This window comes from Thalassospira mesophila (assembly GCF_002115755.1).
GTDB lineage: Bacteria > Pseudomonadota > Alphaproteobacteria > Rhodospirillales > Thalassospiraceae > Thalassospira > Thalassospira mesophila.
Window position 1 is genome coordinate 1 of sequence record NZ_JFKA01000011.1, and the last position, 57,671, is coordinate 57,671.

Here is a 57,671-nt window from a genome sequence, read left to right on the forward strand (position 1 = left end):
ACATCGGGGATAACGGGGATGCCGCTGCTCAAAGTGGTGCGTGCGGCCTTCCCGTGGTTGCTGATCCTGCTGGTGTTCCTGGTTATTATTACCTATATCCCGGCGATTTCAACATGGTTGCCAACCTTGTTGATGGGCCCGGAAAAAGTGATGAATTACTAAACTTCATCACGTCTTCTGACCTTCAAGGGGCATTCCGGTTGCGGAATGCCCCTTTTTTCCGCCTGCAAACACCAAAGGCATCAGGCCCGAACATACTTTCCCAAGTACGTCGTCAGGGTCTCAATTTCGGGTGAACCAACAATGCACCCGATATACCCATCGGGCCGCACAAGTATCCAATCGCCGGGGACAAGCGCGTAAGCATTATCGAAATGCCCGTCATGATCAACAATATCGCCGCGCGGGCCGATGGTATGGATATGCAAGCCCGGACGCGACGGCACCAGATCGCGTGTGGCCTGATAACCGATTAACGTCCAATGTGGCCCCTTGAACACTTCAAACAGGCGTATTGGTTGGCCTGCCGCGCCCAAAACGGGTGCATCCGGGGCACGGTCACCCGCAAACGGGCCTTTTAATCGTTCCGGTTTTTCCGCAGAAATTGGCGACGCAGGATAACCGATATCAAGCTGATGCACCTCGCGCCCGCGCCGTGTATCGCCACGTTTTTGCGCATCAAGAAGCCGAGTTGAAAGCCCGAGCATTTCGGCAGCCACCGGGCGGCGTTCATCCTCATAACTGTCTAACAATTCATCATCAACACCGGCGATGACGGCTGCAAGTTTCCACCCCAGATTATAGGCATCCTGCACACTGGTATTAAGGCCCTGCCCCCCGGTGGGCGGATGAATATGGGCCGCATCCCCCACCAGAAACACGCGCTTGTCGCGATAACAGTCGGCCAGCCGCGCGTTCATGGTAAAGGCCGAGGCCCACGACACCGTTTTAATGGCAATATCATCGCGGTGCGTGCGCTGTGCCACCAGTTTTTCAAGGCCATCGGCTGAAAGATCAACCGCGCCTTCAAGCGGGACTGGCCCCTGTATCTGGAACATGTCGGTTCCCGCAAGCGGGCACAGCGACAATTGCCGTTCCATATCGCCTTCGTTAAACCGGTGCCATGCCTCCCGCCCGATGCCGGTTAAGGTCACATCGGCAACAATCGCGCGCACCCCCAACATTTTTCCGGGAAAACCGATATCAAGCGCGTGGCGCACAAAACTGCGTCCGCCATCCGCCCCGACAAGCCAGCGCGCACGAATGGTGTCTTGCCCCGCCGCGTTTGCCAGCTGTGCCGTAACACCGTGTTCATCCTGGTTGAAAGCCACCAGTTCACAACCAAACTCCGGCTGATGGCCAAAAGCGATCAAACGCTCGCGCATTACCCGTTCCGTCAGAAACTGGGGCACCATCAATGCCAGATGACAGGGTTCACCGGGTGTTGCATCTTCGTGTTCAACGCTCGCGGCATCGCGAAAAGTGCCGTCGGGCAGATATTCCCGCAGGGGCGGATAAATACCGCCAATTGCGACAATATGGTCAAGAATACCAAGGTCTTCGAATATTTCCTGGGTTCGGGGCTGAATACCCTTGCCGCGAGACCCGCGGAACGGATCATTCATCTTTTCGATCAATCGAAAAGAAACACCCCGGCGCGCCAGGTCAATTGCCAAAGTCAGGCCCGCCGCACCTGCCCCGCAAATCAGCACATCAACTGCATAATCCGTTGTCATAGCCGCCTCTTAAATGTGTAATATGCACATAATAACGAAGATCGGCTAATGTCAACAAACAACGTGCAAAATACACGTATATATTTGCGATGCGGAACAGGCGTGCGTGCGCGCTTTTAATTCAAACGTTGGCCATCGTCCTTGCCAAACACATGAACCTGATTTTCCTCAACACCAAGATGCAGGATTGTCCCAAGTGGTGCGGTGAAACGATCGTTCAGGGCAACCGTCATGGATATCTTGCCGGTTCGCCCATAAAGATGCGTTTCCGCCCCGGTGGGTTCAATCAGGTCCAGTTCAACCGGGATCGTGCCGGGTTCATCCTTTGGCGCAATTTTCAAATGTTCAGGCCGCACCCCGATGGTCACTTCGGTGCCGGTTGGCGCGCTAACCGCGCTCGCAACCCGAACTGAAGATGTCGGGGTGCGAACACAAACGACATCACCGTCGCGTTCCAGAACCCCCTCGATCAAATTCATTGAGGGTGACCCGATGAATGTCGCAACAAAGATATTTGCTGGCCTGTCATACACCTCAAGCGGAGCGCCGATTTGTTCGATTTTGCCATGGTTCATAATGACAATGCGATCAGACATGGTCATGGCTTCCATCTGGTCATGCGTCACATAGATGGACGTGGTTGCCAGACGGCGTTGCAAAGCTTTGATCTCGACCCGCATCTGAACGCGTAGTTTGGCATCAAGGTTCGACAGCGGTTCATCAAACAAAAACACCTGCGGACGCCGTACAATCGCCCGTCCCATTGCCACGCGTTGTCGTTGCCCGCCAGAAAGCGCCTTGGGCAAACGATCCAGATAAGGTGTCAGATTAAGAAGTTCGGCAACATCTTCGACCGCCGGGCGCACTTCGGCCTTGGGCACGTTACGTAACCGCAGGCTAAAGCCCATATTTTCGGCAACGGTCAAGTGCGGATAAAGGGCGTAATTCTGGAACACCATTGCCATATCGCGGTCCTTGGGGGCCACGTCATTAATGACGCGGCCATCCACGGCGATGGTGCCATCGGTAATTTCCTCAAGACCGGCAATCATCCGCAGCAAGGTGGACTTCCCACAGCCGGACTCTCCGATCAGCGACACAAATTCACCGTCATGAACGCTAAGGTCCAAACCGTGGAGGACTTCCACGCTGCCATAGTTTTTTTTCAGTTGTGAGATGGTCAGATTGGCCATTGAAGAACTCCGAACAGGGGAACCAGCCAAATGTGTTCCCGGACCAGAAAGGCTTAGGAAAGAACAACCACCTTGGTCAGGTGACGCGGGGCAGTGGTGTCGAGTTTTTTAAATTCAGCAATCCGTTCGCCAAAAACCTGCAACGCGGGCAGCAATTCAACAACCCGGGCCAGCCCGGTTTCTTCCAGCGGAACAGAAATATCCCCCGGCCCACCAAGCCCGATAACCTTGCCGCCCTTGTCCTGAATTTCCCGGGCCAGCTTGGCTTCCTCGGCGGCGGTATCTTCGCTATAGAGCAAAACCACCAGCGACCTTTCATCAATCAGGCTGATCGGGCCGTGGCGATATTCCATCGGGTGGAAGGTTTGCGCATAGCTCAGGCTCATTTCCTGAAGTTTTAATGCCCCTTCGGATGCAATTCCGTAAAGCGGACCCGCGCCAAGATAAACAAAATGTTCGCGCCCGGAGATAAAACCGGCATCAATGGTGCCCAGTTGCGCCAGCGGTTTTTGTGCTTTTTCAAGGATCGTCGGCGAAATCTCGGCTCCGGCCAAACGCAACCCGGCAATCAGCATCAAGGATGCCGACGATGTCATAACAACGCCTTCGTCACCATGGGTGGGCAGGTAAACCGTTTCGGCAGCAGCGGCGACAATCGAGCTATCCTTTTCGCAGGTCAGTGCAATGGTGCGGATGCCGTGCTTTTTGCTGTAATCAACGGCCTGCACGGTCTCGGTGGATTCCCCGCTGCGCGACAGGGCCAGCACACAAATATCATCGCGTTTGGCCAGATAGGCATCTGCCCGGCGCGCCCATTCACCGCCCGGCACCGCCAGGGCATTGCGCCCGCACAAATTAAAAGCCGATGCAATTGCCTGTGCCAGATAATAAGACGTCCCACACCCGACAACCACGGTGGTTGCCTCGGCAATGCCCGGCAGGTCAACTGCCGTTGCGCCCTCCCAATAGGCGAACTGTTCTACAATGACACGCTCGGTCACATTCATTTTAACATCCTTTTATACAGGCTAAGGGTCGCTATTTGGTCGCGCCGGCCATCAGGCCGCTGACCAGAAAGCGATTGAGGAAAAGCACCACCAGAACCGGCGGTATAATTGCGATAATCCCGGCGGCATTGATCAGGCCGTAATCGACATAGTTGCGGCTGACAAATTCCGGGATCAGAACCGTTAGCGGTTTGGTTGTTAAGGTCGGCGAAAATACCAGGGGCACCAGAAACTGCCCCCAGGCATTCAAAAACGTAATGATGGCAGCGGCAATCAGGCCGGGGGCCGCCAGCGGCATGACGATGCGCACCAGCGTATAAATACGCCCCGCCCCGTCCATCCATGCGGCTTCTTCAAGCGATAATGGCATGGACTGGTAAACACTGCGCATCAACCACAAAGCCAGCGGCAGAAATGCCGAAACATAAATCAGCGTGACCCCGACATAGGTATCGACCAGATGCAACGCGATCATCAGGCGATACAGCGGGATCATCACGGTATAGGCGGGAATCGCCAACGTGCCGACCACGACAAAAAATAACACATTGCGCCCGGGAAATTTCATCCGGGCAAAGGCATAGGCCGCAAATGCCGCTATTGCCACAGTCACAAGGGTCGCCGCGACCGATGTGATCACGCTGTTGATAATGGCGCGCGAAAATTGCGGCCAAACCGACGCAACCGTATTGCCCTGCGACATACTGGTGCTGCCAAACAGCTTGGCGTAATGCTCCAGCGTCATGTGGGTTGGCCAGAAATGCGGCTGGGCCGAAACCAGATCGGTCGGGGAGGTAAAACTTGTTGCCAGCGACCAATAAATCGGGCCGACCGACCATACCAGCAAAAACAGAACCGCAACGACTGTTCCGATTTTATCACCGGCAAAGGCAAAATTACGGTGTGTCATCAGTCAAATCTCGTTTCACGGTAAACCTTGAGAACGTAAAACAATGACACCAGCAACGATGCAAGCATCGCCAGAAGCGACAGTGCCATGCCAAGAGAAAATTTGAGGTTCTGAAACGCATCCAGATAAACCTGAATAATAACGGTGCGGGTATCGAGACTGGCGCGGTTCAGGATCCAGGCCTCGTCAAACAGGTTGAAGGCAAAAACCGTTGATTGGCTGAGCGCAATCGCCAGCCCCCCCGATATCAACGGCAAGGTGATCAGGCGGAAACACTTGAACGAACTTGCGCCATCAAGCCTTGCCGCCTGATACAAATCTTTGGGAATACTTTGCAAAGCGGCTAGCAAAATAACCGCCGTCAACGGCATCATGCGCCAGACATGAACCAGAGTTACCAGGAACAGCATCACGTATCTGTTATTGAAAAACAGCGTCGGGCCGGTTAGCAAGCCTGTCGAATGCAACACCCCGGTCAGAAGACCGTAACTGGGGTTATAAATCCACATCCACACAACAGCATTAACGACCGGCGGCAGGCACCACGGCAACACCACGGCGGCAAGCAACCAGCGACGCCCGATTTGCACCTTGTTAAGCAACAAGGCCGTTGCCAAACCACCCGCCGTTTCAAGAACCACGGCCAACACCACATAATAGAAGGTGTTGCGCCACGACTGGTTTACCGTCGTATTGTTAAACAGGTCGATATAGTTCTTGAACCCGACAAAAGGTGTCCCCGCCCGCATGGGGCTGACATTGTAAACACTGTCAATCATTGTCGACAGCAATGGCAGCAGGACCAGCCCCCCCATGATCACAACCATGGGGATGACAAAGGCAATGCCCAGCGAGGCCTCGCCGCCAAAGCGGCGCGTTTTTTCACGTGTTAGTGCGGAAGCCATTCCTGGTTATCCTCTGCGTTCCGTTATTGCTGGGACGCTGACTGTGCGGCATCCGCAATCTGCTGAAGGGCATCTTCAACACTGACCTGGCCCTTGGCTGCCTGATTAATGGCCGCCGACACAGCAGATGAAAATTCCGGATACCAGCCTGGTGTGCCATCGGCGAACAACGGTTCAACACTGGCCGCCTGTGCCAGCAAAACCTTGCCATCGTTCAGCTTGCCGTCTTCTTCAAGTTGCTTAAGAACACTCAGGCGCGGCGGCAGATTACCCAGTGAATTATAGCTGTTGATCTGGGTTTCAGGTTTCAGCATCCATTTGATAAATGCCTTGGCCGCATCCTTGTTTTCAGCCGATACCGGAATACCGATCGCTTCGGGAAGACCAATGGTGCGGGTCTTGCCCGTGGTAGATGGCATCAGGGCTGCTGAAACATCGTCCGCCACCTGCGATTTTGACGGGTCGGCATAAACCGACAAATTACCGGCCCAGCCGGCAACATCAAAGGTTACCTTGCCACTTTTAAACAGTTCCTGAACGTCAACATCCTTAAGACCGGTTGATGACGGATCAATCAGGCCGTCTTTCAGGGCCTGAATTTCAAAGCTGAGCGCCTTGTACCCACCCGATTTCGGATCAAGGAACAGCGGCTTGAAATCCTTGTCAAACAAATCACCGCCAAAGGCCTTGGTCAGCAAATACCACGCGGTTGAGGTTCCTTCGGTTGCCGAAAGCGGCAAGCCAATCGGATAATCCGCGATTTTTGCTTCCTTGATTGCCTTGGCCGCAGCAAGAAGGGCGTCCGGGGTTTTCGGTGCCTGCTTGATACCCGCCTTTTCAAGCTGGGTTTTATTATAAATCAGTACGCGGAAATCGTTATTATAGGGGAGAGCCAGCAAGCTGCCGTTATAATTAAAGATCTTCGAAGTCGGCACATCGGCGATGGTTTCTTTGGAAAAATCATCGTTTAGCGCGCCGTACCAGCCCGCCGCGCCAAACTGCCCAACCCAGGACCAGTCAACTTCGGTGGCACTGGCCGGGGCGGTGTTGGCAATCATCGATGTGACGATTTTGGTGTGAATTTCATCCCAGCCCAAAGTCTGGCTATCAAGCATGACACCGGTTTCGGCGGTAAACTGGTCCGTCATTTCCTTGGGAAAGGTACCCCAGGGCGGCAGCAGAACCGACAGGTGTTGCCCGTCAAGCGGTTTGGCATCGTCAGCAAGTGCGGCGCCTGATACACCGACCTGCAACATGGCTGTTGCCGCAAGGGCTGCCATAAATGTCCGTCTTTTCATGATATTTGCCTCCTTATTATAATGATTGAAAAGCTTTATTCAGGGACATGGATAGACCTTCAATGAAGGTGTCGTCGGCGCGCCAGCCAGCCAGCTGTGCGGCGCGCAACAAGGCACCCCCGATCGGTGGCAAGACGGGGATGTGTGGCTCGGACCCGATACGGTCGCGAACACCGTTCAAAACACAGGCATTCTCAAACACACCGCCGGCATAGCTCCACCGCATTGGTGCATCGGCGGTACCCAGCAACCGTGCGGCGGCATTGGCATGTTCAACCAGACAATCACAGGCGCGCCCAAGAATAACCTGCGCATCCTTATCGCCCGCCTCGGCCAGTCGCCCGGTGATCCGGGCAATGGCAGCGATTGCAGATCGCCGGTTTTTTTGTGCGTAAACCCAGTCGATCAATTCATCCGGGCGCAACGACATTTCTGCCAATACGCGATGGGCAAAGGTTTTTGTTTCATTCCGGCAGTCCAGACCACGCCCGACCAGTGCCAGACTTTCCCGCCCGATCCAGTACGCACTGCCTTCATCGCCAAAACTGTCGCCCCAGCCGCCAATGCGAAAATGGGGGTCGCCGGTTTTGTTTAGGCTTGCCCATGCCATGGATCCCGTTCCTGCCAGCACAAGCACACCACCAGTCCCGGCAAAAGCCCCGTCAAATGCCACCCGCACATCGTTTTGCACCAGCACCGGGCACGGAAGCGCCTGGGCGGCGACAATATCTTGTTCCTGCGACAGGGCTTTAAGCTCGTCATGAAACGGCATGCCCATAACTGCGGCCTGCAAGGCTTGCTGATCAAGGGCCGGTTTGACCATTTGGCAAAACAGTTCCGGCCAGTCCGCGCCCGATGTCGGGTCCAGACTTGGCCCGGATCGCAGCATGGTGACGGCCCCTTGTTCATTGGCCATCGCCATCAGGGTTTTGGTGCCGCCAGCATCAAGGGCAAGAACAAACGCCATCGTTATTTTGCATCCCGGATCGCAACTTCACTGATTGGGGCCCCTATGTCTTTCAGGCGGGTTCGCCAATCGTCGGAAATCGCTTCGTCGGTGATGACGTGCAGATCATTGCTGAGCGGGCCAACACGATAGGTCAGGCGGTGCCCGAATTTTGAAGAATCAACCAAAAGGGCGGTTTTCGATGAGCGTGCGATCATAAGCTCGTTGGCGCGCGCTTCGTGGTCGTCAAGGCTGTAAATACAGCCATCCTCGGCGATGGCCCCGGCCCCCAAAAACAGTTGATCAAACCACAGCCGTTCCAGCGCACTTTCGGCAATCGGCCCGACCATGGAGGCATTTTCGGGACGTAGCTGACCGCCGATCAGCGTGATGCGAATATCGCGAACATCCATCAAAACCTGGGCAACCGTCACGCAATTGGTAAAAACCGAAAGCGGCATCGGGTCCAGGCGTAACCGGCGGGCGATTTGCAATACCGTGGTTCCAGCATCGAGAAACACACTGCTTTTGGGGATCAAAAGATCGTAGGCGGCGTCGGCAATAGCGCGTTTGGCCACAAGGTTCGAACGTTCACGCTGCTCGAAACCAATTTCGATTCCGATGGCATCGGCAATGCGGGCTCCGCCATGGGTGCGAACAATCGCCCCTTGCGCCTCAAGCGCCAAAAGATCGCGACGCACTGTTGCCAGTGATGCGCCAACCGAATCGGCAATGGCCTGAATATGGCTAAACCCGTGATTGTAAAGATATTGCCGGATATCCGATAGCCGATCGCCCTTCATCGAAATTCCGCCTCCCTGTTTTGAATTTTCTGTGACACACATTCCGATCAAAAAAAATCATTGTCAAGCATTTTTCTGATCGAATATAACTCAGCAACGTCAGATTAACGACGAATTTTGATTGAACCCAAACGAAAGCGAGCAAGATGACGTACAATCCGTTTTTGGACATGCTGCGATCACATGCCGACGGCAACATAACGGGGATCCCTTCAATCTGCTCTTCGCATCCGCTGGTTATCGAGGCTGCCTTGCTTGAAGGGATTGCCAACAAAACACCGGTCCTGATCGAGGCAACCTGCAACCAGGTTAACCAGGATGGCGGCTATACCGGAATGACCCCGTCGGGTTTTCGCCGGTATGTCGAACAGATCGCCGACAAGGTTGGTTTTGATAAAAAAAACCTGTTTCTCGGTGGCGATCATCTTGGCCCCAACCCGTGGAAAAACTTGCCTGCAGAAGATGCAATGGCAAAGGCAAAAGTCCTGATTGGCCAATATGTTGAAGCCGGATTCGTAAAAATCCATCTCGATGCATCAATGCCGTGTGCCGATGATGTCGCCCCGCTTTCAGATGCGACGATTGCCACCCGTTCGGCCCTGCTTGCCAAAATTTCCGAAGACACTGCATCGGGGCAAAAACCGGTTTATATTATCGGCACCGAGGTTCCCATTCCCGGCGGTGCCATGGAGGCCATTGACCATCTTGAGGTCACATCGGCCGATGCCGCCATTGCCACCTATGAAGCCCACCGCAGCGCCTTTGCCGCATTAGACCTTGGCGATGCATTTTCGCGCGTGATCGGCCTTGTGGTGCAGCCCGGTGTCGAATTTGGCAACGAAAACGTAATTTATTATAACCCGGCTGCGGCAAGCGACCTCAGCGCGGCGCTCAAACAAATTCCCGGCATTGTTTTCGAAGCCCACTCCACCGATTATCAGCCGGTTGCGGCATTATCGTCGCTGGTGAAGGATGGGTTTGCGATCCTCAAGGTTGGGCCGGGTGTTACATTCGCCATGCGCGAGGCCCTGTATGGCCTTGACCAGATTGCGTCTTTTCTTGACCAAATTCCCCCGTCCGACATGCTGGCCACAAAGCTTGAACACCTGATGCTTAACCAGCCTGGCCACTGGGAGAAATATTATCACGGCGATGCAAATGCCCAACGCCTGCAACGGCATTTTTCCTACAGCGATCGCATTCGCTATTACTGGCCCACACAAGAAGCCACCACAGCCGTGGACAGTTTGCTATCGCGTTTAATGCAACGCAACCTGCCCGAACCCCTGATCAGCCAATATCTGCCAAAGGTTTATCCACTTTTCGCTACCGCCAAACAAAAACCGACGGCCCGCGACCTGATCATAGAAATGATCCGCCTGGTCATCCGCGATTACGAGACAGCCTGCCGACGAATTTAACCCTGCCACGCGGTGACGCGACAATTCCCGTTACCCGCCAGCACACAGCGAACCAACCGCAGCAAACACCCGCACGAAAACCCCCGTGCGGGTGTTTGCATTTTTTGCCTCGCCACCGGCATTCTTTCCACCAGCACCACCTTCATGCGCACCATTTCCACATGTATCCGGCGCGAAAAACACACCTTTCCCGCATCACCGCAAAAAATCCGTCCGCAAGACGGGAACAAACCCGAAAAAATACAGTTATTTGACTTACGAAAGCGCTTTCGGTAGCGTGATACGCGTTATCGGAAACTGGCGTAAATTTTATACGCGTTAAAATGCAGATTGCTTTTTCGTCCGACCAGGAGGTTGCGTGTCGCGTTCAACGCCCCGGAATGAAACCATGTCAATCGCCCGACTGGCCCGTCATCTGGGCCTGTCGGAAGGGACCATTTCGCGTGCGTTAAACAATTACCCCGACATTGCCGAAAAAACCCGCGAACGGGTGCAAAAAGCCGCCCGTGAACTGGGATATCGCCCGTCCTCCAGCGCACGGCGACTGGCACGCGGGGTTATCGAAACCATCGGCTTTGTTCTGCCCACCTGTCGCACCCAGCATTCCGACCCGTTTCTGGCCGAAATCCTCAATGGGCTTGCCACCGAACTGGCCCTGCATGACTGGGATTTGCTGGTATCCGCGGTCCCAGATGGCCAAAACGAGGTTGACGTGATCGACCGTCTGGTCGGGTCGTGCAAGGTTGGCGGGTTTGTTATTGCCCGCACCCGCCGCCACGATGCCCGGGTCGATTATTTACGCCAAAGCGGCGTACCCTTTGTGGTGCAAGGCCGCACCGATGATCCGTCTGATTATTCCTGGCTCGATATCGATAACGAACAGGCGTTTATTGATGCCGTTAGTTATTTGCGCCGTTTGGGGCATGTAAAAATCGCCTGCCTGAGCGGCGACCCGACCATGAATTTCGCCTGGCAGCGCCGCAGCGGTTATTTGCACGCCATGGCCCAGCAGGGCGGCCATATTGGAGTGGGTTATCTGATTGATGGCATTACCGATGCGGTTTCGGCGAAAGACGCAACAAACCGCCTGCTTTCCATCACCGAAAACGACCGCCCCACCGCCCTTTTATGCGTTACCGATGCGGTTGCCATCGGGGCGATGCAGGCCATCAATGGGGCGGGATTGGGGGTCGGGCGCGATATATCGGTCATGGGGTTTGACGGTTTGCCAATCGGGCAAGCTGTGCATCCCGCGCTGACCACCCTTCATCAGGACAGTTACGAAATTGGCCGCGAAGCCGGGCGGATGGTGCTGGGTCTTTGTACCGACCCGTCATCTTTGCCCAAACAGACCTTGTGGCAAGCCAAACTGACGCCGCGCGCGTCGGTCAATCCGCCGGGCACAAGCCCGGCCCAACATAACCAGGGAGGCTAGAATGACACTGAAATTTCCCCGTATTCTGGCAGTTGCTGCCATTGGCCTGATGGCCACTACCAGCATTGCCAGTGCCCAGCTTCGCTTCTGGACCACCGAGGAGCAACCCGACCGGCTGGCAAAACAGCAGGAAATGGCCAAGGAATTTGAAAAGGAAACCGGCACCTCGGTTGAAGTTATACCGGTGACGGAAACCGACCTTGGCAAACGCGCCACCGCCGCCTTTGCCGCTGGCGATTTGCCCGATGTGATTTACCTGACATTGCAATATGTGCTGCCATGGTCGGAAGCAGGCATTTTAGACACAGTCGCCAATGACGAGATCGTCAAGGAACTGGGCGCCGAAACCTTCACCCCCAAAGCCCTTGAAATGGCCGATTTTGACGGTGAAACAGCCGCCGTTCCATCCGATGGCTGGACCCAGATGGTCCTGTATCGCAAGGATTTGTTTAAGGAAAAAGGGCTGGCCCCGCCTAACAGTTATGCCAATATCGAAGCCGCGATCAAGGCGCTGAACAATCCGCCCGATATGTATGGTTTTGTCGCCGCGACCAAGGTCGATGAAAACTTCATGAGCCAGGTTCTCGAACATGTGTTTCTGGCCAATGGTGCCACCCCGATCAAACCGGATGGCAGCATCGGTTTTGATAAGAAGAAACTGGTTGAATCGCTTGATTTCTACAAGACCCTTGCCAAGGCATCACCCCCCGGCGATTTATACTGGCAACAGTCCCGCCAGGTTTATTTTGCGGGCAAGGCAGCCATGATCATTTGGTCGCCGTTTATCCTTGATGAACTGGCGGGCCTGCGTGACAGCAACCCGCCCACCATCAACGATGACCCGACCTCAACCGAACTGGCCGAAAAAACCGGCGTTGTTACCCGCCTGTCCGGGCCATCAAACAAAGAAGGGGCCGCGTGGGGCGACATCCGCTATTTCGGCGTGACGGCTGATGCCGATACGGACCCGGCGATGGCGTTTGTCAAATTCTCGCTTGATAAAGGGTATACCCAAACCCTGTCGATTGCACCCGAAGGCAAATTCCCGGTGCGCCCCGGCAGCAAGGATGACCCCGAAAAATTCCGCAAGGCATGGATGACCCTGCCTGCCGGGGTGGATCGCAAAAAACCGCTGGCCGATATTTATTCCAAGGAAGTGATTGATAACATCATGGATGGTCTGGATAACGCAGACCGCTGGGGGGTAAGGGAAGGCGAACTGGCACAGGCATCACGCATCATCAATTCGCAGGTGATTAACCGCCTGACGCGTGAATTTATCGATGGCGAACGCGATGCCGACGCCACCGCAGACATGATCAACGAAGAAATCGCCAAAATTCAGTAAGCGATCCGTTTTGCGCCAACCAACCGGTCAGGGGCCTCCCTGACCGGCATGACCAGGCAGGCCAACATGACCACGGCAACACCCGATACCCCATCACAATCCCCCGCCCCGCCGCGCAAAAAAAGGCGCCGCATCGGCCCGATGGAACGGCGCGAAGCACGGCTGGCCTATAGCCTGCTGATGCCAACCTTTGCCATTGTGCTGGGCATTGTTTTGTTTCCGCTGATTGCCAATTTCTGGATCTCGGCAAAGCCGGTCAGGCTGGGGGATTTGCGACCACCACGCATTATTGCCTCTGAACGGCTTCGCGGCGATCTGGCAAAAGCCGGTGATGAAGCCCGGATCGAATACCGGGTTCGCAACTCGTCGCAAACCCGGGACATCAGCAATGTCACCCTGAGCGATACCCTGCCTGTCGGGTTAAGCCTGACCAAACCGGATTCCCATTGCCGGGTCACAGGCCGCAAAATTATGTGTGAACTCGGCGATTGGGAAGGTGGTAGCCGCGAACGTTTTTCAATCGGGGTCAAAGCCGAACAGGCCTATATCGATAAGCCCGTCAAACCGCGCGACAGCGAACCTGTGCTGACCGGCAAAGCCAATAACATCCTGACCAATTTTGAGTTCACTTTTGATAATTTCATTGGGGTCTTCAACTCGCGCGAATTCTGGTCGGTTTTCTGGGTCACCATCGCCTATACGGTTTTTGGCACCGGTGGGGCGTTAATACTGGGCCTGTTTGCCGCATTGTTGCTTAACAAAAAATTCCCCGGCCGGTCCATTTTGCGCGGCTTGTTTCTGTTTCCCTATGTCGCACCGGTCATTGCCGTCGCTTTTACCTGGTTGATCCTGCTGGACCCGTTTTCGGGCACCTTTAATGCCGTTTTGCAAAAAATGAATATCGCGAACGAAGGCATCAACTTTTTTGGCAGCCGGTCGGTTCCGCTAACCTTTTTTGGCATCACCTTTGAATTCCCCCTCGCCCTTGCCACGGTTATCGCGTTCGAGGCATGGCGCTATTTCCCGCTGTCCTTTTTGTTCATTCTGGCCCGAATGCAGTCCATTTCGTCAGACATGTACGAAGCCGCCGAGGTCGACGGGGCAACGCCCCTTCAGCAATTCTGGCACATTTCCATGCCGCAACTGATTGGCATTTTATCAACCCTGTTCCTGCTGCGCTTTATCTGGACGTTTAATAAATTCGACGACATTTTCCTGCTCACCGGCGGGGCGGCAGGCACACGCACGCTCACGGTTGATGTTTATGAACAGGGCTTTGCACTGTCCAATCTGGGCGCGGGGGCGGCTGTGGCCGTGGTGATTTTCTTAATGTTGCTGATTTTCGCCGTCGTTTATTTCCGTTTCGTCCACCGCGAGGATTCCTGACATGCGTATCGGAACCGGTTTTCTTCTTGCCATTCTTTCCGGGTTGCTGTGGGGTATCATCGCCATTGCCATTGCGGGCATCTCGCTAACCCTTATTTCCGGCTTGCCATCGGCCCCTGTACTGTCGGCCGGGGCCATTGCCGGGGCGGTCAGTGCCGCCATTATCATGCTGCGCGTGCCCAAATTGCGCACAAACGGGCTTTATCTGGCGGCATTCATGGGGGCGATCATCGCCATGCTGGCCATATCCTTTGCCGCACCTTTTACCGAACCCTTTGCCACGGCCCCGATAGGCCAGGCGATTGCCATTGCCATTATCGCCGGGGCCGTCACACTGGCCAACCGCGCCTGTCTGAATGACATCGAAAGTGGCATCCTTAAACGCTACACCCTCGATGTTGTGATTGTGCGGGTATTGCGCGGTTTCGGTTTTGTCTTTTTTACCGTCATCGTGGTTTTGCCGTTTTACGTCATGGTGATGACCAGCCTGAAAAGCCAGCAAAGCCTGTTTCAAAACCCGCTCGATTTATCGGTCGATCTCAAACAAGGAACAGGCAGCCTGTTTAACAGTTATGTTGAACTGTTTACCAAATTTCATTTTGGCCGGTTTTTGCTGATCTCAACCATCGTTTCGGTCTCTACCGTATTGATCACGCTGGCATTTTCCATTCCCGGGGCCTATGCCGTTGCCCGCCTGCGCTTTCCCGGGCAAAACGTGCTGTCAAAATCGGTTTTGCTGATTTATCTGGTGCCCATGATCGTGCTGGTCATTCCGCTTTATTCGGTTTTCAGCCAGCTTGGCCTGCGCAATTCCATCATCGGCTTGCTGATTGTATATCCTGCCACCACGGTGCCGGTGGCCCTTTATATGTTGCAGGGTTATTTCCGCGGCCTGCCGGTCGAGCTTGAAGAAGCCGGGTTGATGGATGGTTTGGGCAGACTGGGTGTGATCTGGAAAATCACCCTGCCGCTGGCCCTGCCCGCTTTGGCATCAGTGTCGCTTTATGTGTTCATGATCGCCTGGAACGAATTTTTGTTTGCCTTCATGTTCCTTGATGATCCCAAAATATTCACCCTGTCACGCGGGGTGGTATCGCTTAATTCATCCGAGGTTCCACGCCAGCACCTTATGGCGGGGGCCGTTGTCGCCACGATCCCGATTTTGGTGATCTTTTTGTGGTTTGAACGGTTTCTGGTTCAGGGCCTGACATCTGGCAGCGTGAAAGGATAATCCATGATCGATCCCGAAACAGTTACCCGGCTGGATGCCCAGGCACAGCAGATTTTGCGCGCCAACGACAAAGGCGGTTATACCGTTCCCACCAAGGGACTTTATCCTTTTCAATGGAACTGGGATTCCGCCCTTACAGCACTGGGCATTGCCTGTTTTGATGCCGATCGCGCATGGCAGGAAATTGAAAAACTGTTATCCGCACAGTGGGATAACGGCATGGTGCCCCATATTGTGTTTTGGCAGCATGAAGAAGGTTATTTTCCCGGCCCCGGCGAATGGCGAAGCGAACGTACCCCGCCCACATCGGGCATCACCCAGCCGCCGGTGGCGGCAACGGTTGTGCGCCAGCTGGCAAGCTTTTTGCCCGGTGATCATGGCGCGCGCGTGACACCGATGCTGCATGCGCTTGACCGCTGGCATCAATGGTTTGCCGATGCCCGCGACCCCGACGGCATTGGCGTGGTTGCCATTATGCACCCGTGGGAAAGCGGGCGCGACAACCTGCCAGACTGGGATGCCCCGCTGGCCCATGTTGATACGTCGAATGTGGGCGCCTTTATGCGCCGTGACATTCAACTGGTGAACGCGGCCGAACGCCCGGTCAACGACGATTACAATCACTATATGGCGCTGGTGCAATTTGGCCGAACTTGCCAATGGGATGTGAAAACCATCGCCGAAAAATGCCCGTTCTGGGTGGCAGAACCGGGCATGAACGCCATTTTGCGCCGTGCGGAGCGCGACCTGATTGCCCTGGCAATGCAGTTTAACCTGCCCGAGATCGCAAGCCGGGCCACCCGCCGCCTCACCCGCCTCGACCACGGCTTTAACCAGCTTTGGTCAGACATCGCCCAAGGCTACACCACGCTTGATTTACGAAATAAAAAACTTGAACATCGTTTATCATCAGCAAGTTGGTTATCATTGTACGGAGGACCGGAAAACGATATCCGAGCCAAATCGCACTATTCCAATCGGATTGAATGGCGGCAAAAAATTCGCTTTGCCCTGCCCAGCTTTGACCCCGGCGACCCGGCCTTTGACGACATTCGTTATTGGCGCGGCCCGGTATGGGCCATGATCAACTGGATGGTGGCAACCGGCCTTGCCGAACATGGCCGACCGGACCTGGCAAGCCTGCTGGCCGATGATACCGCCGCCCTCGTCGAACAATCCGCCTTTCGCGAATATTTCAGCCCCGTCACCGGCAAGGGTGGTGGTGGCAAGGATTTTTCATGGACCGCCGCGATGTGGCTTTACTGGGCATCGCCGAGCGCCCGCCAAAAAAACGGAGACACAATAACATGGGCCAGATCGAACTTCGCAATGTGCGCAAATCCTTTCGCGATGTCGAGGTGATCAAGGGGATCGACCTGACCATTGAAGAAGGCGAACTGATGATTTTTGTCGGCCCGTCGGGCTGCGGCAAATCAACCCTGCTGCGCCTGATTGCCGGTCTGGTTGAAGCAAGCGACGGGCAAATCCTGATCGACGGTGACGATGTCACCGGCAAACCACCCGCGGAACGCGAATTATCGATGGTGTTTCAGTCTTATGCGCTTTATCCGCATAAAACCGTGCGCGAAAATGTCGGTTTTGCCTTGGAAGTTTCGCATATGGCCAAGGCCGACATCAAAGCCAAGGTCGATGAAGCCGCCGCGACCTTGCAACTTGACCAGTTACTTGATCGCAAACCAAAGGAACTGTCGGGCGGCCAGCGCCAGCGCGTTGCCATAGGCCGGGCCATTGTACGCGAACCCAAGGCATTTTTGTTTGATGAACCGCTATCAAACCTTGATGCCGCCTTGCGCGTTGAAATGCGGCTGGAAATTGCCCGTCTGCACAAAAAGCTGGCCGCCACCATGGTCTATGTCACCCATGATCAGGTCGAAGCCATGACCCTTGCCAGCAAGATTGTGGTGTTGCAGGCAGGGCAGATCGAACAGGTAGGCACCCCGTTAGACCTCTATCGCAAACCGGCCAATCTGTTCGTGGCCCAATTCATCGGCTCACCGAAAATGAATGTCGCAAAATGTCAGGGTACAGGCGATGCCATTACATTTCCCAGCGGCGATAGCTTTGCCACGGGCCGCAATGCCGATAGCGCCACCCAATTTGGCATCCGCCCCGAACACATCACCCTGACCGCACCTGAAAACGGCATTTTGAACGGCCAGATCGAAGTGATGGAACATCTGGGATCAGACAGCTTCGCCTATGTTCAAATCAACGATATCGGCCTGTTCACCGTGCGGGTTGTTGGCCATTCTGAATTACAGGCCGGGGCCGTCATCGGCCTCGCATTTGATAGCGAAAACCTGCACCTGTTTGACGGCAACGAACAGGCGATATTATAGCGCCCTTCGCATTACCTGATGGTCAACCCAATACAGCAGCACCCTGCCAGTCATTACGGCTGGCAAGGATGCATGTTCGAACGCGCCAGCACCTGCATCGTTACCAGCGCAACGTCAACCCAAGCGTTCATATTGCCCGTTAAAGCCAGAAAACAGAGGACATAGCAATCACCGTACCAAAAGCGGGCAGTACACGATCCAGCCTTCGGCCGTGATATTGCCAGATATTAAAGACCTGTCCCAACCAACAGGTTGTCAGTACAGGAAAAAACAACTGCAAGCTATCACCTGACATAGGATCGATCTCAAAACGAACCCCGGAAAACGGCGGATAGAAGGTCAATTGTCTGGAATATGGCGCTGAGCGAGAAGAAAAAGTTACCGTGAGACCGTATTTTTCGTTTCCCCACCGGAACAGAAAATACGGTCAAACAACAATTGCAGTTGCACGATAATATCAAACCACCACCAAAGCCCCGCAATCTCGTTAGATAATTTCGAGACAGTCTAATAGCGACTTTGGTAAGGTTATTTTCTCAATAAACTATATTTACGTATATTTAAAAATATCTAATAAAAATATCTGCCACCTTGACACCCAATCCGGCATCACCACAAAAATACCGTTAATAGCATGTGGTGCTGTTGCCGGTATCGCTTTGCGTTTTCGCAATATGATGCTTGCTAGTCGGGAATAACCGCCGTTGCTTCAATCTCGACCAGCGCCCCGTCTTCAACCAAAGCGCGTACCACCACCATTGTCATGGCCGGGAAATGCTTTCCCAAAACCCGGCGATAGGCTTCGCCGACTTCGCGCTGATGGTCCATATATTCGTGCTTTTCTGTGACATACCAGGTCAGGCGGCAAATATGTTCGGCTTGTCCGCCTGCGGCAAATACCACGGCCATTATATTGCGCAACGCCTGTTCCATCTGGCCGACAAAATCGTGGGCTTCAAACACCTGCTTTTCGTTCCAGCCAATCTGCCCGCCGACAAACAGGGTCTTGCCGCTTGCCAACACGCCGTTGGTATAGCCTTTCGGCGCGGTCCAGCCATCGGGCTGCACGATTTTATGTATCATGTTGGTCCTGTTTGTTGATGTGATGTTGCAACGCTGTGCGCAAATCGGCTGGCCAGGGTGCCGACCCGGCAATGTCCTTGCGGGTAAAAACCAGCGTCGATGTCATAGTGAAACGATCTGGCCCATCCGGGTCGTCGGCCTGTACCGCCGTGATTTGCAAATCGATGCTACTGCGCCCCAACCGCGTCACATGAAGCCGAAATTCCAGCACGTCGCCTAACCGGCTGGGATGCCGAAAGTCGATATTGATGGCAACGGTTGGCACCGCTGCGGCCATGTCGTCGTGGATTTTGGCAAAGCTGAAGCCAAGCGACGTTTCAAACCATTCTTCAACCGTGGCATTGACCATTTCAAAATAGCGCGGATAAAAAACAATCCCCGCCGGGTCGCAATGCGCAAACCCCACCTTTTGATGATGGGTAAATGCGGGCAGCAATGGCGTTGCAGGTGCCAGCGCTGGTTCCATTTTTTGCCCCATCACAACACCGTCCGTACACGCCATAATTCGGGGAACAGTTCGACCTCTAACATACGTTTCAGATAGGACACCCCACCGGTGCCCCCGGTACCACGTTTAAAGCCGATCACGCGTTCCACTGTCGTGACATGGTTAAACCGCCAACGACGAAAATAATCTTCGAAATCGACCAGCTTTTCGGCCAGTTCGTATAACGGCCAGTGATCCTGCGGGGCTTGATACACCTGTTGCCAGGCCGTAATCACATCATCGGAGGGCTGATACGGGTCTGACACATCGCGTTTTAAAACAAGGTCGGGCACGGCAACGCCCGACTGATCAAGTAACCTTAATGCTTCGTCATACAAGCTGGGTTTTGCCAGTTCAGTTTCCAGTATCGCCAAAATATCGGGCCGGTGGGTGTGGGGTTTGAGCATCGCCTTGTTACGGTTACCCAGCATGAATTCAACCATGCGATATTGCCACGACTGAAACCCGGATGACGGCCCCAGCGCATCGCGAAAGGTGGTGTAATCGCTGGGTGTCATGGTGCGCAAAACATCCCATGCGTTATTAAGCTGTTCAAAAATGCGTGATATCCGCGCCAGCATTTTAAAGGCCGGTTGCAATTGCCCGGTCCGCATGGCGGTGCGCGCGGCGTCAATTTCGCGAATGGCCAGTTTCATCCATAATTCAGACGTCTGATGCTGAATAATAAACAGCATTTCGTCATGGGCGTCACTTTTGGGGTGTTGGGCTGTTAAAATCGCATCTAGCGACAAATAATCGCCATAGGACATTTTGCGGGCAAATTCGGTTTCCGCCCCTTCGGAAGACGGATCATAAGGTTGGTTCTGATTGCTCATGTCACGGCCTGACGTTTTTTATATTCGGCCGCGTCCCATAACCGGTTTTCCATAATGTCGGCCAAAATGTTAATCCCGGCTTCCACATCGCCTTCATCAAGATAAAGCGGTGTGAATCCGAAACGAATGACGTCGGGTGCGCGAAAATCGCCGATCACACCACGCGCAATCAACGCCTGCATCACCGCATAGCCATCATCAAACCGGAAAGAGACTTGCGACCCGCGCAATTCGGCATTTCGCGGACTAACCAGGTCGAGCATCGGGCAGCGTCTTTCAACACCCGCAATAAACTGTTCGCAGAGTTCAATGGATTTGGCCCGAATATCGGCCATTGTCACATCATCCCAAACATCAAGTGCAGCATCAAGAATAGCGAGCTGAATAACCGGCGGCGTGCCCACCCGCATCCGTTCAATCCCCGGGGCCGGTGTATAATCGCGGGTAAAGGCAAACGGGGCCTCGTGGCCCAACCAGCCTGAAAGGGCCGGCCGCACCTTTTCCACCAGATCAGGCCGCACATAAATAAAGGCGGGCGCGCCGGGGCCGCCATTAAAATATTTATACGTACATCCCACGGCAAATTCGGCATTGCAACCGGTTAGATCCACCGGCACCGCCCCGGCGGAATGGGCCAGATCCCAAATGACGACAATACCCAGCGCGTGGGCCTTCTTGGTTATTGCAGCCATGTCGTGCATACGCCCGGTGCGATAATCGACCTGGGTTAACATCAAAACAGCGATATCGTCGCCCAGCACCCCGGCTACATCTTCGGGGTTGACGGTTTTTAAAACATGGCCCTGCTTTAAACTGTCAATCAGGCCCTGCGCCATATAAAGGTCGGTTGGGAAGTTACCATTGTCAGACAAAACAACTTTGCGACCGGGGTTAAGCGCCAGCGCACTTGCCAGCGCCTGATAGACCTTGATCGACAGAGTGTCCCCCATGACAACACTACCATCAGATGCACCAATCAACCGGGCGATACGGTTGCCGACCCGACCGGGCAGGCTCATCCAGTCGGCATCGTTCCAGCCACGAATAAGCATTTCGCCCCATTGGTCGGCAATGGTTGTGCGTGCGCGTTCAATGGCGGCCTTTGGCATCGGGCCAAGGGAATTGCCATCAAGATAAATGACATCGGCTGGCAGATGAAAAAGTGCCTTGCTGGCAGCAAAGTCCGTCATGCTGCGGGCTCCTGTTTTAATCGGAAACGTTGAATTTTCCCGGTTGCCGTTTTTGGCAGGGCATCGGCAAAAATAATGGATCGGGGATATTTATAGGGCGCAATCGTCGCCTTTACATAATCTTGCAACAGCTTTGCCATTTCCGGCGATGGATTGGCCCCGGCGTTTAGCACAACATGAGCCTGCACGATCTGCCCGCGATCGGCATCATTTGCCGAAACCACGGCACATTCGGCCACATCGGGGTGGGCCAGCAAAGCGGCCTCTACCTCTGGCCCGGCAATGTTATAGCCCGCCGAAATAATCATATCGTCGCTGCGCGCAGCAAAATGAAAATAACCGTCTTCATCGCAATAAAATGAATCTCCGGTCACATTCCAGCCATCGCGCACATAATCGCCCTGCCGGTCATCGGCCAAATAGCGACACCCGGTTGGCCCACGCACCGCAAGGCGGCCCACCGCCCCCACCGCAACATCATCTATGTTTTCATCAACAATGCGGGCCTGAAAACCCGTCACCGGCCGACCGGTGCAAGCGGGGTGGCTATCGCCAAACCGGTTGGAAATAAAAATATGCAACATTTCGGTCGAGCCAATGCCATCAAGCATCGGTTTGCCGGTTTTTTCCATCCATGCCTTGTAAACCGGAGCGGGCAAGGTTTCGCCCGCCGACACGGCGGCGCGCAAGGACGATAAATCAGCCCCGTCTTCCATCGCCGCCAACATCGCCCGATAGGCCGTGGGTGCGGTAAAACAAATGGTTGCCTTATAGGTTTCGATAATTTCGATCATATTGGGCGGCGATGCCTTTTCCAAAAGCGTCGCGGTTGCGCCAAAACGCAACGGAAATACCGCCAGCCCACCCAAGCCAAAGGTAAAGGCCAGGGGCGGCGATCCGACAAACACATCATCGGGCGTCACTGCCAGAACTTCTTTGGCGTAGGCATCGGCAATGATCAAAAGGTCGCGATGGAAATGCATGGTGGCCTTGGGGTCGCCAGTCGTACCCGATGTAAAACCCAGCAGGGCCACATCATCGCGCCCGGTTTTCACGGCGGTAAATTTCACCGATTTGGTCAAGGCAACGCGGTCAAGCTCGGCATCGTGGTTGGCGGTGCCGTCAAAGCCGATCACCTTTTGTAAAAACCGGCTGTCCTTGGCACAGGCAACCATTTCATCCATCAGCCTTGTATCGCACAAGGCAAAGGCAATTTCGGCCTTATCAACAATTTTGCCAAGTTCGCCTGCACGCAACATCGGCATGGTATTAACCACCACCGCACCAATTTTTGTCGCCGCCAGCCAGCACGCCACCATCGCCGGATTATTGGCAGAGCGGATCAACACCCGGTTGCCCGGCGCAACCCCGTAATCCTCAGCCAGAGCGTGGGCAATACGGTTGGTCCAGTCCGACAATTCCTTATAGGTGCGCTGGCGGCCATTGCCGATTAAGGCAGTGTTATCGCCAAATCCCTGATCCACCATGCGGTCGGTCAATTCAACCCCGACATTGATATGGTCGGGATAATCAAAACCATCGAGTAGAAATTCCGGCCAGGTGGTTGCTGGCGGTAAATTGTCGCGGGTGAAGGTATCTGTATGTGCCGATGGTCCAAGCATGATGAAGCCCCTGAATTATGTCTGTGCCAGCGTTTGCCGTGCGATGATTATTCTTTGGACGTCAGATGCGCCTTCATAAATCCGAAGGGCACGGATCTCCCGGTACAGGCGTTCAATGATGTGCCCTGATCGCACACCATCGCCCCCATGAATTTGCACCGCCTTGTCGATGACGGTTTGAGCATGATCAGTTGAAAAAAGTTTCGCCATCGCGGCTTCGCGGCTGATGCGCGCGGCCCCGCTGTCTTTTAACCATGCGGCGCGATACACCAAAAGCGCGCTGCTATCGACATCCAGTGCCATATCGGCCACATGCCCCTGCACCATTTGCAAATCAAACAAGGGCGCACCAAACAAATACCGGTTTTGAACCCGGTGAATGGTTTCATCAAGCGCACGCCGCGCAAAGCCAAGGGCGGCGGCCGCCACGGTAGAGCGGAAAACATCCAGCACCGACATGGCAATTTTAAAACCCTGCCCGCCCGCGCCAATGCGGTTGCCTGCCGGAATGCGGCAATCGGTAAATTTCAAACGGGCCAACGGATGCGGGGCAATGGTTTGCAAACGTTCTGCAATTTTCAGCCCCGGCGTATTGGCCGGTACGATAAAGGCCGACAACCCTTTGGCCCCGTCGCCTTCGCCGGTGCGGGCAAAAACAACGTAAAACCCGGCAATACCACCATTGGAAATCCAGGTTTTTTCACCGTTTAAAACAAAGCTGTTGCCATCGCGGGTGGCCGATAAGGTGATATTTGCAACATCCGAGCCCGATTGCGGTTCGGTCAGGGCAAAGGCCGCCAATGCCGTGCCATTACGCACCTGTGGTAGCCATTCGGCCTTTTGCGCATCGGTGCCAAACAATGAAATCGCACCACTGCCCAGTCCCTGCATGGCAAAGGCAAAATCGGCCAAGCCATCATGGCGCGCCAATGTTTCGCGAATAATGCACAGGCTGCGCACATCAAGGCGCGATTGCGCATCATCGGGGTCTATGGTGGCGTGGCGTAACCAGCCGCCATTGGCCAGTTTGGCAACAAGGGCGCGGCAGGTATCATCGACATTATCATGATCAATGGCTTGCAGGTTTTCGCTTACCCAGTTATCCAGACCAGCGACCAGTTTCCGGTGGGCATCGTTAAAAAACGGCCAGTCGCGCCATGATGTATCGCCCATCATTAGTCCCCTTTGAAAACCGGCTTTTCACGGGCGACAAAAGCATCATAGGCGCGTTTGAAATCGGCTGTTTGCATGCACAGGGCCTGCGCCTGGGCCTCAGCCTCTATCGCCTGCTCAATGCCCATGTTCCATTCCTGTACCAGCATGGTTTTGGTCATCATATGGCCAAAATTGGGCCCGGCGGCGATGAGCTGTGCCAGTACAATGGCATCACTTTCCAGCGTATCAGCATCCACAATCCGGTTATAAAAGCCCCATTTTTCGCCTTCTTCGGCACTCATGGAGCGCCCGGTATAAAGCAATTCCGCCGCCCGCCCCTGGCCGATAATGCGCGGCAATATGGCACAGGCCCCCATATCACAACCCGCAAGCCCGACACGGGTAAACAAAAACGCTGTTTTGGCATTGACCGTCGCCAGCCGCAGATCCGACGCCATGGCAATAATCGCACCCGCCCCCACGCACACGCCGTCCACTGCCGCAATCACCGGTTTGCCACACGCCACCATAGATTTCACCAGATCGCCGGTGAGCCGGGTAAAGGCCAAAAGAGCCTTCATATCCTTATCGATCAGCGGGCCGATAATATCGTGAACATCGCCGCCCGAACAAAAATTGCCCCCGTTAGAGGCAAAAACAACGGCTTTGACGTCATTGCATTCCGGCAAGGCGCGAAACATGTCGCGCAGTTCGGCATAGCTTTCAAATGTCAGCGGATTTTTTCGATCCGGCCGGTCCAGCGATACCACCGCAACATCACCTTCCATGCGCCAATTAAAATGCCGGGGCTGAAAATGCGTCATATCAGTCATGGGTCTGTCCCTTTCGGCTTTGTACGCGCCGCAAAATCGCAATCAAATCGCTGGCATCCTCAGCATTCATGCCGGCAAACAAATCGCTAACCCAGCCTTCATGCACCAGGGCGCGGCGGGCAAAATCGGCACGGCCTTCGTCGGTCAGCTTTACAATCAGGGCGCGGCGGTCGTTTTCCACCGCCACGCGCGTCACCATGCCTTCATTCACCAGCCGTTCGACGATGCCGGTAACATTACCGTTCGACACCATCAGCGATTTTGACAGCGCACTCATGCGCAGGCCGTCTTTGGCGCGGTAAAGGGCGGCCATCACATCAAACCTGGGCAGGGTGCTGTCATATTCCACCCGCATTTTTTCGCGTAACTCACCTTCGGTTTGGCGCGAAACCCGCAATATTTGCAACCAGGCCCGCAAACGCGCCTTTGAAAGGTCGCTGGTTTCTTCGCCCGTTTCCGGGCGCGAAAAGTTTGCATCATCCATTTTCATATTTCTCCCCCCGAAACTGAAATCGCCTGCCCGGTCATCGAGCCTGCCCCCTGCTGGCACAGCCACAGCACGGTTTGTGCAACTTCGCGGGGGGTAATAAAACGGTTCTGCGGATTGATTCTTGCCAAACTGGAACGGGCGTCGTCGATGCTCATGCCGGTTTTTTGTGCGATATTGGCAATCGAATGTGCCAGCATCGGCGTATCGGTAAAGCCGGGGCAAACAGCATTAACTGTAATAGCACTGCCCGCCAGTTCGGCGGCCAACGCCTTCACCAACCCCACAACACCATGCTTGGCGGCACAATAGGGCGCGACATAGCCATACCCCTTTAGCCCGGCAGTTGAGGCGATGGCAATTAACCGGCCCGGTTTGGCTTTGTCCATCACCCGCAGGCTTTGCTGAAAAGTGTGGAACGTACCGGTCAAATTAACGTCGATGGTTTCCTGCCAGCTATCAAGCGTGGTTTTGGCAAAAGGCGCACTTGTCGCCATACCGGCATTGGCAACCACCACATCAGGCATACCCACCTGTTTTACCACGCCGTCAAACAGGTTTACCATCGATGCCTGGTCGGTCACATCGGCCACCATCGGCACAATGGCATCATGTAAATCGGCAATTTTGCCAAGCGCATCTTTGTTGCGCCCGGCAATTACAACCTGCATACCCTGAGCGGCCAGAAATTGGGCCATCTCGGCACCAACACCACTGCCACCGCCCGTTATCAGGGCTGTTTTCACGGCCAGTTCGGGCATCACTTACACCTTTCCGGTCATTTGATCGGTGCGTTCGGCCAAACGCCACATCTGGTCGCGCCCCGGGTGATAGGGTTTGGGCCATTCTTCGGTGCGGTTGCCAAGTTGTGCGGCCGCGTGCAAGGTCCAATACGGATCGGCAAGGTGCAGACGCGCAAGGCATACAAGGTCTGCCCGACCGGCCATCAATATCGAATTGGCATGGTCCGGTTCATAAATATTACCCACCGCCATTGTCGCAATGTCGGCTTCATTGCGGATACGGTCGGAAAACGGGGTTTGGAACATGCGGCCATAAACCGGACGAGCATCCGTGGTGGTTTGCCCGGCAGAAACATCGCAAATATCAACGCCGTTTGCTTTCAGGATTTTGGCAATTTCAACTGCGTCTTCAGGCGTAATACCGGCGTCACCGACCCAGTCATTGGCCGAAATACGCACTGCAAGCGGCTTATGATCGGGCCAAACCGCGCGCACCGCCAGGATAACCTCCAGCGGATAACGCATCCGGTTTTCAAGGCTGCCGCCATAGGCATCATCCCGACGATTGCTAAGCGGTGTTATAAAGGATGACAGCAAATAACCGTGCGCGGCATGAATTTCGACCATGTCAAACCCGGCACGATCCGCCATTTGCGCCGATGCCACAAACTGGTCACGCACCTGGTCCATATCATTGCGGGTCATGGCGCGCGGGGTTTGATTACGCGCCGACCATGCAACGTCGGAGGCGGCCATAATCGGCCAATTATCGCTTAAAAGCGGTGCATCCATTTCTTCCCAACCCAGTTGGGTTGACCCCTTGGCACCGGAATGGCCAATTTGCGCGCATATCTTTGCATCGGTTTCTGTGTGAACAAAATTAACAATGCGCGCCCAGGCCGTTTCATGGGCGGGGTCGTAAAGGCCCGGGCAACCCGGTGTAATGCGGCCTTCGGGCGACACACAGGTCATTTCGGTATAAACCAGCCCGGCCCCGCCTTTGGCCCGTTCTGCGTAATGCACCAGATGCCAATCCGTCGGGGTACCGTCAACCGCCTTGTATTGGGCCATGGGCGATACAACAATGCGATTTTTAAGCATCATGTCGCGCAACTTAAAGGGCACAAACATCGGATGGCGCGGGGCTTCAACCGTTGTAATACCAGCTGAATGCTGAAACCAGTTTTCGGCCTGCCCCAACCATGAAGGATCACGCAGGCGCAAATTTTCGTGGCTAATACGCTGGGACCGGGTTAGCAACGAATAGGTAAACTGTACCGGATCAAGGCTGAAATAACGTTCGATTTCCTCGAACCATTCCATCGAATTACGCGCGGCCGATTGCAGGCGCAAAACTTCCAGCCGTCTTTCATCTTCATATTTGGCAAAGGCGGCAGGCAAATCTGGCTCTGTATGCACATATTGCGCCAATGCAATTGCGCTTTCCAATGCCAGTTTGGTGCCCGACCCGATGGAGAAATGCGCGGTTGCCGCCGCATCGCCCATCAAAACGATATTGTCGTGCGACCAGCTTTTACACAACACACGCGGGAAACTCAGCCATGCCGACCCACGAATATGATTGGCATTCGATATCAGGGCATTACCACCCAGATGTTTGGCAAAAATGGCTTCGCAAGTGGCAATGGATTGTTCCTTGCTCATCGCGGCAAAGCCATAGGCGGCCCAGGTTTCCTCGGAACATTCCACAATGAAGGTCGCTGTATCGTCGTCAAACTGATAGGCGTGCGCCCACACCCAGCCTTTATCGGTTTTCTCGAAAATAAAAGTAAAGGCATCGTTGAATTTTTGATGGGTGCCAAGCCAGACGAACTTGCATTTGCGGGTATCAATATCGGGCTGAAAATGTGGGGCCAGTTCGGTGCGGGTGCGCGAATTCAACCCGTCACACGCCACCACCAGGTCATATTGGGCGGCCAGAATACGGGCACTTTCAACCTCGGTGCCAAAGCGCAAATCAACCCCGACATCGCGGGCACGTTGCTGCAACAAAACCAGCAGTTTTTTACGGCCAATGCCACAAAACCCGTGCCCGGTTGAGACAATAGCCTGATCGCGAAAGTGAACGGCGACATCATCCCAATATGAAAAATTTTCGCGAATAGCCGCGGCACTTTTGGCATCGTTTTGCGCCAGATTGCTCAGGGTTTCGTCCGATAAAACCACCCCCCAGCCAAATGTATCGTCGGCCTGATTGCGTTCAAAAACGACGACCTCGTGCGACGGATCACGTAGCTTCATCGAGATGGCAAAATACAGCCCCGCAGGACCGCCCCCCAGACACGCTATTCTCACCTGATCCCCCTTTTGTTGTCGCGATGATGCGGGATGAATGAAAAGACGGTACGCCCGGCCTTGATTTAGTTCAAGTATAAATATTTTATGTTTAAAACAGTTTTGCAATTGGCTAGGCTGAAAATTGCAAAACATCTGCAGGTCGGCCCGGCTTGCATCTCTGCGGGTTCGATCCAGTTTATGCATTTGCAAATAAAACCAAAAAAGGACTTCCAGCCATGATCACGGATTGGGACGACGCCTATGCCAATGGCGATCACATAGAAAACGCCGCCAGCTATCCGCCCGCATGGGTGAGCGCCGCTGGCGATTTTCGCAATGATATGCTGGCGCGGGGTCAGGCAAAACTTGACGTTTCCTATGGGGAAGACGACCGCGAAAAATATGATTTGTTTTTGCCCGAAGGCACCCCGATAGGACTGGTTGTGTTTGTGCATGGCGGATACTGGAAGGCGTTTGATAAATCTTACTGGTCGCACCTGGGCAATGGCCCCGTCAAACGGGGCTGGGCCGTTTGCCTGCCAAGCTACAGCCTGGCCCCTAATGCCCGCCTGACCGACATAACGCGCCAGATTGGCCGTGCGATTGACCATGTGGCAGGCACAGTCACCGGCCCCGTGCATTTAACCGGCCATTCGGCAGGCGGACATCTGGTCAGCCGCATGGTTTGTGAAGACAGCCCGCTATTGCCCGGCACATTGACCCGCATCGGCCATGTCATGTCGATCAGCGGGCTTCATGACCTGCGCCCTTTGCGCAAGACCACCCTGAATAACACGCTGAAAATTGATGCCAATGAAGCCCGAACCGAAAGTGCCGCCCTGCTTTTACCCGCCCAACCAGGCGGCAACGCCGCACAAATAACCTGCTGGATCGGGGCCAACGAACGCCCGGAATTTATCCGCCAGAATGATCTTTTAGCCAATATCTGGACCGGCCTTGGGGCAACGACCCAAAGCATTCACGCCCCGGACAAACACCATTTTAACGTTATAGACGCCCTTGCCGACCCGCAGTCGGATATGACGTGCTGCCTTTTGGCCGGAATTAGCTGGGAGGGAGAATAACATGCCTGTCGTTTCAGTCGCGTTTTCAGGGTCGATTGCGCTCATCCGCATTGATAACCCGCCGATCAATGCCACCAGCCACGCGGTACGGGCCGGGTTGATGGTGGCGATGGAGCAGATTGCGCAAAATACGACCGTTACTGCCGCCATTTTAATCTGCGCGGGTAAAACATTTATCGCCGGTGCCGACATAAATGAATTTAACCAGCCGCCACAGGCGCCGCTATTGCCCGATGTAATTTTGCGGCTGGAAACACTGAAAATTCCTATCATTGCCGCCCTGCATGGCACTGTTTTGGGCGGCGGACTGGAAGTTGCCCTTGGATGCCATTACCGCATTGCCGCACCAGACACCAAACTTGGCTTTCCCGAGGTTAATCTGGGCCTTATCCCCGGGGCTGGTGGGACCGTGCGCACGCCACGCCTGATTGGTCCGCACCATGCCTGCACCCTTATTGCCGATGGCAAACCGGTTGGGGCCGCCGTGGCACACGATTGGGGCCTGATTGACCAGCTTGCCGATCAGGATCTTGAACAAGCGGCAATTGCCTTCGCGCAGGCCGCCGCCAAGGCTCCCCTTCCCACCGCGCTCACCCACCGCCCGCTGTCGGATAAGGTATTTGACTGGGATCGGGTTTTAGAAAAAACCAGGCAAAAGGCCCGCGGTGCAAACGCACCTGTAGTCGCGCTGGAAACCATCCGCACCGGCCTTTCCTTGCCCGCCGCTGATGCGCTGGCCCTAGAGCGCCAGCAATTTTTAAAATTGCGCGACAGCGAACAATCGTATGCGCTGCGCCATATCTTTATGGCTGAACGCAGCGTAGGCAAAATTGGCACCCTTAAAAAAATCACACCCGCCCCCCTTCACCATGTCGGCATTGTCGGTGGCGGCATGATGGGGGCGGGCATTGCCACCGCCTGCCTGCTGGCGGGGTATAAAGTCACCATGATCGAGCGGGGTGACGATGCCCTTCAGAACGGCACACAAACGGTAACCCGCCATTTACAAACCAGCCGCGACCGCAAAATTATCTCCGAACCGCTTTATAACGAGCATTTGGCACGCTTTAACGGCAGCACCGATTATCGTGCGCTGGCAAACTGCGCCCTTGTTATCGAAGCCGTGTTTGAGGATTTTGATATCAAAAAAGCAGTCTTCACCGCACTCGAAAACGTGGTGTCGCCAGACACCCTGATTGCGTCCAACACGTCGTACCTTGATCTTAATGCACTGGCGGCCTCCACAAACCATCCCGAGCGGGTAATTGGCCTGCATTTTTTCTCGCCTGCTCACATCATGAAACTGCTTGAAGTTGTCTGTACCGATCACGCCAGCGCGCAAAACATTTCAACAGCACTGGCATTTGCCCGCACCCTTGGCAAAATCGCCGTTCCCACCGGGGTGTGTGATGGCTTCATTGGCAACCGCATCATGTCGGCCTATCGCAAACAATGCGAATACATGATCGAAGATGGCGCCTACCCCGAACAAATTGACGCCGCCATGACAGAATTTGGCTTTCCGATGGGCCTGTTTGCCATGCAGGACATGGCCGGGCTGGAAATTTCGTGGAACACCCGCAAACGGCTGGCGCCTACTCGCGATCCTGCCGAACGCTATGTCGCGCTTGGCGATTATTTGTGTGAACAAGGCCGTTTTGGCCGCAAATCAGGTGCTGGCTGGTTTTTATATGAAAATGCCAATGCCGCACCGGTACCAGACCCGATTGTTACCGCCATGATCGACAGCGAATCAGATCGAAAAGGCATCACCCGACGCCCGTTTTCACCGGCGGAAATTATAAAAACCATCCTCGCCACCATGCAGGGCGAAGGTCAAAAAATACTGGACGAGGGGATCGCCCAAAGCCCTGATGCCATAGATGTCGTCATGATCAATGGATATGGTTTTCCGCGCTGGCGCGGCGGGCCGATGTTTATGTCGAAATAAAGCCGCCAGCTTTCACAAAACACCCGCCTGACGATTAAAAATAACACGCACAAACATCCACAGATTGGTGTGCGGTCAAATATCTGCGCTCAAATTTAACCTATAGTTGCAATATAAATCTTAAAATTTAAACGTTTAGACAATTTACTTAAAATAGAAACAAATAAAATTTAAATATTTATCATAATACCATTCCATGTTGCGAAGAAATTGTAACAATTTGTCAGAATTGATTTCTTGACGATATTCTTCACGTTCGCAATACCTATAAGATCCACACATCTCCTGCGATAATTATCGAATTCATAAAAATTATATTTTCCTGATGTAATTGCCATTATTTCGTCCCATATAAATCGACAATGATTATTTATATCAAAGCATCGAACTCTACCGGACAAAGAAATGACGGCATAACTACAATTTTAAATACATCCATCATAAGCATTCAAAAATTTATATTTCGCACACCAAGACTTACACTTAATAATTGAGAAATTTATGAAATTAAAAGTCATGATGGTTTTTGGCACCCGCCCGGAAGCAATAAAAATGGCGCCTTTGGCCCGGGCTATACTCGCCAATCCGGACATTGACCTGCATATTTGCTCGACCGGCCAGCATCGCGAAATGTTGGCCGCCGTCATTGCGGCGTTCGACCTTCGGATCGACGAAGACTTGGATGTCATGACCACCAACCAGACGCTAAACGGCCTTGCCCAGACGTTATTAGGCAAGCTCGACGCAAGCTATGCGGCCAACACCCCGGATCTTGTTTTGGTCCACGGCGATACAACAACCAGTTTTATCGCCAGTTTGGCGGCATTTCATCGCCACATTCCCATCGGCCATATCGAAGCTGGCCTGCGAACCGGTAACCTGCAATCGCCCTGGCCCGAGGAAGCAAACCGCCGCCTGACCGGCGTTTTGGCAGATCTGCATTTTCCGCCAACAGCAACAGCCCGTCAAAACCTGCTTGATGAAGGGGTTTCGCCAAGCGCCATCGTCGTTACCGGCAACACCGTCATCGATGCCCTGCTGTGGATGAAAGACCGCCTGGACCAAACCGACTGGACGCCGACGGACCCGGCAATTTTAACAAAAATTGACCTGCAAAAACAAATGGTGCTGATCACGGGCCATCGCCGCGAAAGTCTGGGCCATGGTTTTGAACAAATCTGTCTGGCCCTGTCCGATCTGGCAACCCGGTATCGCGATATTCAGTTTGTCTATCCGGTGCATTTGAACCCGCGGGTCCATGACGTTGTCCATACCATGTTGGGGCACTGCGCCAATATTGCCCTGATCCCCCCACAGGATTACCGCCATTTTGTCTGGTTGATGAGCCGTGCCTATCTGATTTTAACTGATTCCGGCGGCATTCAGGAAGAAGCCCCCGCACTTGGCAAGCCGTTGCTTGTTCTGCGTGACGTTACCGAGCGCCCGTCGGGCGACCCGGCAGATCGCGCCATGCTGGTCGGCACCGACCGGGCAAAAATTGTGGCACAAACCAGCAAGCTGATCGACGACCCCGCCTATTATGCCCGCTATAACCAGCCACACAGCCCCTTTGGCGACGGGCATGCCTGCGAACGCATCGTTGCCCATCTTGGTCAATGGATGCAACAACGCGTTCTGGGCAAATGCGCATGAGCTACGAACTTGTCGACATCCTGATTTATGTCTTCTATGCCCTGAAATTTGTCGTCATTTTGCTGGCAGGAACCATTTTCCTGCTGGGCCTTGATGACCTGTTCATTGACGTTGTCTATTGGACCCGAACCTGGTTTCGCTATTTTCGAATTTACGACCGCCATGCCCCGGCAGACCAGAAGCGGCTTTACAGTGTCGCCGAAAAGCCCCTTGCCATTATGGTTCCGGCCTGGAAAGAGGTTGGCGTTGTCGGCGAAATGGCGCGTCTGGCGGCGGCAACGCTGGATTACGAAAACTATCAGATTTTTGTCGGCACCTATCCGAACGACCCTGAGACCCAACGCGATGTCGATGCCGTATGCCAGCAATTTCCCAATGTTCACAAAGTGGTCTGTGTTCGCCCCGGCCCCACCAGCAAGGCGGACTGCCTGAACAACATCATTGATGCCATCCTTGGTTTCGAGGCCAATGCACGCATTCAGTTTGCCGGTTTTATCCTGCATGACGCCGAAGATGTCATTTCACCGCTGGAACTGCGCCTGTTTAACTATTTATTGCCCAAAAAAGACCTGATACAGGTGCCGGTTTACCCTTACCCCCCGCAATGGTGGGGCTTTACCGCCGGTCATTACGCCGACGAATTTGCCGAATATCACGGCAAAGACGTTATCGTGCGCGAAGCCCTTTCCGGGCAGGTTCCCAGTGCCGGTGTCGGCACCTGTTTTAGCCGTCGCGCCATTGTTGCCCTGCTCGAAGATGGCGACGGCATTGCCTTTGATGTGCAAAGTCTGACCGAGGATTACGATATTGGTTTTCGCCTGAAACAAAAGGGCATGGTATGCATTTTTGCCCGCTTTTCGGTTTCTGACCCGCAATTGGCCCTTAAAACAACCCGTGTCCCTGGCATGAGCCGCGCCACCACGCAGGTCATTTGTGTGCGTGAACATTTCCCGCGCTCCTTCAGCCATGCCGTTCGGCAAAAATCGCGCTGGATCACCGGTATTGTTTTTCAAGGCACCACTAATCTGGGCTGGAGCCCCAAGGGCATTATCAATTATTTCCTGTGGCGCGACCGGCGCGGCCTGCTGACCAACCTGCTGGGCTTGCTGGTTAACATCCTGCTTGTTGTTACTGTTGTCATGTGGCTGATCACAGCACTGGTCCCCGATGCATGGCATTTCCCCTCCATCCTCGGCGAAGATGCTGTTTTGCAGGCCGTGCTTTTGTGTAACGGCATTTTGTTGTTGAACCGCCTGTTCCAGCGCTGCTTTTTTGTCACCCGTTTTTACGGTATCCATCAGGGGCTGCTGTCGATCCCGCGGATCGTCTGGAGCAACGTTATCAATTTTTGCGCCAATATTCGGGCTTTGCGTCAGGTTGTGGCAATTGGCGATTCACGCCGGGTCGCATGGGACAAAACCTCGCATGAATTTCCCACCCTTGATGCCACAGCCCGCATTCCCCTTGGCCAGCGACTGATCGAAAAAGGCCTGTTAACCCCGCAACAGCTAGAGGCCGCCATTACCAGCCCGGAACGGCGCCGCTTGGGGCGCGAACTATTAATGCGGGGGCACATTTCCAGCACCCAACTGGTAGAGGCCCTGGCCGAGCAAGCCAGCATGGACTGGAAACCGTTAAATCCGTTCACCATTGACCCGGCCCTGATCACCGATTTCCCACGTCATCTTGCCCTGCGCTATGCGGTCGTGCCGATTGGTCGCGATGGTGACAGCCTTGTTCTGGCCAGCGAACGCCCGATTAGCCAGGTGTCGCTTGGTGCGATCAGCCGCCAGTTAAAACGACCTGTAACCTGCCAGTTGGCCCCGCAAGGGCGGGTGACCCTTGCCTTACGCCACTGGTATAGCGAGCGCAACCTGAACGAAGAAACCCGCTTTGTTCTGGAATTCGCCCAAGCCAATTGCAACAACCCCGAACGCATCGAACGTATTTGCCAGCATCAGGTCATGCTGGGCGATTTATTACAGGTCCGCGGGATTGTTTCGGCAGCGCTGTTTAATCAGGCACTGATTGATTATGACCCCGAAAAAGAATCGCTGGGACAACATCTGATTGAACGCGGCATCATTTCGGCAGAACGGCTGGACGAAGCATTACGCGACCAGCAACGTGAACAATATGAAGCCTACAAATTTGCATCGGAGGCGGCGTGAACTTTCAACGGTTAACGGTTGTTTTCACGGTGGGACTATTCATTAACCTGTGTCCCCTTATGCAACCCACGCAGGCAGAAGCACTGGATAAATTTGCCGATTTTCGCAGTTATCCCTATCTTGATCGCGCCTACCGGGCTGCAAAACAGGGTAACTGGGCAGAGGTTGAAGACCTGATGGCGCATTTGCTGGGGTCCGGCCCTGCAAATGATGAAGCCCGGCGCATGCTGATACAGGCGCAGTTGAAACTGGGCCACTTTGCCCAGGCAGCCCAAAGCGCCGACGGTTTACACGATTTGCACCAAAAACAGACCTTTTTGCAAGATGTGCGGATCAGATGGATAGACACGGCGCCGCCAGAGGGTGCGACGGTGAAGAAATGGCTGGACGAAACCATCACGATCGCAGATCGCGAACAGCTTTGGCGGGCCTACGCCATGGCCTTGTCGGCACAACCCGATGGCGCGCAAAAGGCCCTGGACTGGCTCGAAAGCATTAACGGGGATGGTGGAAATTACGATCAGGCATCTTTACGTCGTGCCCGGGCGGTCTGGGCGGAAAAGCTCGATCAATGGCAAATCATTGTCGATGAACTCGCCCCGCTTGCCAATCAAGCCGCCCTGCCCGCCAAATTGTGGGAAAGACTTGCAAACGCCTATGTTAATTTGCAGGACACCAACGCACTAACCCGGCTGCTACCCTCGGCACCCGATGAAGCAACCGCAACCAATGCCCGCCTCGCGATGGCCAACCGGGCCATTGCACTGGGCAATATTACAACAGCAAAAACATGGTTACAGGCCCTGCCCGCGAGCGTCCGCAATGCGCCTTCCCAGCAAACCAGCCTGTGGGAACTGGCAAAGGCCACCGGTGACACAAATTTATATCAATCCACCGCCAATAATATTGACCGTCCCTGCCTTGAAACGGTGGAATGGCTTTCTCGCCATGACAGTGCCATTGCCTTTGCGCAATTTGGTCGTTGCCGCCCCCAACAAGACCCGGCAACATGGCTGGTACTTGCCCAGCGCCTTGATGCGATAGATTTGCTTAAAACCCAATCGCTACCCGCAAAGTGGGAAGCCGAGCGACGCAATGTGCTGATCGGCATCTGGCAGGACCGTGGCCAGCAAAAAGAAGCTTTGGCATGGCTGGCTCGCCAACCGCAAACACCCGACATTTTAAGGCTGCAAGCAGGCATTCTTCAGGATCAATATGATTATAATGGCGCTGAAAAATCATGGTTGGCCGTCTATCGTAAATCGGGCGATCTAAACGCCCTTGATCAGGCCAGCTATCTGGCGTTGAAATCGCATAATGACGTGGCGGCACAACAGCTACTTGAACAGGCTTATGATCAGCGAAACGGAAAGCTACCCGCCAACCTTTTGCAACGACTGGCGGCCTTTTATGCGCAAATGATCACAAAAAACGACCTGCCACGCGTTGAGGCGCTACTACCCCAGTTGGATGATAAAAGCCGTGGCCTTGTGCTGGCACAACTTGCAACACGCCACTATTGCGACACGGTACAACGGGCAGGTGGCCAAAACCCGACCAGTGTGGCGGCATTTCGCGCGCTGGGCCAATGCGCCATGGATAAAATGCCCGGCCTTGCATCGGTTTATTATCAAAAGGCCGTTGACCTTGGCGACGACAACAGCTTGCCGTCGCTGGCCTATGCCCTTGAAGCGGCCCAAAGCCCGGAAAAGGCAATTGAGATCTGGCAGAAAATTCCGCCTGCCGTCATGTCTGACAATGCCCTGTTAACCGCAGCACGCAGCGCCCTTGATGCGCAACAACCCAAAAAAGCCGAAGAGTTCTGGCAGCGTTTAAAAAATCTGACGCAGGCGAATGACTGGGCATTGGGCGCCCAAATTGCCAAAGCCAACAATGACCTGCCCCTGGCACTCCAGCGCCAGAAACTAGCCTTGCAAAACAATCCGTCAGCCGAAAATTACTACGGCGCAGCTGCCACCGCCCAACAGGCCAATGATATAAACCAAAGCACACAATGGCTGCGCAAGGCTGTTTCCCTGCAGCCCGAAAATGCCCGATATAATGCCGATCTGGGCATGCGGCTGGCGAGCGGGACCGAGGCCGACCAACTGGTCGTATCGATCCCCTATCTTGAAAAAGCCGTTAATGATTACCCGCAGGATTATCGTCTGCATGAAACACTGGCAAACCGTTATGTAGCCATTGAAAACAACGCTGGCGCGCGCGCGCAACTTGAACAGGCGATCGACCTTGAACAATATCCCGTCAGCTATGGCGATGATTACGGAAGCCTTGAAGCGCGGCGTTATCGCCAGCGCCGCGCCCATGAAACGCTGGAACGGCGCGACAGTGTAACGCTGGCCAGCACATGGTCGCCAGCCGGTGTCACCGAATTTCCGCTTGGCAACAATGCCAGCCAACGCCGTTCGGCATCGCAAAATGTGCAAACACTTTTGTGGGATCATGCTTTGGGCGAGGAACCCGTGCGCAATGGCAGCACGTTATCGGTTTATGGCCGTGTGCTGCTCGGGGCAAACGGACATAGCCGTTATGGCCAAACGACCGGAACCGGCGTTGGTCTGCGATATAAACCGCTCGGCGATTATAACCTGAACCTTTATAGCGAGCTATACAGCCAGACCCGGCGTGACAAAAGCGGCGTACCCGGCATCAAGACCGGCGACCTTGTTAACCCGGGCAAACTTGTAGACGGCATCAGCGACGCAGCAAATAATGACAAACGCGACAACGACCTGATCTTGCGCGCCACCGCATCCTTTTTGGATCAGAACGAATACCGTAATGACTGGCGCGTTGATGACGATAGCTGGAACGAACGCTTTGTGACTGTTGATTTATCCTGGTGGACCCGATCGGGCAATCACATGGCGTTGTCGCGGTTCCAGCAGGGGCACAGCTTTAAATTGCCAACATCAAGTGCCCAAACCATCATGCCCTATGGCTTTGTCGAAGTTGCCGCACAAGACCCGGACAATACATGGCGACAGGACCTGCGCACCGGACTTGGCGTGCGCTGGCAACTGTTCACCGATGACGACAAAGACAATGCCTATCGCACCCGTATCAATGCCCGGGTGGAAGTTCAAAAATCAGTTGCGGGCAACCTTTATGAAGGGGCAAGCGGCATTTTGTTCGGGCTGGAGGTGAATTTCTGATGCGCTTTTTTATCACCATTCTCGCAATACTTCTCGCCAGCATACCCGCAACCGCGCGCGCACAGGCGCCAATGCCCGAAACCATGTTTTATCAGCCGGTCGAAACAGATGCTGGCATTCCCCCCGCGCAATGGCAACACATCTGGCAAGACAGTGCAAAAAACGGAATTAAAACCGTTATTGTGCAATGGACATCGCATGGCGACAACGATTTTGGCGGCGCTGATGGCTGGCTGGCAAGAACCTTGCGCCTTGCCCGTAATAACGATTTAGCCTTGGTTATCGGCCTGCATATGGACCCGGATTATTACACTCGCCTGTCTGAACTTGATACGGCAGGCACCGAACCGTATCTGGAACATCAACTGGGCCTGTCACTGCACCAAGCGGCCCTTATCAAAAACGAATGGCAGCTTGATGCCACGGGTTGGTACCTCCCGCTTGAACTGGACGACTGGAATTTTCAGCAAAAAGCCAGACGCGACATGATCGACCAGCAATTGCACGATCTTGCCGGGCATCTTGACGCTCCCTTGCATGTCAGCAGTTTTACTGGCGGTAAACTAGGCCCGGATGCCTATGCAAAATGGCTGGAAGCCCTTTCACAAGACGGCATTCACGTTTGGGCGCAAAATGGCACCGGCACACAAACCCTGCCCAAAATTGCCCGGCGGGCATATCTTGAGGCCCTGCCCTGCGATATCGGTATTGTGCAAGAAGCCTTCCAACAAACCAGCAAACCCGACCAGAAATTTAGCGCCATCCCCGCCGTACCGGACCCGTCCTTTTCGCAATGCCACCCGGTTTCGGTGTTTGAATTGCGATATCTTCCATGGGGGGCGGTACTGCGCCAACAGTAGCCAGCCCGGACCACCAGACAAAACATCCCCGCCTGAAACCGGCGGGGATGTTTCTTGTTTCAACGATTGCTGGCAGAAACCTTACTGAACCGAAATCGGCATGGTGTCATGGTCATACTGGCTGAAATCGGTGCCTGCGGTAATCATGGGCAGGGTCGGGTCCAGCAACTGATTGATCGATGCGATCTGATCATTGCCCAGGGTTCCGGTCACCTGATGGATCAGGGCAAAGTTCAAAAGATGGCTGTAAATGGCGGCCAGCGCGCGGCGTTCCATTGCAAACAGGTCTTCGTCTTCGTCCAGCACATCAAGCACGGTTGACTGACCGGCATCAAACTTGATCTTGACCGCATCAACAATACGGCGGTGCGTTTGCACCCCTTTTACCAGTGCCCTGATCCGTTCGGGGCCATTGACCAGTTCGTTAATTGTGCTGGCAACAGTCTCGCGCAATTCGCGCAAATAGATCGCCCGCTGATACCGCGCCTGGTCTACCTGGCTTCGGGTTTCCAATGCTTCATAACCACGACCGCCGGGGTTAAACAGTGGCACATTAAGGCGCAGCATTGCCACGCCTTCGTGGGTCAAACTGCCGCCACCAAAAAGCGACCCGCCGGAATCACGCCGCGTATCGGTAAAGATAAAATCAAAGGTCGGCATCGCCTGCCCGACATCGGCGGCCAGTGCGGCCCGGCGTTCATCAATGGAATAATCCATTGCCCGGACACGCGGGCTGCTTTTAAGGGCCGCTTCTAGCCAGTGATCGACATCGGTTTCATCAAGTTTGGGCAGGGAAACATTATTTGCCAATGTGGCAAGTGATGCGGGCAAATTCCCCACCCGGCGCTGCAATTGCGCAAAGGCACGCTGATACGATGTGCGGGTGGCAACAACCCTGGCTTCGGCCTCGGCCAGGCGCGCCTCGACCAGATCGGCCTCATAGGACGTTGCAAGGCCCTGTTTTTGCCGGGTTAAAATATCAACCTGGCGTTCCGCCATCGAGGCATTTTCAATGCGGGCCAAACGGGCATCGTCTGCCGCAGCCAATGTGCCCAGATACGCCTCGATTGCCTGATAGCCGACATCCTGTTTCGCCGTTTCCAATGATTCTTTCAGGCGCATACGGCCCATATCGGAACTAACGATATTCATGATCGTTTCAAAGCTGAAAATGTGCTGCTGTAACTGAAACGTGCGCTGACGGTTATCAAAGTTACCTTTGCCCAGCGCAAACACCGTATTGTCGGACCGGTCAATGCGCTGCTTGACCCATTCACGGTCAAACGTTGCCGATACCTGCGGCAAATACCCCATAAATGCGTTTACCTGATTGGCAACACCTTCGCTAACCTGTTCTTTGGCCAGCGAAATATTGGGATTTTCCGTCATTGCCATCTTATAGACAGCACTCAGGTCTTCGGCATTTGCGTTGCTGGCAATACCCGATGCGGAGATGCCCAACACACACGCCGACACTAGAATTTTCTTTTTCATCACCATGCTCCCCACAGGAATAGTCCCCCTGATCACTGTTATTTTGGTGACAGGAATTCAATATGACAGCCAATCCCGGCGGGAATGGCCAAATCCGGATTTGGCAACACAATACGCATGCCAAAAGTTTTGCTTTTAGGTTCTACAATCTGATCAACCAGCGATATTTCAGCCTGGCTTGAGCGCAGGTTAGGCCCGTCAAAATGAACGACGACTTTTTGGCCTTTTTGATATTTTCCAAAACGGGCAACCGGCAAAGATACTTCGACAAAAAGCGGATCAAGCTGTGCAATCAGGGCAATTGCCTTGCCGTCAACCTGTTCGCCAACGGTTAAAAGTTTTTCGATCAAAACTCCGTCAATCGGGCTTTTGATCATGCGATCCGCCAATTGCGCCCGCGACAGGGCCAATTCCGCTTTCATGATCGTGATATTTTCTTTTGCCGCTTCATAATCCAGCCGAGCGCTGTCACGGTCTGTTTCCAGGGTGTCGATCTCTTCCTGGGTCATCAGTTTTGCCGCGCGTAATTTTTCAGTCCGTTTAATCCGGCGTTCGGTAAATTCAAGCTGCCGTTTCCGTGCGGCCACCGAACTTTGCGATTGCGCACGTACCTGTGCGTAATTGACCTGTGCCTTCTCAACATCGGCCTGTAATTCAGCAATCAGTTCACCTTTTTTAACCCGCTGCCCCCGGCTGGCGTGCATGGCGTGGATAACCCCGTCAACCGGGCTTGCCAGTTCCACCAGTTCACTTGCACTGACCTGGCAAACATTTTGTTCGGCGCCAACCTGCTGTTCGCCGCTGTCATTGCCCTGCCTGGCATTTTCAAGCAACTGCGCGAACGGGTCATGGTCGGCCGGTGTTGCCGCACCGGTTTGGGCAATCGCAGGCGATAATGCACCTGCCAGCACAACGCCCAGCACGGGAACAGCAAGCACAATATGTCTCATCGAAAACGTCAAACCTCGAACCTCTTAAGGAAATTGCGCCGCACAACGCGATAAATCAGCACGGCGACGGGCTCCCATCCCAAATCAAACCGGACATGGGCACGGTCGCCATAATTTTCGGGGGTCTGCCCGACACAACAGGCAACTGTCGCCACAAAAACCGGGTTCACCAGTTCCGGGCGGGAATTGGCCTCGGGTTTAAGGGCAAACGGCCCGCCGCCTTCAAGGGATAAAACCGGGCTTGGCAGTTTCAGGGTTGCTGTTGGCGACCATGATGTAACGGTGCCTGAAACAACATCATCAAGGTGCCCGGCAAACCGCACTTCAACTCCGCGCAGGCGTTCGCGCACCAGATCGCCATCGATGGCGGGCACGGCAACCTTGATCACGGGCGCAATATCGGGCTCAACCAGATAACCTGCTTCGCCGCCTCTTGGTAAAAACCGGCCAATCAGGTCTTCGGCAATGCCAGCTTCGTAAATGCCATCATGTGGCGCACGAACCGATAACGCATCGATATCGCGACTGGTGGTTGCCAGGCGTTCCCGGGCATTTGCCATGCGTTGGCGGGTAATCGATGCCGCCACCTGATCCGTTGCGTTATCGGCATCAAGTTGTTGTTTCAAGGCATCTATTTCAGCCAGAACCTTGCGGCGATCGGTTAGCAGTTTTTTATTATTCAGGGTCATCAGCAAATCGCCCTTATGAACCTGGGCACCGCTTTGCTGGTGAATTTCGGTAATAAAGCCACTGGTGCGTGCGCGCACAGCCGCGTCATCGGGCAACCATACAACGCCCTGGGCTACCACCCGGTCAGGCACGGGAACAAAGGCCAGCGCCACCAGCCCCCCGGCCAGCAACAAACCGCGAAAAACCGATTTTGCCCGCTTACCAGACAAACCGGGGCTGGTCAGCAAAAACCCCGACCCTTTAAGAACGGGCATGGCAAACATGTTAAAGACAGTCCAGCACCCCAGCAGGGCACCAACAAAAAAATATCGTTCGGCCAGATGAATGGCGATGGTCACCAGCACCATTGAACGATAGGCAAACGAAAATGGCGCATAAAACAAAAACCATCGCCGTTCGGATGGCAGCGCCTCAAATTCATATTCGCGATCAAGGCCAATGATGTATCGTTTAATCAGGTAGCTGTAATATTTGGTCGATTTTAACGCCAGATTGGGAATTTCGATCAAATCACATAGCAGGTAATAACTATCGAACCGTTGCAACGGGTTACCATTAAACAACAAGGTCGATATGCCGCTGATCAGCATGACATTGTGCGCCACCGACCTGACAATGCCCGGTTCTGCCGCAACCCAGACAAACATCGCAATGGATGCCATCGACAGTTCAACCAGAATCCCGGCCCCATCCACAAAGGCGCGATGCCATTTGCTGCGAAACGTGATGCTGGAGGACGCATCGACATAGGGAACCGGCACAAATAGCAAAAACATCAGGCCCAGTTCGCGGACATTGCCGCCGTAATGGCGTACAACAACCGCATGTCCAAATTCATGGATCAGTTTTAAAACCGGGTAAACCAGCCAGACAATCATAAGGTTTTCGGCACTGATAAACTGGTCCAGCCCACCCTCGGTCAGAGTTTCCCAATGCACCCCGGCCAGGGTAATGGCAGAACCGACCAGCAAAATGAACAGAAAGGCCGTAATCGGGCTGAAAACCCAACGCATTGCCGGTTCCAGATAATCCAGCACACGGGTCAGATCAAACAGCGGGATCCGCACATAAAGCGGGTTTTTAAACGGCGCAATCGCCTTGGCCCGCCGCGTGCGAACCATGCGCTGTTCCAGCGCACGTGGATTAGGTGCCTCGCCCGTACGGATCAGCTCAAGTGATTTAAGCTGGTCAACGATCTGGGCAAAATCGGCATCATCGCCTTCGATCTCGCCTTTCTTTTCCAGATCGCTTCGAATATCGGCGAGCGGCGTTGCCCCATCCATGCGGCGCAACAGGGCGTGCGCCGCCGTTGTTAACCGATGATAGCGATTTGAAAGCCGGTCATGGGCAATATAGGCCGCAACATTATGATAAACATGGCGAAAGAACGAAACATCCGCACGCACCATCGGTTTAAGACCCGACAGTGTTTCCCAGCGCGACGGCTGGGTTGGCGCCATTGGTGAAGGCATCATATCGCGGGTTGCATCGGCCGCCAGCATATCACTCATGGCAGCACCCGCCACATACGCAGGCGCACCCAGTCCCACAGGGGATGGGTATAAATCCAGAAAACAGACCGCGGTTCGGTTTTTACCTTGGCAACGCCGCGCATTCCTGGCTGTAGATCCTGGGTGGATTCAACCAGCAAGGCCTCGACATTGAAATAATTCTCGCCGTCGCTGGCTTCCGAAATCGGCGATATCCGCTCGACTGAAATTTCGTTCAAACTGTTGGGACGGGCATGAAGAAGCAAGACCCCGGCCTGACCGACCGCGATGTGCCGAATGTCTTTTTCATTCACTTTCAGTTTCAGGCGGTACTGGTTAAGCGGGCTTAGTTCAAAAAGAACCTCGCCTTCTTTTACCGGCGACCCGATTTTTTGCGACAAATCGCCTTCAATAACAAAGCCACTGAACGGTGCCTGAAGTTCGGTTCGTGTCAGCTGGCTTTTCACCAGTTCCAGTTCGGAAATGGCCTGCTGCATCCGCGACCGCAAAATACGGGCTTCTGACAAGTCACGTTCACCGGTTGCTGCCTCGATTTTACGCTGGCTTTCAACGATAGAGCTTTGCAATTCGAACCGGTGCAACTGCAATTCGCGGGTTTCCATGCGCCCCAGCACATCACCCTTTTGCACAACATCCCCGGCGCGAACCAGCCCTTCGGCAATAAAACCGTCAAACGGGGCAGGCACAGCGCGCTGCACCAAACCTTCAACCTCGGTTTCGGCCGTCACACGATAGGGAATGTCAACAAGCAAACTGGTCGCAAACAGGGCCAGAACCAGCAATCCGACAGCCTTGATGCGGGTGTGATGCAACCCAAAAACCCAGCCCATCGCCCGGTTGGCCCGGCGATAAAACCGGTGAAAACCACTACGCCCGGCGGCCATTTGCAGGCCAAATGCCGGGGCAATTAATTCGGATAAAACACCGCCCAGCGCCTGCACCCGCAAGCATTGATCAAGATTGCATTCGATTTGAACAACAATTACGCCATCAGCCAAATCCGGCAGCACCACCGGCCATGACCCGACCCACGCCTTTTCACGGCCTTCAACCAGCTTGGCGTGGCTTTCGGTCGCCGTTTGCGAACTGCTGCCTGCGCCTGAAAAATGAACGGGGGCCTTTTGATAAACAGCCTCGCGCATCGCATCAACAATCAGATGCACGCGGTCGCTTTTTGCGGTAACCATTGCCGTGTGCGACGAGCCGAGAACACGCACCTTGCGCCCCTGAACCAGCCCGATCGTCACACGATTTGCCATCAGGTCGTCGGCCATCACCGTGGCACAGCTGGTTGCGCCAGCTTCAAGATCGGTGCAGGACAGAAGAGCCGTACTGGCGTGTTGACCATACCGCAGGGCTACTGTCTCTGCGGTATCGCGGTATTGTTCTCCGCGCCAGAACCCGGCCAGCCAGGCCGCATTCCATTGCAGGCACCGCATTGCCAGGTTCAAACGGGTGGTATCAGCGGTTGGTAAAACAACACCAACCGCACCTTTCAGATCATCATCAACGAAAATGACATTGGACACATAACCAACACCCAATTCGGGGTTGGTTGTGGCAACACCGCTGCGTACAACGAGGCTGCGTTGAACAACCTGGGTCAGGGTTGCACCGGGTTTACCGTCGGCACCCCGATAGGCAGCGACCCGAAAATGCCGGTTGGCACCTTCAGCACTGTTAAACGCAACGACGATTTCAACAGGTGCCGCCCCCAGAACAAGTTCCAGGTTGGCCCGGCACAAATCAATCCAGCCGTCGGCCAGGTCGGAAAACGACCGGGCTGACGACAGTTTTCGCCATAGTTCCGGGGATATAAACCCCGAAGCATCATCTGTCGTCGGGTTACCGGGTAGATTAGTCAAAACGCCCCCAAACCCCGATATCAAGTCCCCCGCAAGTCATCTCCATTCCCCTCAAAACAGAGTCAGATGCCTCTGGCCTTAGCCAAGTTTTCCATATACGCGTTCATATTCGGCCAGGGTATGATCGAGAATTTTCTTTAAACGTTTGGCTGCAAACGGGCTCATGATGATGCGATCGCTTAGCTGAACACGAACATCATCCTGCGAGCTGCTCCATACCTGGCTGGTCCCGAACAACAGCATTACTTCTTCGCGCGTGCTGGCAACGTTCGACACATTGGCATAGGTGCTGCGCATATTGGCATCATCCCAATTGATTTTGCGCTGGTCGGTATCGGTGGTCACACCGGTTTGCGGTTTGGTATTTTCAGCCATTGTTCGTAAATCCTTATATTCATCTTAAAACAGGGTATCGCGGTTATCTGGCGGCGGTTATGCCGCCTTGGTTACCAGCGACAAGACCGGTGCCTTTTCGGCCAGTTCCGGTACAAAAACAGGGCCCTCATCGGTTGCCGCGTCATTCAGCCACAGGCCGGATTCCGCATCAAACACAAGGCTGGTGCCGCCTGATGGTGCCAGTTGCGCAAAGTCAACATAACGGCCATTTTCATCTAGCCACAGGAACGCGCCATCTTGCGGTTCGGCGTCCTGCCCGCTGTTGTCATTTCCGTCAGATCCTTGTGCCGGCGGATTGGCCGGGTTATCGCCAGTGCCATCCGGTGCGGCGTTACCTGGCGCCCCTTGTGCCGATCCCGGCCCTTGCGCGCCATTCGGGGTGCCCGCAGTCCCTGCCGACGGCAGGTCGTTGGCCCCTGCGGGCGCGTTAACCTGGGCACCAAACGAAACCGATGGTATCGTATTACCAATGCCATTCCCGGCACCATTATTCGATGACAGCGCACTTTGATCGCTGGTTGACAGGATCGTGGCGGCTTCGATGAAACCGGCAATCGTGCCGTCATTTGTTTGATGAACAGACCCGACCCCGCCCAGAATGGCATTGGTGCCACCCACAAGCGAAAGCGAGCTGCCACTGTTACCGGCAATTCCGCCACCGCTTTGCCCGGTGCCAGCCAGAAGCCCGGCAACACCCGTGCTATTCGCCCCCGTCAGCGCACTTCCCGGCGCCGCGGTGCTGTGTGCGAATGATGATCCCGAACCGGACGAAGATGTCGTGCTGGTGATCGGTTGCAAGGTTGGACTGCGTGCGTCGATGCTGGCGAAATATGCCGCCTGCGGCTGCAAAATCGGGTCACCCTGAAAGGACGGGAACTCGGTTTTGGAATTACGGGTTTCGTCAATCCGGAATTCACCATTTTCAATCTGAACCAGATCAAGGGTCGGATCGGCAACAATGAAGTTCGGCTGTTCACCGCCCAGGATAAAGTCCACACCCGAGCCTGAATCCAGCGTGTCTTTCCGACCGGTGAACGATTCCGTCGAACGCGCCATTCGGGGCAGGCTATCGTGATATTCCTTGCCCTGTTCACGCGGGACAAAGCCGTAATAAACTTCGCCTTCATCCCCGATCAGGATGTCGTCGTCAACACCGCCAAACAGGCTGTCCTCAAAGGCACCGCCGATCAGTTCGTCATTGCCTTCATCGCCATACAGAATGTCGTAGCCGTTATTTTCGGCAAGCAGTTCCTTGGTATGGATTTCAAGACGGTCGGTAACATCGCGATAGGTGGCACCACCCTGATCGCCGATAATGGCGTCGTTACCGGAATCGCCATCAAGATAATCGTCAAACGAACCGCCAATAAGGATGTCATTGCCATCATTGCCGTGGATGGTGTCGTCACCACCAACAGCCTGATTGCGGGTTTCAAGGGTGTAATGTGTCCCAAGATCCCAGTTTTTCTTTTCGGCAATCACATAGATTTCCGAATTATCCAGTTTCAAATAGCCGGCATCGCCCAGAACCACGTCATCACCGGCACCTGCCGAAATGGTGTCTGCACCCTGACCACCAAAGATCGCATCATTGCCCGCCCCGGCATCAATAATGTCGGCACCGCCAATGGTTTCCTCGCGTGTTTCAAACATCACAAGGGTGCCGTCGGCCTTACGGGTCAGCTGTGCCAGGTCACCGGCGATATAATCGCTACCGGTGCCGGTCGTAATGCTGTCGCTTCCCGACCCGCCGAATACAACATTGTTGCCATTCCCGGCATCAATCGTATCGTCGTTATTGGTACCGATATCGCCGTTACGCGCGATCACATCTGCGCCCGCACTGCCCATCGGCACAATAATGCCAAGATCACCCAGAATGGTGTCGTTACCGGCATTGCCAAAGATGCTGTCCTGGCCAATCCCGCCCAGGATCATGTCGTCGCCTGCTCCGGCGGTGATAAAGTCGTTGCCGCCAATAGCTTCTTCAACTGTTTCAAAACTGACCAGCGTGCCGTTGCTGTCGCGTTTCAGTTCGGCAAGATCACCCGAGATATAATTGGTATTGCCTGCGCCGTTGCCAGTACCCGTGCCAATCGTGATCGTGTCATTGCCAGAACCACCCAAAACAATTTTGTTACCGTCGCTTGCGGTAATGGTGTCGTTATTGGTCGAACCAATGTTGCCATTGCGGGCAATCACATCGGGGCCAGCACTGCCAACCGGGATAACAATGCCAAGGTCACCAAGGATAATGTCGGTGCCATCGCCGGTCGTAATCGTATCCTGGCCAATACCACCCAGAATGATGTCATCACCCGTGCTGCTACCGGTCGTAATGGTGTCGTCGCCGCCAACGCTTTCGTCAACGGTTTCAAAGCTGACCAGCTTGCCATCGGCATCACGTTTTAGTTCGGCAAGATCACCCGAGATATAGTTGGTGTTGCCAGCACCGTTACCGGTGCCTGTACCAATCGTGATCGTGTCATTGCCAGAACCACCCAGCACGATCTTGTTACCGTCACTTGTGGTAATGGTGTCGTTATTGGTCAAACCGATGGTGCCATTGCGGGCAATCACATCGGGGCCAGCACTGCCAACCGGGATAACAATGCCAAGGTCACCAAGGATAATGTCGGTGCCATCGCCGGTCGTAATCTTATCCTGACCAATACCGCCCAGAATGATGTCATCACCCGTGCTGCTGCCGGTCGTAATGGTGTCATCACCACCAACGCTTTCTTCAACCGTTTCAAAGCTGACAAGCTTGCCATCGGCATCGCGTTTCAGTTCGGCAAGATCACCCGAGATATAATTGGTGTTGCCTGCGCCGTTACCAGTACCCGTACCAATCGTGATCGTGTCATTGCCAGAACCACCCAAAACAATTTTGTTACCGTCGCCTGCGGTGATCACGTCATTATTAGTGGTGCCGGTGCTGCCATTGCGGGAAATGACATCGGCCCCTGCACTGCCAACCGGGATAACAATACCCAGATCGCCAAGGATAATATCGTCACCGTCGCCACTGGTGATGGTGTCCTGGCCAATGCCGCCAAGAATGACATCGTTCCCGGCACCGGTTTCAATAATGTCGTTACCACCAGATGTTTCTTCGGCGGTTTCAAAAATCAGAACCGGGTCAGCGGCCAACTCGCTTAACGGGTCTTCCGAGCCATCGGGCAGGGTAAATTCGCTGCGGGTTACCTGGGCGTTGTCGCCCGCAATGTGGTTGTTGCCTTCACCACCATAGATGCTGTCATCGCCACCGCCGCCCAGCAGGATATCGTTACCGGCATTGCCATAAATTGTATCGGCGGCACCATTGGCGAAATTATGGGCGATAATATCGGCATCCGTCCCATTGGCGGGAATAATAATACCAAGGTCGCCCAGTATAACGTCAAGGCCGTCATCGCCCGTCAGGGTATCGGAACCGGTTCCGCCCATAATGACGTCGTTGCCAAGTTTGCCATTAATAATATCGGCACCACCGATAGTTTCATTGGTGGTTTCGGCACGTGAAATACGGGCAACCTTGTCGCGGGTAACAGTGCCAATGTCGCCCAACAGGGTATCATTACCTTCGCCACCATCAATGGTGTCGTTGCCGCCACCACCAATGACAATGTCAAAACCGCTATCGGCATTGATCAGATCGTTGCCACTGTTGCTGCCGTCACGTCCGGTGATGGTTGCGCCAAGGCCGGTTGTGGGTTCGATGATGCCGTAATCGCCAAGGATGATATCGGAACCGGTCCCGCCGGTAATGAAATCACCAAACACAACAACATTGTCGCCACCGTTGCTGACAGACAGAGACTGCGTACCACCGCCGCCGAGCAACATATCCGTGCCCGCACCGCCATCGATAATGTCAGACGATCCCTGGCCTTCCTCAACGGTTTCAACCGAAATGACATCAAGGATCAGGCTGGTCTGACTGCGCAGCAGGCTGATATTATCGCCGCCAACGGTATCACGGCCACTTTCGCCCAACAGGGTATCTGAACCCAAACCACCAATCAGGATATCGTTGCCGCTGCCGCCCTTGATTGTATCGTTGCCCGTGGCGCTGTTGTTACCACGCACAAGATACTGCCCCGGCGTGGAAGCCCCGGCAGAACCCTGCACAAGACCGGTATCGCCAATCAGAATATCGTTATGGTTACCACCATCGATATAATCGTTACCGACCCCGCCAAAGATGATGTCTTCGTTATCACCACCGTAAAGGGTGTCGTTACCGCCAACTCCCGGTGCGACATCGGTATTGGCCGTAACCAGCATACCGTTTGCATCAAAGGTGATGGTGCCAGTATCGCCAAACAGGATGTCGTTGCCGTCTCCACCGTTCAGCATGTCGGTGCCTGCACCGCCAAACATATAATCGTCGCCATCATCGCCATAAAGGCTGTCGTTACCGCCCTGGGATGATGAAGATTCAAGGGTAAGGCTGGTGGCCGTAGAACCGGTTTCGTCGCCAAACATGCGGTCAACACCGTCGCCGCCATGCAACACGTCGTTGCCAAGGCCACCGACGATCAGATCAAACCCTTTTTCACCATACAGGGTGTCGTTGCCGTCTTCGCCAAAGATATCGTCGTTGCCCGATCCGCCGTGGATAACGTCATTACCGGTGCCACCATGAATAATATCGTTGCCCGTGCCCGCGTCGACATAATCGTTCCCGGCCCCGGCATAAATGGTGTCGTTCCCGGTATCGCCGTAAATGCTGTCATTGCCCGAACCACCATAAACGGTGTCGTCGCCCTTGCCCGCGCGGATAACGGCCGTTCCCGAACTCATGGTGCCGCCGCTGATCCCCTGTCCATCAAGGCGGATAACATCATTTCCGGCACCACCGTCGAGCACCATGCTTGATGTAATGCCACTAAGAATGATCTTGTCGTCACCAGCGCCGCCAAAAGCGACAACCGATTTAACATGGTCAAATGTCTGGACAACATTATTAAACAGCGACGACCAGACCTCGATCTTTTCATCGTCAACCGTGCCACCGACATGCTTGAGATAGAAGGTCTCGTCACCATCCTCGGTATTATCAACCAGACGATCACCGGCATGGGTCCCCATGTTAACTGTAAGCGTTCCGCTATCATCAAGGTTAGCCAAAACTGGCGCGCTTGGCGGATTCAAATCCCAGGTAAAGATGGTGGCTTTGAAAATGGTAATATCAAGTTCAAAAACGGTGACGTTCGTAAAGAGCAGATGTGCCGTAACATCGGCAATTGCTGCAACCCTGATATAAAGTTCACCATGAATATCAAACAGATACTCGGGAGAAATTTCCATCAGGCCAAGGAACTCGGATGCGCGCAGTTTGCCATCGCCATTCGGATCGTTGATATCAAACGAAATCGTCGTACCAAGGGCCAGCTTCAACCCACCCGATGCCGAAATAATACCGGCGTTCAACTTGACACTGGCCGAGCCGTAAATTTCACCATTCATGACAATTTCGGGAATATCCTTGCTGCCATTGTGCAGGTCGGAAATATAGAAACCGTCAAACAGGGAAATCGGATCGCCGCTATCGACAAATTCGGCAAGGCCATGAAGGTCATAACCACCGGCAAGGTCGAACGTTACTTTAAAGTCAGTCCCAATACCGATTTCAAGCATCAAAAGCGGCGGATAAAGCGGATAAGGCCAGCTTTTGCTCAGATTGAACTCAAGATCAAATTTCGGAAGATCAAAATGGAACAGTTCAACCGCATCGGTCTGACCGGTTAACAGTTTAAGCGGCAGGTTATTGTCGGTCAGGATGGGTAATGAAAAAACGTTTATCCAGGTTTCTTTGGTCAAATCATCCAGCAAGCCGCCGGAAACCCCCATTTGGGTCTTGACCGCATCAAAGTTGCCAAACGCATAGTGGTCGTAATCAATGGCATCGGCAAGATTGATACTTTCAACGCCATTCGGGTTGTTCAGAACCGCATTGCCATCATATTTAAACGTTCCGAATTCGGCACCAATGGCATTATCACCGGCGGCAGCCTGGAACTTTTTAACCTGGTCAATCAGGTCAATCAGGTTATCCAGCGTTGCAATAAATTCAAATACACCACCGTTGGTCGCCCCGACAGAACGCGCCATGTCGAGAATGGACATGCTGCCAATAACCTCGGAAATACCCGGGATCGGCGAGGTCAGGAATTCAACGAGCGGACGCAACGGGTCCAGCATTTCATCGATGGTCTCGAATATCGGCATCAGGATGTCGTTGATGATACCGGCCAGGTTCATCGTTACATCGCGGTATTCAAGGCTGCCGTAATTGGCAACGGCTTGTGTGCCATCGCCGAATTTCTGATGAAAATCAAAATCGACATAAAGTTCGTGCGAAATTTCGGGCAGGCCAACACCGGAAGCAGCACCGGATGCAGAACTGTGAACGTTAAAATCCAGTTGTCCTTCGGCATCAAGTGTTGAGGCAAACAAATGGTCAACACTGCGGACTTCGCCAAATGTCAGTCGGCCATCCTGTGACCGGTCATTAACATCAATATCGTTGCCGGCTGTGCTGCCCTGTTCGGGGTTAATGTCAAAGGTAACCGTACCGGCAAAGGCCGAAGCCTTGTCGGTGATATCCGAATTCAGAATGCCCTGGCGGCCTTCGGCATCAAGGCCATTAAAATCAAGGTTAAAGGATATGACCAGTTCATCAATTGCGCCGGTTTCAACAAAGAAACCCTGTGCCGCATTGATACCGAAATCAAAATCGAAATCCATGCCAAGTTCAAGATTGACCATCCCGCTTGAAACATCCAGCCCAAGTCCGGCGATACCAAGGTCTTCGGCAAGGTTGATATCCTGATCGTAGAAATCCCAGTGGATATCGGCCGAGAAACGAACTTCGTCGCTGCCGGAATCATAGGTGGCAATAACATCGACATCCTTGTTGTGGTCCGAACCATCAACAGCGCCGATCTGCTTGAGCATGTTTTCAAGGGCGGTTTCAACGACCGTGGTGGTCGGCACAACAACACCGGGATTATCGTCCTGAAAGTCCTGAATGGCCTCGGAGATTGCGTCGATCAGACCGCTATGCAGGTCTTCAAAATAGTCGGCCGCCACCCCAAGGGCATCGCCAATAAACGGCAGGTCAAGTTCCAGCAGGCGGCTTTCAAGTTGCCCTTCGAGCTGGTTAAGGAAATAATCAAGGCCATTAAGCAAAAGACCCGGGCTGTTCAGAATGCTTTCGGCATTCAGACTATCGGCAATATCGGCACTGGTAACCGAAATGGTTTTGCCATCGCCAAAATAGTCGCTGATTTCAACGCCAACGCCGGGATTAAAAGCAACACCGCCAATGGTAAGCGGCAGATCGGCCTTAACCGCAATATCAGAGTCAACATTAACGATATTCGCCACATCGTTGCTGTCAAGTTCACTAAAATACAAACGCTCATCGGCAGCAGAACCGTTATATTGATCATTCAGCGTAAGTTTGAGATGCGCCGGGCCCGAAACGGCAAAACCGTCTTCGCCAGCCGCCGCACTGCCCGAAAGCCCGCCCAACGCAACCGATCCACCGTCAACTTTGCCCGTGGTCGCGCCAAAGTTAGTGTTGAAGGTCAGGTTTGAGGCTGAAACCGATATATCAAGATTAACACCGGTTTTAGACGTATCGAGGAAGAAACGCTCGTTGGTGCTATCAGCATAAAGACGGGCACCGGTTAAAACACGCTGGCCATCCACCACGCCAGATTGCGTTCCGGCAATGCCCAGGTCTTCGGCCGCGGTTGAACCGTTAATCGATTTAATGATCAGGCCGGGTTCTGCGCTGCTGGCGGCAACATCAGACATTTGCAAAGTTGCCGACCCGCCCAGAAGGCCGGTATCCGCACTAAACGAAATGTTATGCGAACCATCAATTGAAACCGAAACCAGATTGCCAAGGGCGGCATAAACCGGCACCGAACCATCAATCCCCGACATATCGGTAGTACTGACAAAGGTTTGACCCAAAGCCGTTTGAAGGGCCTTGGCAAAGGCGTCTTCGGTGGTGCGGTTTGCATCGGCATCAAGATGCACGGTAACAGCACCCGCACCATTTACCGAAACGGCAAATTCAAAGGCAGCGGTCGTATCAAAATCATTGCCCAATGACCCCGAAATTACCGACGCCACATTGCCACCATCCACACCAAGCCCGTCCAGGCCAGTCGGGATAGACGATGCATCTGCCGTGGTAAGGTCGGTAAAGACCAGGCGACCATTTTCATCAATGCCAATGGTCAGTTCGCTATCCGACACACCTGCGTCAGTGGCCGCTTTTTGAATACCGGCAATAATATCGGAAACCGTCGCACCGGTTTTTACCAGAGCATCAAGGTCAACTTCAAATTTTTCACCATTTGCCAGCGTGACCGAAAGATCGGTCTTGCTTGACGCGTTGGTGCCAATACCCTGCCCGCCATTGATATTGCCCACAGCCGTACTGCCGGTGGCGGGGGTGCTGTTTTCAGGCTGGGTCAACCGGAAACCAAGGGTCAGACCAACAGTTGCCGCTGCCGTAACATCAACAAGGCCGGTTCCATTGACATCGACAATATCGGAAAGCCCGCCCAGCAGGTTTTTAACTGCATCATCCCCGGCCTGATTGGCAAGGTCGCCAATGGCAAGGTTTAACGATTCTGAACTGCTGACAGTGGCCGGGCTATAGTTGATATCAATCATCAACGCCGTAGCATCATCGGTCAGATGAACATCAATGCCATTACTATTGGCATCCATGCCAAATGCTGTTTTCAGCGCGGTTTCAAGATCACCAAGGCCGGATGCCGGGTTATTTTTGAACGCAAGAAGGTGGGCTTTAATATCACCGGCAAAGTCAAGCAGGTCGGTGGCGCTCATACCAAGTAGTGGCAGGTCTTTTGCAAGAATAGAACCCGAATACTGACCATTGATATATTCAAGTGCGGTTTGAAGACCCGCCAGAATATTGTCGATGTTCAAATCGGCAAGGGCAGAAACGCTTTCGTCTGCCAAACCACCCAGATTAACCGTCGGTGTCAGGTTTTGCAGATCACCAATGGTATCAAGGTCGCTTAGCGTAATGGTGATATTGCCAACATCAATGTCATCAAGGACATCGCCGGAAATGGCAACATTGGTAAGGGTTAACTGCGCATAAGGCTGATCACCGTGGCCCGAACTGTACTGAACATCCGCAATGTCGGAAATTGCACTGTCATCATTGCCATACGCCGTTGCCAATACATCCCGCGCCGTTGTGGTATGCGGTGTTTCTGAATCGGATTCAGCATAAGTATTATGCAGGGAGACAACCGAATTAAGCGAAACAGACCCACTGCCATCGGCGGTAAAATCAATCAGCCCGACACGGCCGGTCGCATCAAGATTTGAAATGGCAAGCTCAACATTAACAGCGGCATTGAAATCCTGAATGCCAAGATGGTTGGCATAGCTATCGCCATGAAGGGCAGAACTGGTGATACGCGAAACAGTTTCAGCCGAATTTGCCTGATTGCTGCCTTCGATACCCAGATTAAGGCCAACCAGTGAATCATTAATCGAGGTCACCGAAAGATCAACAGCATCCATTCGCAAGGACGAATTGAGCAGGTTACGTTCGCTGATTTTCTTGGTGGCCGCATCAATAACATTGGTGATGGTGGTCGCCACTTTCATCACCGATTTGCCATCATCCTCGCCAATGGTGACATGGACGATATCGCTGTAATGTTTATCGGCAACACCAAGCGACCCTTCGGGAACGTCAATACCCGCCAAAGCCGCATTAATGGCTGCGGCAAAATCATCGGCGGTTGTTCGCGATCCATCTGCTGCGATGTTAACGATGACGGGCGAAAACTTGCCGACTTTCAAAATAAAGCTGGTGGCAGCCCCAAAATCGGCATCATCGGCAATGGCACCCGACAAAACAGCTGACGGGGTAGAAGACGTGGTGTCGCTATAGGCATTGTGACCCAGATTCAGACCAAAATCGCCCGCATTGTCGCTGGTACTTGCAGATGCGTCCTCGATGGTAATACGGAACGTATCGGTATCAAGCGAAACATGTAGATCACCATCAAGTGCGTCAAGGTGGCTTACAAGTTCGGCGACGGTCCAGGACGGATCAACATCAAGGGTATATTGGGCGCCATCGCGCATGGTGATTTGAAGATCAGCCAGACCATCATCCGCGGTTATAACACCGTTGCCATCAAACAAACCGGACAGCGCCGGGGTGCTATCGCTCCAGTCGACACTGCTGCCCAGCCCGTGCATGTCAAATAGCAACGTTGCCGAAACGCCCATCACGGAATGCACCGACATATCGGCGCTGCCGGTCAGGCTATCAAGATCGCCAAGCGTTGTGCTGGCGTCAAAATTGACATCCCCGCTATAGGTCTGGGTATCGCCATAGGAAATATCCATGGCAAGGGAGCCATCGATAAAGCGTAAATCAAGCGCCTGGATCATTTCTGCGGCGGTGCCGGTGAAACCCAGAAGCGCCCCGGCTTGCTCGGAAAATTCGACGATATCGCTAAAGGATGTTTTACCCGCCAGGCTGCCAACTTCCAGCTTTGCCGGGGTATCGGTGCCGGTTTTGGTGGCGGCAAATACCAGCTTGCCGTCCCGCTGGGAAACCGTAACCCGGTCCTTGACCGACGATGTCGAAAGGGCCGCCGCGATTGCCGTGGCAAGGTCGGTAATATTGCTAATGGCATGTTCATCGCCAGTAACATCGGGGTCGGGGTCAACATTGCCCAGGGCAATATTTACTTCTTCACCGTCCAGAATAAGAACAAAGGTCAGACCGTTTTCGGGGAACGGGTTTTCGCCAAAATCAATAACGTCGCTGACGAGTTCCACTGACGAATTACCGTCGCTGGCCGAGGCACTTTGATCTTCGCTAAAGCCGATAACGCCAACTTCCGATCCCAATTGATCAATGATGTGCTGCATTTTTGCGGCAAGATCAATGGCATCGCCGACTGTCAAACCGTCGGCAAAGGGCAGGCTAACATCAAGAACGTCCCCTTGGTCAATGCTGTCAACAACACTGACAAAGTTCGTCATGATCGAAAGGAAATCCTTGGCATCAAAATTCGATAGAAGTTCCAGTTCCGAATTCATCGAAACACTGACTTCTTCAT

37 protein-coding genes (1 of these 37 running past the window's edge) are annotated in these 57,671 nt (G+C 54.0%); 13 read left to right on the forward strand and 24 right to left on the reverse strand.

The features are described from left to right. Nucleotides 1-242: 242 nt before the first annotated feature. The 8 genes from TMES_RS18000 to TMES_RS18035 form a co-directional block, all read right to left on the reverse strand. Nucleotides 243-1,736 carry an FAD-dependent oxidoreductase gene (locus TMES_RS18000; protein ID WP_085585134.1) on the reverse strand — a complete coding sequence of 498 codons (1,494 nt, stop codon included), beginning with the start codon at nucleotides 1,734-1,736 and terminating at the stop codon, nucleotides 243-245. 116 nt (nucleotides 1,737-1,852) lie between these two features. Next, a complete protein-coding gene (locus tag TMES_RS18005; protein ID WP_085585136.1) occupies nucleotides 1,853-2,929 on the reverse strand; it encodes an ABC transporter ATP-binding protein in 1,077 nt (358 codons plus the stop codon). Nucleotides 2,930-2,982: 53 nt separating this feature from the next. After that, nucleotides 2,983-3,936, reverse strand: a complete 954-nt coding sequence (locus TMES_RS18010) for an SIS domain-containing protein (RefSeq protein ID WP_085585138.1) — start codon at nucleotides 3,934-3,936, stop codon at nucleotides 2,983-2,985. Nucleotides 3,937-3,967: 31 nt separating this feature from the next. Continuing rightward, nucleotides 3,968-4,846, reverse strand: a complete 879-nt coding sequence (locus TMES_RS18015) for a carbohydrate ABC transporter permease (protein WP_085585140.1) — start codon at nucleotides 4,844-4,846, stop codon at nucleotides 3,968-3,970. Then, nucleotides 4,846-5,751: a carbohydrate ABC transporter permease gene (locus tag TMES_RS18020; RefSeq protein ID WP_085585142.1), complete on the reverse strand. Its 906-nt coding sequence runs from the start codon at nucleotides 5,749-5,751 to the stop codon at nucleotides 4,846-4,848. Before TMES_RS18020 ends, TMES_RS18015 begins: the two co-directional genes overlap by 1 nt. A 23-nt stretch (nucleotides 5,752-5,774) precedes the next feature. After that, entirely contained in the window at nucleotides 5,775-7,049 is a 1,275-nt protein-coding gene (locus tag TMES_RS18025; RefSeq protein WP_085585144.1) for an extracellular solute-binding protein, read from the reverse strand. A gap of 16 nt (nucleotides 7,050-7,065) precedes the next feature. Continuing rightward, entirely contained in the window at nucleotides 7,066-8,016 is a 951-nt protein-coding gene (locus TMES_RS18030; RefSeq protein WP_085585146.1) for an N-acetylglucosamine kinase, read from the reverse strand. Between the two features lie 2 nt (nucleotides 8,017-8,018). Next, complete coding sequence (locus TMES_RS18035; RefSeq protein ID WP_085585148.1) at nucleotides 8,019-8,798, reverse strand: DeoR/GlpR family DNA-binding transcription regulator; 780 nt, start codon at nucleotides 8,796-8,798, stop codon at nucleotides 8,019-8,021. A gap of 146 nt (nucleotides 8,799-8,944) precedes the next feature. Here TMES_RS18035 and TMES_RS18040 point away from each other — a divergent pair, with 146 nt between their 5' ends. From TMES_RS18040 to TMES_RS18070, 7 genes are all read left to right on the forward strand, one after another. Then, nucleotides 8,945-10,219 (forward strand): D-tagatose-bisphosphate aldolase, class II, non-catalytic subunit, encoded by a 1,275-nt coding sequence (locus tag TMES_RS18040; RefSeq protein WP_085585150.1) that lies wholly within the window; start codon nucleotides 8,945-8,947, stop codon nucleotides 10,217-10,219. A 388-nt stretch (nucleotides 10,220-10,607) separates the two neighbouring features. After that, the gene (locus tag TMES_RS18045) at nucleotides 10,608-11,654 is read left to right on the forward strand and encodes a LacI family DNA-binding transcriptional regulator (protein WP_085585152.1); all 1,047 of its coding nucleotides are present in this window, start codon (nucleotides 10,608-10,610) and stop codon (nucleotides 11,652-11,654) included. A gap of 1 nt (nucleotide 11,655) precedes the next feature. Further along, entirely contained in the window at nucleotides 11,656-13,002 is a 1,347-nt protein-coding gene (locus tag TMES_RS18050) for an ABC transporter substrate-binding protein (protein WP_085585153.1), read from the forward strand. A gap of 66 nt (nucleotides 13,003-13,068) precedes the next feature. After that, nucleotides 13,069-14,388 (forward strand): carbohydrate ABC transporter permease, encoded by a 1,320-nt coding sequence (locus TMES_RS18055; protein WP_085585304.1) that lies wholly within the window; start codon nucleotides 13,069-13,071, stop codon nucleotides 14,386-14,388. A gap of 1 nt (nucleotide 14,389) precedes the next feature. Further along, nucleotides 14,390-15,619: a carbohydrate ABC transporter permease gene (locus TMES_RS18060; RefSeq protein ID WP_085585155.1), complete on the forward strand. Its 1,230-nt coding sequence runs from the start codon at nucleotides 14,390-14,392 to the stop codon at nucleotides 15,617-15,619. A gap of 3 nt (nucleotides 15,620-15,622) precedes the next feature. After that, on the forward strand, nucleotides 15,623-16,981 hold the full coding sequence (locus TMES_RS18065; RefSeq protein WP_211275954.1) for an MGH1-like glycoside hydrolase domain-containing protein: 1,359 nt from the start codon (nucleotides 15,623-15,625) through the stop codon (nucleotides 16,979-16,981). Further along, nucleotides 16,927-17,979, forward strand: coding sequence for an ABC transporter ATP-binding protein (locus TMES_RS18070; protein WP_085585157.1), 1,053 nt, complete (start codon nucleotides 16,927-16,929; stop codon nucleotides 17,977-17,979). The genes TMES_RS18065 and TMES_RS18070 overlap by 55 nt, the downstream gene beginning before the upstream one ends. 684 nt (nucleotides 17,980-18,663) lie before the next feature. On the opposite strand, the gene TMES_RS18075 is transcribed toward TMES_RS18070, so the two are convergent. The 10 genes from TMES_RS18075 to TMES_RS18120 are packed head-to-tail and all read right to left on the reverse strand — an operon-like array spanning nucleotide 18,664 to nucleotide 28,731. Beyond that, nucleotides 18,664-19,062 carry a RidA family protein gene (locus tag TMES_RS18075; RefSeq protein ID WP_085585159.1) on the reverse strand — a complete coding sequence of 133 codons (399 nt, stop codon included), beginning with the start codon at nucleotides 19,060-19,062 and terminating at the stop codon, nucleotides 18,664-18,666. Next, complete coding sequence (locus tag TMES_RS18080) at nucleotides 19,052-19,528, reverse strand: acyl-CoA thioesterase (protein ID WP_085585306.1); 477 nt, start codon at nucleotides 19,526-19,528, stop codon at nucleotides 19,052-19,054. Before TMES_RS18080 ends, TMES_RS18075 begins: the two co-directional genes overlap by 11 nt. Nucleotides 19,529-19,539: 11 nt before the next feature. Beyond that, nucleotides 19,540-20,385, reverse strand: coding sequence for a tryptophan 2,3-dioxygenase (gene kynA, locus TMES_RS18085; protein ID WP_085585161.1), 846 nt, complete (start codon nucleotides 20,383-20,385; stop codon nucleotides 19,540-19,542). Continuing rightward, nucleotides 20,382-21,575, reverse strand: coding sequence for a kynureninase (gene kynU, locus TMES_RS18090; protein WP_085585163.1), 1,194 nt, complete (start codon nucleotides 21,573-21,575; stop codon nucleotides 20,382-20,384). Before kynU ends, kynA begins: the two co-directional genes overlap by 4 nt. Further along, nucleotides 21,572-23,197 carry an AMP-binding protein gene (locus TMES_RS18095; protein ID WP_085585165.1) on the reverse strand — a complete coding sequence of 542 codons (1,626 nt, stop codon included), beginning with the start codon at nucleotides 23,195-23,197 and terminating at the stop codon, nucleotides 21,572-21,574. Before TMES_RS18095 ends, kynU begins: the two co-directional genes overlap by 4 nt. 15 nt (nucleotides 23,198-23,212) lie before the next feature. Continuing rightward, on the reverse strand, nucleotides 23,213-24,373 hold the full coding sequence (locus TMES_RS18100) for an acyl-CoA dehydrogenase family protein (protein ID WP_425444060.1): 1,161 nt from the start codon (nucleotides 24,371-24,373) through the stop codon (nucleotides 23,213-23,215). Beyond that, nucleotides 24,373-25,185 (reverse strand): enoyl-CoA hydratase family protein, encoded by an 813-nt coding sequence (locus TMES_RS18105; protein WP_085585169.1) that lies wholly within the window; start codon nucleotides 25,183-25,185, stop codon nucleotides 24,373-24,375. Before TMES_RS18105 ends, TMES_RS18100 begins: the two co-directional genes overlap by 1 nt. Next, nucleotides 25,178-25,675, reverse strand: a complete 498-nt coding sequence (locus TMES_RS18110; RefSeq protein WP_085585171.1) for a MarR family winged helix-turn-helix transcriptional regulator — start codon at nucleotides 25,673-25,675, stop codon at nucleotides 25,178-25,180. The genes TMES_RS18105 and TMES_RS18110 overlap by 8 nt, the downstream gene beginning before the upstream one ends. After that, nucleotides 25,672-26,433 (reverse strand): SDR family NAD(P)-dependent oxidoreductase, encoded by a 762-nt coding sequence (locus tag TMES_RS18115; protein WP_085585173.1) that lies wholly within the window; start codon nucleotides 26,431-26,433, stop codon nucleotides 25,672-25,674. Before TMES_RS18115 ends, TMES_RS18110 begins: the two co-directional genes overlap by 4 nt. Before the next feature lie 3 nt (nucleotides 26,434-26,436). Further along, nucleotides 26,437-28,731 (reverse strand): bifunctional salicylyl-CoA 5-hydroxylase/oxidoreductase, encoded by a 2,295-nt coding sequence (locus TMES_RS18120; RefSeq protein ID WP_085585175.1) that lies wholly within the window; start codon nucleotides 28,729-28,731, stop codon nucleotides 26,437-26,439. Nucleotides 28,732-28,949: 218 nt separating this feature from the next. Between TMES_RS18120 and TMES_RS18125 the strand changes: the two genes are divergently transcribed. The 6 genes from TMES_RS18125 (at nucleotide 28,950) to TMES_RS18150 (ending at nucleotide 39,609) form a co-directional block, all read left to right on the forward strand. Continuing rightward, nucleotides 28,950-29,798, forward strand: a complete 849-nt coding sequence (locus tag TMES_RS18125; protein ID WP_085585177.1) for an alpha/beta hydrolase — start codon at nucleotides 28,950-28,952, stop codon at nucleotides 29,796-29,798. A 1-nt stretch (nucleotide 29,799) separates the two neighbouring features. After that, nucleotides 29,800-31,749: a 3-hydroxyacyl-CoA dehydrogenase NAD-binding domain-containing protein gene (locus tag TMES_RS18130; RefSeq protein ID WP_085585179.1), complete on the forward strand. Its 1,950-nt coding sequence runs from the start codon at nucleotides 29,800-29,802 to the stop codon at nucleotides 31,747-31,749. 501 nt (nucleotides 31,750-32,250) lie between these two features. Then, on the forward strand, nucleotides 32,251-33,402 hold the full coding sequence (gene wecB, locus TMES_RS18135) for a non-hydrolyzing UDP-N-acetylglucosamine 2-epimerase (protein WP_085585181.1): 1,152 nt from the start codon (nucleotides 32,251-32,253) through the stop codon (nucleotides 33,400-33,402). After that, a complete protein-coding gene (gene nfrB / locus TMES_RS18140; RefSeq protein ID WP_085585183.1) occupies nucleotides 33,399-35,573 on the forward strand; it encodes a cyclic di-3',5'-guanylate-activated glycosyltransferase NfrB in 2,175 nt (724 codons plus the stop codon). The genes wecB and nfrB overlap by 4 nt, the downstream gene beginning before the upstream one ends. A 59-nt stretch (nucleotides 35,574-35,632) precedes the next feature. Further along, nucleotides 35,633-38,749, forward strand: coding sequence for an NfrA family protein (locus TMES_RS18145; protein ID WP_085585185.1), 3,117 nt, complete (start codon nucleotides 35,633-35,635; stop codon nucleotides 38,747-38,749). After that, a complete protein-coding gene (locus tag TMES_RS18150) occupies nucleotides 38,749-39,609 on the forward strand; it encodes a DUF4434 domain-containing protein (protein WP_085585187.1) in 861 nt (286 codons plus the stop codon). Before TMES_RS18145 ends, TMES_RS18150 begins: the two co-directional genes overlap by 1 nt. Nucleotides 39,610-39,690: 81 nt before the next feature. Here TMES_RS18150 and TMES_RS18155 read toward each other — a convergent pair whose 3' ends face one another. The 6 genes from TMES_RS18155 to TMES_RS18180 form a co-directional block, all read right to left on the reverse strand. Then, a complete protein-coding gene (locus tag TMES_RS18155; RefSeq protein WP_158091270.1) occupies nucleotides 39,691-41,103 on the reverse strand; it encodes a TolC family protein in 1,413 nt (470 codons plus the stop codon). A gap of 38 nt (nucleotides 41,104-41,141) precedes the next feature. Further along, nucleotides 41,142-42,053 carry an efflux RND transporter periplasmic adaptor subunit gene (locus tag TMES_RS18160; protein ID WP_085585191.1) on the reverse strand — a complete coding sequence of 304 codons (912 nt, stop codon included), beginning with the start codon at nucleotides 42,051-42,053 and terminating at the stop codon, nucleotides 41,142-41,144. Nucleotides 42,054-42,061: 8 nt separating this feature from the next. Continuing rightward, the gene (locus TMES_RS18165; protein ID WP_085585193.1) at nucleotides 42,062-44,254 is read right to left on the reverse strand and encodes a biotin/lipoyl-binding protein; all 2,193 of its coding nucleotides are present in this window, start codon (nucleotides 44,252-44,254) and stop codon (nucleotides 42,062-42,064) included. Beyond that, entirely contained in the window at nucleotides 44,251-46,119 is a 1,869-nt protein-coding gene (locus tag TMES_RS18170) for an efflux RND transporter periplasmic adaptor subunit (RefSeq protein ID WP_143589719.1), read from the reverse strand. Before TMES_RS18170 ends, TMES_RS18165 begins: the two co-directional genes overlap by 4 nt. Before the next feature lie 78 nt (nucleotides 46,120-46,197). After that, nucleotides 46,198-46,494, reverse strand: a complete 297-nt coding sequence (locus tag TMES_RS18175) for a DUF3467 domain-containing protein (protein ID WP_085585197.1) — start codon at nucleotides 46,492-46,494, stop codon at nucleotides 46,198-46,200. Between the two features lie 57 nt (nucleotides 46,495-46,551). After that, a protein-coding gene (locus tag TMES_RS18180; RefSeq protein WP_085585199.1) for an LEPR-XLL domain-containing protein crosses the window boundary here: on the reverse strand, nucleotides 46,552-57,671 show its 3' portion. The gene runs 1,036 nt beyond the window's last position; the window shows 11,120 of its 12,156 coding nt (coding positions 1,037-12,156); its start codon lies beyond the right edge, outside the window; it ends in the stop codon at nucleotides 46,552-46,554.

Bases quoted from the DNA above. Each gene is read 5' to 3' on its own strand.
- TMES_RS18030 (WP_085585146.1), bottom strand. From the start codon at position 8,016: ATGGCGTTTGTTCTTGCCCTTGATGCTGGCGGCACCAAAACCCTGATG.
- TMES_RS18035 (WP_085585148.1), bottom strand. From the start codon at position 8,798: ATGAAGGGCGATCGGCTATCGGATATCCGGCAATATCTTTACAATCAC.
- TMES_RS18110 (WP_085585171.1), bottom strand. From the start codon at position 25,675: ATGAAAATGGATGATGCAAACTTTTCGCGCCCGGAAACGGGCGAAGAA.
- TMES_RS18005 (WP_085585136.1), bottom strand. From the start codon at position 2,929: ATGGCCAATCTGACCATCTCACAACTGAAAAAAAACTATGGCAGCGTG.
- TMES_RS18145 (WP_085585185.1), top strand. From the start codon at position 35,633: ATGCAACCCACGCAGGCAGAAGCACTGGATAAATTTGCCGATTTTCGC.
- TMES_RS18080 (WP_085585306.1), bottom strand. From the start codon at position 19,528: ATGGAACCAGCGCTGGCACCTGCAACGCCATTGCTGCCCGCATTTACC.
- TMES_RS18050 (WP_085585153.1), top strand. From the start codon at position 11,656: ATGACACTGAAATTTCCCCGTATTCTGGCAGTTGCTGCCATTGGCCTG.
- TMES_RS18175 (WP_085585197.1), bottom strand. From the start codon at position 46,494: ATGGCTGAAAATACCAAACCGCAAACCGGTGTGACCACCGATACCGAC.
- TMES_RS18015 (WP_085585140.1), bottom strand. From the start codon at position 4,846: ATGACACACCGTAATTTTGCCTTTGCCGGTGATAAAATCGGAACAGTC.
- TMES_RS18065 (WP_211275954.1), top strand. From the start codon at position 15,623: ATGATCGATCCCGAAACAGTTACCCGGCTGGATGCCCAGGCACAGCAG.
- TMES_RS18040 (WP_085585150.1), top strand. From the start codon at position 8,945: ATGACGTACAATCCGTTTTTGGACATGCTGCGATCACATGCCGACGGC.
- TMES_RS18075 (WP_085585159.1), bottom strand. From the start codon at position 19,062: ATGATACATAAAATCGTGCAGCCCGATGGCTGGACCGCGCCGAAAGGC.
- TMES_RS18115 (WP_085585173.1), bottom strand. From the start codon at position 26,433: ATGCCCGAACTGGCCGTGAAAACAGCCCTGATAACGGGCGGTGGCAGT.
- TMES_RS18020 (WP_085585142.1), bottom strand. From the start codon at position 5,751: ATGGCTTCCGCACTAACACGTGAAAAAACGCGCCGCTTTGGCGGCGAG.
- wecB (WP_085585181.1), top strand. From the start codon at position 32,251: ATGAAATTAAAAGTCATGATGGTTTTTGGCACCCGCCCGGAAGCAATA.
- TMES_RS18000 (WP_085585134.1), bottom strand. From the start codon at position 1,736: ATGACAACGGATTATGCAGTTGATGTGCTGATTTGCGGGGCAGGTGCG.
- TMES_RS18095 (WP_085585165.1), bottom strand. From the start codon at position 23,197: ATGCTTGGACCATCGGCACATACAGATACCTTCACCCGCGACAATTTA.
- TMES_RS18025 (WP_085585144.1), bottom strand. From the start codon at position 7,049: ATGAAAAGACGGACATTTATGGCAGCCCTTGCGGCAACAGCCATGTTG.
- TMES_RS18105 (WP_085585169.1), bottom strand. From the start codon at position 25,185: ATGACTGATATGACGCATTTTCAGCCCCGGCATTTTAATTGGCGCATG.
- kynA (WP_085585161.1), bottom strand. From the start codon at position 20,385: ATGAGCAATCAGAACCAACCTTATGATCCGTCTTCCGAAGGGGCGGAA.
- TMES_RS18060 (WP_085585155.1), top strand. From the start codon at position 14,390: ATGCGTATCGGAACCGGTTTTCTTCTTGCCATTCTTTCCGGGTTGCTG.
- TMES_RS18160 (WP_085585191.1), bottom strand. From the start codon at position 42,053: ATGAGACATATTGTGCTTGCTGTTCCCGTGCTGGGCGTTGTGCTGGCA.
- TMES_RS18070 (WP_085585157.1), top strand. From the start codon at position 16,927: ATGGGCCAGATCGAACTTCGCAATGTGCGCAAATCCTTTCGCGATGTC.
- TMES_RS18100 (WP_425444060.1), bottom strand. From the start codon at position 24,373: ATGATGGGCGATACATCATGGCGCGACTGGCCGTTTTTTAACGATGCC.
- nfrB (WP_085585183.1), top strand. From the start codon at position 33,399: ATGAGCTACGAACTTGTCGACATCCTGATTTATGTCTTCTATGCCCTG.
- TMES_RS18155 (WP_158091270.1), bottom strand. From the start codon at position 41,103: ATGAAAAAGAAAATTCTAGTGTCGGCGTGTGTGTTGGGCATCTCCGCA.
- TMES_RS18055 (WP_085585304.1), top strand. From the start codon at position 13,069: ATGACCACGGCAACACCCGATACCCCATCACAATCCCCCGCCCCGCCG.
- TMES_RS18165 (WP_085585193.1), bottom strand. From the start codon at position 44,254: ATGAGTGATATGCTGGCGGCCGATGCAACCCGCGATATGATGCCTTCA.
- kynU (WP_085585163.1), bottom strand. From the start codon at position 21,575: ATGACGGACTTTGCTGCCAGCAAGGCACTTTTTCATCTGCCAGCCGAT.
- TMES_RS18125 (WP_085585177.1), top strand. From the start codon at position 28,950: ATGATCACGGATTGGGACGACGCCTATGCCAATGGCGATCACATAGAA.
- TMES_RS18045 (WP_085585152.1), top strand. From the start codon at position 10,608: ATGTCAATCGCCCGACTGGCCCGTCATCTGGGCCTGTCGGAAGGGACC.
- TMES_RS18010 (WP_085585138.1), bottom strand. From the start codon at position 3,936: ATGAATGTGACCGAGCGTGTCATTGTAGAACAGTTCGCCTATTGGGAG.
- TMES_RS18130 (WP_085585179.1), top strand. From the start codon at position 29,800: ATGCCTGTCGTTTCAGTCGCGTTTTCAGGGTCGATTGCGCTCATCCGC.
- TMES_RS18150 (WP_085585187.1), top strand. From the start codon at position 38,749: ATGCGCTTTTTTATCACCATTCTCGCAATACTTCTCGCCAGCATACCC.